Below are 57671 nucleotides of genomic sequence, written 5' to 3' on the forward strand. Positions count from 1 at the left end.
ACGACGAGGCGCTGCACCGGACCCTCACGACGGGACGCTGCACCTTCTGGTCGCGCAGCCGCAAGGAGTACTGGGTCAAGGGCGAGACCTCCGGGCACGCCCAGTGGGTGAAGTCCGCCGCCCTCGACTGCGACGGCGACGTCGTACTGGTCCAGGTCGACCAGGTCGGCGCGGCCTGCCACACCGGCGACCGCGCCTGCTGGGACGCCGACGACCTCGGGGCCGTCGTAGGGAACCGCCCGGAATGACGGAGTCCACGCGGGAGACCGGCGAGCCGGCCTCCCGCGGCCGGGAGGCGCTCCTGGCCGCACTCGGCTGCGCGGCGGGCGCGATCCTGGTCGTCTACGCCTCGGGCCGCACCTGGGCGACGGTCGACCCGAAGCCGGAAGGCGCCGAGGACCTCCAGGTGACCGGAGAGGCCCTCACCGCCACCGGCGCCCTCGGCTGGGCGGCCCTCGCCGCGCTCGCCGCCCTCGCGGCCACCCGGGGCCGGGCGCGGATCGCGGTCGGCGCCGTCCTCACCCTGCTGGGCGCGGTGATCTGCCTGCTCTCCCTGACCGCGGCCGATCCCTCGTCGGTGGCGGCCGCGGCCGCCGAGGCGTCCGCCCTCTTCAACGCCGGGGACGAGTACTCCATCGCCGGGACGAGCTGGCCGGCGCTCTCGGCCGCCGGCGGGGTGCTCACCGCGCTGGCGGGGGTCGTCACCGCCGTCAGGGGCCATCGCTGGCCCGGCATGTCGGCCCGCTATGACCGGAGGCCCCAGCCGGCGGGAAAGGCCGCGTCCGACGATCCCACGGCCCTGTGGAAATCCCTGGACCGCGGCGAGGACCCCACCGCCGCCGACCCCGAGGAGCACTGAGATCGGAACCTCCGAGCCCGGCGGCACCGTCCTCGTCTTCGAACACGACCCCGACGTCGCCGCCCTCCAGCGGCTCTACCTGGCCCGCGAGGGCTACCACGTCGTCATCGAGCACGACCGCTCCCGGGCGCTCCCCGTGATCGCCGAGACCCGGCCCGACGTCATCGTCCTCGACCTCTCGGAACTGCCCCCTCCCTCCACTCCCACGGAACTGCACCGCCGCGTCACGGACGCCGCCAAACCCGTCCCGGTCATCTGCGTCGTCCCGCCCGGCCCGACCTCCGCGGGCCGCGCCCCGGCCAGGGAGCGCACCGTCCCCCGCCCCTTCAGCCCCCGCACCCTCCTCTCCGCCATCGCCGAGGCCCTGCGCGCCCGCGCCGACGACACCGCCGCCGACGTGCTGCACGCCGGGGACCTCACCCTCGACCCGCAGACCCGCACCGTCCACGTGGGCGACGCCCCCACTCCCCTGACCGCCACCGAGTTCGACCTCCTCGCCCATCTCCTGCGGCACCCCGGCCGCGTCTTCACCCGGGAACAGCTTCTGGCCTCCTCCTGGCCCTCGGGAGCCAACGCCGGAGTCCGCACCGTGGACGTCCACATAGCCCAGCTACGGGCGAAACTGGGCCCTGCCAGTCCCATCCGCACGGTGCGGGGCGTCGGCTACGTGGCGGGCTGAGGCCTTCCGGTCTTCTCCGCGGACGTCCGCGGAGGTCTCCGCCGGCTCGCGGAGAACCTCCGCCGCAGGTTCTCCGCGAGCCCTGAGGGGTAGTTTGGGGGCGTGATGGAGGCTGTGGAGGGGCGGAGCAGGTGGAAGGCGCTGGCGGCTCCCTTGGGGCTGCTGGCGGCCGGGGCCGCCGGGGTGGCGTTCGTCGGGCTCGTCAGCCCCTATGAGGCGGGGCACTATCCGGTCTGTCCCTTCCTGGGCATCACGGGGTGGTACTGCCCGGGATGCGGGGGGCTGCGGATGACCTACGAACTGGCGCACGGGCGGTTCGCGGAGGCGTTTTCGCGCAACGCGCTGGTGTTCGTGATGCTCCCTCTCGCGGCCTACCTGTGGGGGCTGTGGACGATGGCCTCCTGGCGGGGGACGGTGGTCCGGACCAGGCTGGGGAGCCGGGCGGCGATCATTGCGCTGACCGGGTCGATCTTGGTTTTCTGGGTGGTCAGGAATCTGCCGTTCGGGCGGGCGCTGGCGCCTTAGAGCGTGGGGCTCGTGCTCGCGCGGGGCGGCGGGCGGCTACCATCGGGTACGGACAGGGCACCGTGATGAGGGGACAACCGTGAGCGTTCTCGACGAGATCATCGACGGAGTACTCGCGGACCTCGCAGAGCGGCAGAAGACCGTTTCGCTGGAGGACCTCAAGCAGCGGGCCGCCGCCGCCGCGCCGCCGCGGGACGCGATCCGGGCGCTGGGCGGGGACGGCGTCTCGGTCATCGCCGAGGTCAAGCGCAGCAGCCCCTCCAAGGGCGCGCTCGCCGCGATCGCCGACCCGGCCGCGCTCGCCCGCGACTACGAGGCGGGCGGCGCGAAGGTCATCAGCGTACTGACCGAGCAGCGCCGGTTCGGCGGCAGCCTGGAGGACCTGGCGGCCGTCCGGGCGAACGTCGACATCTGCGTCCTGCGCAAGGACTTCATCGTCACCGCCTACCAGCTGTGGGAGGCCCGCGCCTACGGCGCAGACCTCGCGCTGCTCATCGTGGCGGCGCTGGAGCAGGAGGCCCTGGTCTCGCTGATCGAGCGGGCCGAGTCGATCGGGCTGACCCCGCTGGTGGAGGTGCACACCGAGGACGAGGTGGCGCGGGCCGTCGCCGCAGGGGCCAAGGTCATCGGCGTCAACGCGCGCAACCTCAAGACCCTCGAGGTGGAACGCGGCACCTTCGCCAGGCTGGCTCCGCTGATCCCCGACGACGTGATCAAGATCGCCGAATCCGGGGTAAGGGGACCGCACGACCTCCTGGCCTACGCCACCGCGGGCGCGGACGCCGTGCTCGTCGGGGAGAGCCTCGTCACCGGCAGGGACCCGCGCACCGCGGTCGCCGACCTGGTGGCGGCGGGTACGCACCCGGCGCTCCGCCAGGGCAAATAAGATCGGGGCATGACCTCCACCGGCCGCGCACCGCGCGAACGATGGCGCAGGGGTCGGCGTCCCAGCTGAACATCCCCTACACCATCGACAGGAAGACCCCATGACCATCGAAAGTGCCATGCCCGACGCGGCAGGGCGGTTCGGACGTTTCGGCGGGCGGTTCGCCCCCGAAGCCCTCATGGCCGCTCTCGACCAGCTCGAGACCGAGTACGAGAAGGCCAAGCACGACCCGCAGTTCCAGGCGGAGTTCCAGGACCTGCTCGTCAACTACGCGGGCCGTCCGAGCCTGCTGACCGAGGCCAGGCGCTTCTCCGAGCACGCCGGCGGGGCCCGGATCCTGCTCAAGCGCGAGGACCTCAACCACACCGGCTCGCACAAGATCAACAACGTGCTGGGCCAGGCGCTGATGACCAAGCGCATGGGCAAGACCCGGGTGATCGCCGAGACCGGCGCCGGTCAGCACGGCGTGGCCACCGCGACGGCCGCGGCCCTGATGGGCCTGGAGTGCACCGTCTACATGGGCGAGGTCGACACGCAGCGCCAGGCGCTGAACGTCGCGCGCATGCGGATGCTCGGCGCCGAGGTGATCCCGGTCAAGAACGGCAGCCGCACCCTCAAGGACGCCGTCAACGAGGCGTTCCGCGACTGGGTGTCCAGCGTCGAGAACACCCACTACGTCATCGGCACCGTGATGGGCCCGCACCCGTTCCCGATGATGGTCCGCGACTTCGTGCGCGTCATGGGCGTCGAGGCCCGGCAGCAGGCGCTCGATCTGCTCGGGCGCCTCCCCGACGCGGTCGTCGCGTGCGTCGGCGGCGGCTCCAACGCCATCGGCATCTTCCACGAGTTCGTCCCCGACGAGGGCGTGCGGCTGTACGGCTTCGAGGCCGCCGGGCGAGGCGTCGACACCGACGAGCACGCCGCGACCATCACCAAGGGCTCCGTCGGCGTCATCCACGGCATGCGCACCTACCTCCTGCAGGACGAGGAGGGTCAGACCCTGGAGTCCCACTCGATCTCCGCGGGCCTGGACTACCCGGGCGTCGGCCCCGAGCACTCCTGGCTGCACGACACCGGCCGCGCCGTCTACCGGGCGATCACCGACGCCGAGGCCATGGACGCCTTCGCGCTGCTGTGCCGCACCGAGGGCATCATCCCGGCGATCGAGTCCTCGCACGCCCTGGCCGGCGCCATCAAGGTCGGCAAGGAGCTCGGCCCGGACGCCGCCATCGTCGTCAGCCTCTCGGGCCGCGGCGACAAGGACATGCACACCGCGGCCGCCTACTTCGGCCTGATGCCGGAGGAGGGCAAGTGAGCGTCTCCATCGCCTTCGAGAAGGCCAAGGCCGAGAACCGCGCGGCCCTGGTCGGCTACCTGCCCGCCGGCTTCCCGTCCGTCGAGGGAGCCGTGGAGGCCGCCAAGGCCATGGTCGACGGCGGCTGCGACGTCATCGAGATCGGCCTGCCCTACACCGACCCGCTGATGGACGGCCCGACCATCCAGGACGCCGTGCACCGCGCGCTGACCGGCGGGGCCCGGATGGCGGACGTGTTCCGCACCGTCGAGGCCGTCGCCGCCACCGGCGCGCAGACCCTGGTCATGACCTACTGGAACCCGGTCGACCGGTACGGCGTCGAGCGGTTCGCCACCGAGCTGAAGAGCGCGGGCGGCGCCGGGCTGATCACCCCGGACCTCACGCCGGAGGAAGGCGGGGAGTGGCTCGAGGTGGCCGACTCCCTCGACCTCGACAAGGTCTTCCTGGTCGCGCTGAGCTCCACCGAGGAGCGCATCGAGAAGATCACCTCGATCTGCCGCGGCTTCGTCTACGCCGCCTCCCTCATGGGCGTCACCGGCGCGCGCACCGCCATCGACACCGGCGCGGCCGGGCTGGTCGCCCGCACCCGCAGGCACACCGACCTGCCCATCGGGCTGGGCCTGGGCGTCGGCAACGGCGCGCAGGCGGCCGAGGTCGCGGGCTTCGCCGACGGCGTCATCGTCGGCTCGGCCTTCATCAAGCGGCTCCTGGACGCCCCGTCGCAGCCCGCCGGGCTCAAGGCGGTGCACGAACTGGCCGTCGAGCTGTCCGAGGGCGTACGCGCGGGCAGGTGAGCGCAGGGCGCCGTCGGCCGGTGGATTCCGACCGACGGCGTTTTTGCCGCTATCCTCGACGCTCGGTGTCCATCGCGTCACCGAAGGTGGTTGACGGCGGGCTTACGCGCGGTGGCCTAGCCTGCTCCAGGCGAAGACGAGAATTGGGTGAGGGCCGTGGTGGTCGAAGCGCACGAGACGTCTGAACACGAAGAGCGGGACGAGCCGGGGCCGGGGCGACTGGTCGCCCGTGCCTGGACGCAATGGGTGACGACCGTCGCCCGGGTCGTGCTGGCCGGGGTGCTGTTCTGGGCCGGCTGGGTGAAGTTCAACGAGCCTCCCGCGCTGCAGCGCCAGGCGGTCGAAGCCTACGAGCTGCTGCCCTCCGGCGTGGCCGGAGCGGTCGGCTACGGCCTGCCGGTCCTGGAGATGGTGCTGGCGCTGCTGCTGGTGGTGGGCTTCGCGACCAGGTTCAGCGCGGTGATCTCGGCCCTGCTGATGGTTGTTTTCATCGCGGGCATAGCCTCGGTCTGGGCCCGCGGCCTGAACATCGACTGCGGCTGCTTCGGAGGAGGCGGCACGGTCGCCGAGGGGGACACGAAGTACCTGCAGGAGATCCTGCGCGACCTCGGTTTCCTGGCTCTGGCCGTCTGGACCGCGGTGTTCCCTCCGGGACGGCTGTCGCTGGACCGCCGTCTGGGACTGTAGAAGAGCGAACGGGTTCGAAGGGGGAACCGATGGGCAAGGCCACGCGGGAGAGGTCCGCGCGGGAGAGACTGGCCGAGCAGCGCAGGATCGAGGCGCAGCGGGAGAAGCGCACGCGCATGATCACCGTGGTGGGCGGCGCGCTGGCGCTGATCCTGGTCGCGGTCGGCCTGGTCGTCTACATCAACTCCAGCAAGGACAAGAGCGAGGAATACGCCGGAAAGCTGGCACCCGCCACCCGTGAGGCCGACGGCTCGATCGTCATGGCCCAGCCGGGGGTGACCGCCCCGGTCCTGGAGATCTACGAGGACTTCCAGTGCCCCGCCTGCAAGAACCTCGAGGACACCAGCGGCGACACGATCAAGCGGCTGGCCGCCGAGGGCAAGGCGAAGGTGGTCTACCGCCCGTTCCGGCTGTTCGGCCAGGACCCGCTGAAGTCCAACTCCGAGCGGGCCGCCAACGCGGCGCTGTGCGCCCCGGCCGACAAGTGGGTGCGCTTCCACGACGAGATCTTCGACAACCAGCCCCGTGAGGGCAGCGTCGGCTTCCAGAACGACGACCTGATCGCCTGGGGCGGCGAGTCCGGGATCACCGGCGCCGGGTTCGAGAACTGCGTGAAGCAGGGCGAGAAGAACACCCAGGTGGCCTCGATGACCGAGTACGCCCTGAACACCGCGAAGGTCGAGTCCACCCCGACCGTCAAGCTGGACGGCGAGGTGATCACCGACGCGGCCTTCTCCCCGAGCGACCTGGAGAAGGCGGTGGCCTCGGCGAAGTAGGACACGGGCACGCGAGATCCGGCGGCGAGCCGGTCACCCTCACAGGGTGACCGGCTCGTTGTACTTGATGACCCGAGAAGTGACGGGAAAGCGGTAACGTCAACGGTCATGCACCTCGCCTCGATTCCCAGCCCCTCTCAGGGGGTCTGGCATCTCGGCCCCTTCCCGCTGCGGGCCTACGCGTTGATGATCATCTTGGGCGTCGTCGTCGCGGTATGGCTCGGGGAGAAGCGCTGGACCGCCAAGGGCGGCGCTTCCGGGACCGTCGTCGACGTGGCCGTCTGGGCCGTGCCGTTCGGCCTGGTCGGTGGCCGTCTCTACCATGTGGTCACCGACTACCAGATGTACTTCGGTGAAGGCCGCGACCCGCTCGACGCCGTCAAGGTGTGGAACGGCGGTCTCGGCATCTGGGGGGCCGTCGCCTTCGGCGCGCTCGGCGCCTGGATCGGCTGCCGCAGGCTGAACGTGCGCCTGGCCCCGTTCGCCGACGCCATCGCGCCCGGCATCGCGCTGGCCCAGGCCATCGGCCGCTGGGGCAACTGGTGGAACCAGGAGCTGTACGGCAAGCCGACGAACCTGCCGTGGGCCGTGGAGATCGACTACGCGCACCGCCCGAAGGACGCCTACGGCGCGGTGCTGCCCCAGTACGAGACGGTCGGCACCTACCACCCGACGTTCCTGTACGAGTCGTTGTGGTGCCTGGCCCTGGCGATCGTCGTCATCTGGGCGGGCGGCCGCTTCAACCTCAACCACGGCCGTTCGTTCGCGCTGTACGTCGCCGGCTACACCCTGGGCCGCGGCTGGATCGAGGCGCTGCGGATCGACCCGGCGCACGAGTTCCTCGGTCTGCGCCTCAACGACTACACCGCGCTGGTGATCTTCCTCTGCGCCGCGGCCTACCTCTACTTCAACCGCGGAAAGGCCAGGGTGCCCGAGCCGCTGGCCCTTCGGCCCGAGCCCGGCGAGATCGTGTCCGAGAACTCCGGAGAGCCGGAGGAGGCCCCGGCGCCCGAGGCGAAGGACGAGGAGGAGCCCGCCGAACCCGGAGCGGACTCCGAACACGGGGCCGAGGAGGACTCCGGACCCGCCGTGCCGGAGCCCCGGGAGGCGAAGGAGACCTCCGTCGAGGAGACTCCCACCGAGCCCGAGCCCGAGCCCGAGCCCGAGCCCGAGCCCGTCTCCGAGTCTGAGCCCGTCTCCGAGCCTGAGCCTGCCTCCGAGTCCGAGCCCGAGGCCGAGGCCGAGCTCGTCTCCGAGACCGCTGACGGTGAGGCGGAGGCCGCCGCCGAGGACGCGCCGGAGCCCGCCGAGCCGAAGGACGGGGACGAGTCGGTGGCGGAGACCGCCAAGGGCGAGAGATGAGCTCTGGATCGCCGGAGGAGAAGAAACGGCTTCCTGAGCATCATCACCGCCACCGGGACGTCCAGGGCGGCTGGTTGCGCCCGGCCGTCTTCGGCGTGATGGACGGCCTGGTCTCCAACTTCGCGTTGATCGCCGGAGTGGCCGGAGGCCAGGTCGAGCCCAAGATCATCTTGTTGGCGGGTCTGGCCGGCCTGGCCTCGGGGGCGTTCTCGATGGGAGTGGGCGAGTACGTCTCGGTCGCCTCCCAGTCGGAGCTGGCCGAGGCGGAGATCGAGGTGGAGCGCCTGGAGCTGGAGCGCAATCCGGTCGCGGAGAAGGCCGAGCTGGCCGCGCTCTACGAGGAGCGCGGGCTCAGCCCCGAGCTGGCCGCGGAGGTCTCCGAGGCCCTGCACCGCAACCCGGAGGAGGCGCTGGAGGTGCACACCCGGGAGGAGCTGGGCGTCGTGCCGGGCGATCTGCCCTCCCCGCTGCTGGCGGCTCTCGCCTCGTTCGCCGCCTTCAGCGTCGGGGCGCTGCTGCCGGTCCTGCCCTACCTGCTCGGCGCCGTCTCGTTGTGGCCCGCCGCGGTGGTCGCGGCCTTCGGGCTGTTCGGGGCGGGGATGCTGGTCTCCAAGGTCACCGCCCGTTCCTGGTGGTTCAGCGGTCTGCGTCAGCTGTTCTTCGGGGCGGCCGCGGCGACCCTCACCTACGGCATAGGCGCCCTTATCGGCGTCAGCGGACTATAAGCTCACCCGCGACGGATTCGCATGGAGGAGACGGTAGGCGGCATGAGCTCACAGGCCCGGTCCCGCAGCAAGCCCGGCGGCGCGGGCGGGGACGACCTCTGGCCGGAGAACAACGAGTCGGAGCTGCCCAAGGGCAAGATCCTGATCGGGTCGCTGCTGGCGCTGCTGCTGCTCGTCGGCGGCGGCGTCTGGTTCTTCGTCCAGCAGGGCGATGAGGATCCGAAGATCCCGCCCGGCAGCCACCTGCCGGACGTGTACGTGCCGCAGAGCGCCGATCCGGAGAGCTCGGCGCTCTCCCGGCGCGCGTCGGACATCCGCGCCTTCACCGAGGGCGAGGTGTTCGGCGAGCACAAAGAGGTCTCCTACCGCAAGTACGTCTTCACGCTGGTGAAGAGCGAGGTCTCCACCGACTGCGCGCGGGCGGCCTGGGGCGACCTGGTCGTGCAGACGCTGCGGCGCGGTGAGTGCAGCCAGATGGCGCGGGGCGCCTACCTGTCCAAGGACAAGAAGTACGCGGGCGTCTTCGTGGCGGTCAACATGGTGGACGCCAAGAGCGCCCAGCAGGTGCTGAACTCCCTGGACCCTGCGCTGAAGGGCGGGTTCGTCCGGCCTCCGGAGTTCCCCGGCGTGAAGGACTTCGGCAGCGGGTTCACCGCCGCCTACTCCCAGGTCATCGGCCACTACGTGATCATGAGCTGGGTGGGGCGGGCCGGCGGCGAGCAGCCCCAGGCCATGAACGAACTGATCGACGGCAGCCTGGCGGTCCAGAAGCCCGAGGAGTTCGCCTGGGGCCGACTGGTCCAGCTCGATCCGCGATGACGCCGTATGAGCGGGAGCGCCCCGCATCCTCCCCGGAGCGGGAGAAGCCGTCCGGCGGCCCCCGGGGACGGAAGAAGAAGGGCGGCTCGCAGGCGTTCTTCATCGCCGCGGGGGTGGGCGGGGCCCTGGTGGTGGTGCTCATCCTGGTGCTGGCGATCATGTGGCCGAAGGAGAACGCCAAGAAGCGCAAGGCCGAGGAGAAGGTCCCGATGAGCCGGCCCGCCGTGACGGGGCTGGCGCCGGACAGCTACTCCTCCTCGCCCTCCGCCGCGGTGTTCGCCGAGATCGCCACCCGGCAGGAGGACTCCGCGCCGCTGTCGGAGGAGGAGATGTTCCCCGAGAAGGACACGCTGCAGGACGAGGTCTCCGGGGCCGAGCTCGGGCTGCGCCTCTCGGCGCTGGACGACGACTGCGGCCGGGCGGTCTGGGGCACCAGGCTGGGCGAGGCCCTGCAGGACGGGGGCTGCACCCAGGCGGTCCGGGGCCTGTACACCGATGAGAAGAAGGGCCTGCGGGTCCTCGTCGCGGTCTACAACATGCGGGACGAGGACGCGGCGAACAAAGCGGTGGAGGCTTTTGGTGCCGGTTCGGGGGGGTTTGTAAAGCTTCCTGGGAAGACTCCCCAAGGTTTCGGGGAGAACTTCAGCCTCGCCCGGGGTGTGGCGATGGGCCACTACGCCCTGATCACCTGGGCCGAGCGGGCGGACGGCGAGGGCCGGGGCACGAGCAAACCCCTGTTGTCACTGGTGGTGACGGCGGCCAAAGCGGAGGCGATCTACGCCCGCGCCGCCGGGTGATCTGCCGGAAACCGCGATGAAACGGTGAGGTTGATCACCCGTTAACAGACAGGTCTAGACCTGGCGGGTCTGGTTTGTCCCGCTATCATGGGGTAAGCATACGGAACGGCCTCGGTCACGTTCTCTGGTCGAGGCCGGGGAACGGTGTGCCCAGGAGCTGATCGATGATGACAGCTACCAGCCGATCGGCCGAGAAAGTGAAAGTTTCGTCAACCCGGTCAGTCGGGCATGCTTCGGACAGTGATGTAACCTCTAGGTAATACTTCGCAGCAGGGCCAACGCCGTCCCGACCTGCACTGGTCAGTCGACAGTGAGTGAACGAACGGGAGGGTTGATGGCGGCTGCTGCCCTCACACCTGGTCAGCCCGAAGCGCAGGGACTCTACGACCCTGCCAACGAGCACGACGCCTGCGGCGTCGGTATGGTGGCCGATCTTCATGGACGCAAGAGCCATGAGATCGTGGAACATGCCCTGACCGTCCTGCGCAACCTCGACCACCGCGGAGCGGTCGGCGCGGAACCGGACGACGGCGACGGCGTGGGCATCCTCACCCAGATCCCCGACGCCTTCTTCCGCGAGACCGTCGGCTTCGAGCTGCCGGAGGCCGGCGCCTACGCGGCCGGCCTCGCCTTCCTTCCCGCCGATGAGGAGGAGCGCGCCGCCGCGATCGCGCACATCCACGCCGTCATGGCCGAGGAGGGCCTCGCGGTCCTGGGCTGGCGCGAGCCGCCGACCGACCCGAGCTTCTGCGGCCCGGCCGCACGCCGGGTGATGCCGTACTTCGGCCAGCTCTTCGTGAGCGCGGCGGAAGGGGGCCCCTTCGCGGGCGCCAAGGGCATCGACCTGGACCGCGTGGTGTTCTGCGCCCGCGAGCGCATCGAGCAGGACGTGCGGGTGTACTTCCCCAGCCTGTCCAGCCGCACCATCGTCTACAAGGGCATGCTGACCACGCCGCAGCTGGAGCCCTTCTACCCGGACCTGTCGGACCGCCGCTTCGCCACCGCGATCGCGCTGGTGCACTCGCGGTTCTCCACCAACACCTTCCCGGCCTGGGAACTGGCCCACCCGTACCGCTACCTCGCCCACAACGGCGAGATCAACACGGTCAAGGGCAACCGGAACTGGATGCGCGCCCGCGAGGCCCTGCTCGCCTCCGACGTGCTCCCGGGCGACATCTCCCGGATCTTCCCGGTCATCGACATCGAGGCCTCCGACACCGCGTCCTTCGACGAGTGCCTGGAGCTGCTGCACCTGGGCGGCCGGTCGCTGCCGCACGCGGTGCTGATGATGATCCCCGAGGCATGGGAGAACCACACCGAGATGGACCCGGCCCGCCGGGCCTTCTACGAGTTCCACTCCACCCTGATGGAGGCCTGGGACGGCCCCGCGTCGGTCTCCTTCACCGACGGCACCGTCGTCGGCGCGGTCCTGGACCGCAACGGCCTGCGCCCCGGCCGCTACTGGGTGACCGAGGACGGCCTGGTCGTGCTGTCGTCGGAGTCCGGCGTGCTGGACATAGAGCCGTCGAAGGTGGTCCGCAAGGGCCGCCTCCAGCCCGGCAAGATCTTCGTGGTGGACACCGAGGCCGGCCGGATCGTCGAGGACGACGAGGTCAAGGCCGCCCTGGCCGCCGAGCACCCCTACCAGCAGTGGCTGGACGAGGGCCTGGTGCGCTTCGAGGAGCTGCCGCGCCGCGAGCGCGAGGTGCCCACCCACGAGACCCTGGTCAAGCGCCAGCAGACCTTCGGCTACACCAACGAGGAGCTGCGCATCATCCTGGCCCCCATGGCCAGGACGGGCGCCGAGCCGATCGGCTCCATGGGCACCGACACCCCCGTCGCGGCCCTGTCGGAGAAGCCGCGCCTGCTGTTCGACTACTTCAAGCAGCAGTTCGCGCAGGTCACCAACCCGCCGCTGGACGCCATCCGCGAAGAGATGATCACTTCGCTGCTGTCCACCCTCGGCCCCGAGGGCAACCTGCTGGCGCCGGGACCGGACTCCTGCAAGCGGCTGGTGCTGCCCACCCCGATCCTGGACAACGAAGAGCTGGCCAAGATCGTCCACATCGACGACGAGGGCTCGCTGCCGCACCTGCAGGCCCACGTCGTGCACGGCCTGTACAAGGTCGCCGGGGGCGGCGAGGCGCTGCGCAAGCGCCTGGACGAGATCTGCTCGGAGGTGTCGCGCTCCATCGCGGCCGGCGCGCGGATCATCGTGCTGTCCGACCGCGGCGCCGACTCCGGCCTGGCCGCGATCCCGTCGCTGCTGCTCACCGGCACGGTCCACCACCACCTGATCCGGGAGAAGACCCGCACCCAGGTCGGCCTGGTGATCGAGACCGGCGAGGCCCGCGAGTGCCACCACATGGCGCTGCTCATCGGGTACGGCGCCTCCGCCGTCAACCCGTACCTGGCCCTGGAGACCGTGCAGGACCTGGCTCGCCGGGGCGAGCTGACGGGCCTGGGAGACGACCTGGACGCCGCCGCGAACAAGGCGGTCCGCAACGCGGTCAAGGCCTACGGCAAGGGCGTCCTGAAGGTCATGTCCAAGATCGGTGTCTCGACCGTCGCGTCGTACACCGGCGCGCAGATCTTCGAGTCCATCGGCCTGGGCCGGGAGGTCATCGACCGCGCCTTCATCGGCACCGCCTCCAAGCTGGGCGGCGTCGGCTTCGACGTCATCGCCGAAGAGGCGGCCAAGCGGCACGCCCGCGCCTACCCGGCCGGCGGCAACGAGACCCCGCACCGCACCCTCGAGGTCGGCGGCGAGTACCAGTGGCGGCGCGAGGGCGAGCCGCACCTGTTCAACCCGCAGACGGTCTTCAAGCTGCAGCACGCCACCCGCACGCGGCAGTACGAGATCTTCAAGGAGTACACGAGGCTGGTGGACGACCAGTCCTCCCAGCTGATGACCCTGCGCGGTCTGTTCTCCTTCAGGTCGGGCCGCCCCTCGATCCCGGTCGAGGAGGTCGAGCCGATCAGCGAGATCGTCAAGCGGTTCTCCACCGGCGCGATGTCCTACGGCTCCATCTCCGCCGAGGCGCACGAGACCCTCGCGATCGCCATGAACCGGCTGGGCGGCAAGTCCAACACCGGTGAGGGCGGCGAGGACCCCGCGCGGTTCACCCCCGACGCCAACGGCGACTCCCGCCGCTCGGCGATCAAGCAGGTCGCGTCCGGCCGGTTCGGCGTCACCGCCGAGTACCTGACCAACGCCGACGACATCCAGATCAAGATGGCCCAGGGCGCCAAGCCCGGCGAGGGCGGCCAGCTGCCCGGCCACAAGGTCTACCCGTGGGTGGCCAAGACCCGGCACTCCACGCCGGGCGTCGGCCTCATCTCGCCGCCGCCGCACCACGACATCTACTCGATCGAGGACCTCGCCCAGCTCATCCACGACCTGAAGAACGCCAACCCGAAGGCGCGCGTGCACGTCAAGCTCGTCTCGGAGGTCGGCGTCGGCACGGTCGCGGCGGGCGTGTCCAAGGCGCACGCCGACGTCGTCCTGATCTCCGGGCACGACGGCGGCACCGGCGCCTCCCCGCTCACCTCGCTCAAGCACGCCGGCACCCCCTGGGAGCTCGGTCTGGCCGAGACCCAGCAGACCCTGCTGCTCAACGGCCTGCGCGACCGGATCGTGGTGCAGACCGACGGCCAGATGAAGACCGGCCGCGACGTCGTCATCGCCGCCCTGCTGGGCGCCGAGGAGTACGGCTTCGCGACCGCGCCGCTGATCGTCTCCGGCTGCATCATGATGCGGGTCTGCCACCTGGACACCTGCCCGGTGGGCGTGGCGACCCAGAACCCGGTGCTGCGCGAGCGCTTCTCCGGCAAGCCCGAGTTCGTGGTGAACTTCTTCGAGTTCATCGCGCAGGAGGTCCGGGAGCTGCTGGCCGAACTGGGCTTCCGCAGCATCGACGAGGCCATCGGCCACGCCGAGGTGCTGGAGACCCGCGCGGCCGTCGAGCACTGGAAGGCCTCCGGCCTCGACCTGGCGCCGATCTTCCACAAGCCCGAGCTGCCCGAGGGCACCGCCCTGCGCTGCGTGACCACCCAGGACCACGGGCTGGAGAAGGCGCTGGACAACACGCTGATCCAGCTCGCCGAGGGCGCGATCGCGTTCGGCGACAAGGTGAAGCTGGAACTGCCGATCCGGAACGTCAACCGGACCGTCGGCACCATGCTCGGCCACGAGGTGACCAAGAAGTGGGGCGGCGAGGGCCTGCCCGACGACACCATCGACGTCACCTTCACCGGCTCGGCGGGCAACTCCTTCGGCGCGTTCGTGCCGCGGGGCATCACCCTGCGCCTGATCGGCGACTCCAACGACTACCTGGGCAAGGGCCTGTCCGGCGGCCGGATCACCGTGCAGCCCGACCCGTCCGCCCGGTTCGCCGCCGAAGAGCAGATCATCGCGGGCAACGTGCTGCTGTACGGCGCCACGTCCGGCGAGGTCTTCCTGCGCGGCCTGGTGGGCGAGCGGTTCTGCGTACGCAACTCCGGCGCCACCGCGGTCGTCGAGGGCGTCGGGGACCACGCGCTGGAGTACATGACTGGCGGCCGGGTCCTCATCCTCGGCCCGACCGGCCGCAACGTGGCGGCGGGCATGTCCGGCGGCATCGCCTACGTGCTCGACCTCCGGACGCAGCGGGTCAACCCCGAGATGGTGGAGGTCGAGACGCTGACCGCCGACGACCGCAAGTTCGTGCACGGCCTGGTGGCCAGGCACGCCGAGGAGACCGGCTCCACGGTCGCCGCGAAGCTGCTCACCGAGTGGGACACCGCGGTGGAGCGCTTCAGCAAGATCATGCCGCGTGACTACAAGCGGGTGCTGGCGGCCATGGCCGCCGCCGAGGCCGAGGGACGCGACGTCGACGAGGCCGTCATGGCCGCGGCTCAGGGATAGGAGGTACCTCGATGGCTGACCCGAAGGGGTTTTTGAAGGTCACGCGGCGTGAGCTGCCGGCCCGGCGTCCGGTGGACGTGCGGATCCGTGACTGGAAGGAGGTCTACGAGGACTTCCAGCGGCCGGTCCTGGAGCGCCAGGCCAGCCGGTGCATGGACTGCGGCATCCCGTTCTGCCACCAGGGCTGCCCGCTCGGCAACCTCATCCCCGAGTGGAACGACCTGGTCTACAAGCAGGACTGGCAGGGCGGCATCGAGCGCCTGCACGCCACCAACAACTTCCCGGAGTTCACCGGGAAGTTGTGCCCCGCGCCGTGCGAGACCGCCTGCGTCCTGGGCATCAACCAGGACCCGGTGACGATCAAGCGGGTCGAGGCCGAGCTGATCGACCGCGCCTGGAAGGAGGGCTGGGTCAAGCCGCAGCCCCCGGCCGTCAAGACCGGCAAGAAGGTCGCGGTCGTCGGTTCGGGGCCCGCGGGCCTGGCCGCCGCCCAGCAGCTCACCCGCGCCGGCCACGACGTGGTCGTCTACGAGCGCGCCGAGGTCGCGGGCGGTCTGCTGCGCCGCGGCATCCCCGAGTTCAAGATGGAGAAGCGGCACGTCGAGCGCCGGCTGGACCAGATGCGCGCCGAGGGCACCGTCTTCAAGACCGGGGTCAACGTCGGCGTCGACATCACGGCCGACGAGCTGCGCGCGCAGTACGACGCGGTCGTCCTTGCCGGCGGCGCCACCGCGTGGCGCGACCTGAACGTGCCCGGGCGCGAGTACAAGGGCATCTACCAGGCCATGGAGTACCTGCCGGTCGCCAACGAGGTCGCCGAGGGCGTGCTGCCCGAGCCGACCATCACGGCCGAGGGCAAGCACGTCGTGGTCATCGGCGGCGGTGACACCGGCGCCGACTGCATCGGCACCGCGCTGCGCCAGGGCGCCGCCTCGGTCACCCAGCTGGAGATCATGCCGCGTCCGCCGGAGTCCCGGCCCGGCAGCCAGCCCTGGCCGACGTACCCGATGCTGTTCAAGGTCGAGAGCGCCCACGAGGAGCTGGAGGCCGCCGGCGGCCCCCGCGTCTACGGCGTGAACACCCTGGGCTTCACCGCGGACGAGGACGGCAACGTCAAGTCGCTGCGGCTGGTGGACGTCGAGGGCCCGCAGACCGGCTTCAAGCCGATCGAGGGCACCGAGCGGGAGATCCCGGCCGAGCTGGTCACCCTGGCCATGGGCTTCCTCGGCCCGCAGCGGGAGGGGCTGATCGAGCAGCTCGGCGTCGAGCTCGACGGGCGCGGCAACGTGGTCCGCGACCTGGACTACCGGACCTCGGTCGACGGGGTCTACGTGGCCGGCGACATGGGCCGCGGCCAGTCCCTGATCGTCTGGGCGATCGCCGAGGGCCGCGCCGCCGCCTCCCGCGTGGACCGGGGCCTGCAGGGCGACACCGGCCTGCCCTACCCGATCCCGCCGACGGCCCGCCCGATCGCCTGACGGCGGCCGAGAACGGTTTCACCGGGGCGCGTCTTCCGTAAAGGAGACGCGCCCCGGCGCGTTCGGCGGCTTAGGGTGGATCCCATGCGGATCTTCGTCGTGGACGCCTTCACCGACCGGCCCTTCCGGGGCAATCCCGCGGGGGTGTGCCTGCTGGAGGAACCCGCCGACGAACGCTGGATGCAGCAGGCGGCCGCCGAGATGCGGCACTCGGAGACGGCGTTCGTCCGGCCGCTGGAGACCGGCGGATTCGAGCTGCGCTGGTTCACGCCCGCCGTGGAGGTGCGCCTGTGCGGCCACGCCACGCTCGCGGCGGCGCACGTCCTGTTCACCGAGTGGATCGTGGCCTGGGACGAGCTCGCCCGGTTCCACACCAAGAGCGGCCTGCTCACGGTGAGCAGCACGCCGCAGGGCCTCGAACTCGACTTCCCCGCGGTGCCCGCCGCCCGGATGGAGGAGCCCCCAGGAGGGCTGGCGGCGGGGCTGGGCGTCGAGCCGGAATGGGTGGCGTGCAACGCGCAGAACGACGTCCTGGCCGTCGTCGCGGACGCCGAGACGGTCCGGGGGCTGCGCCCCGACCTGGCTCTGCTGGGAGACATCGACGCGCGCGGAGTGTGCGTGACGGCCCCCGCCGACGGCACGGGCCCCGAGGACTTCGTCTCCCGCTTCTTCGCTCCCGCGGTGGGCATCGACGAGGACCCGGTGACGGGCTCCGCCCACTGCATGCTCGCCCCCTACTGGGCGCGGCGCCTGAACAAGACCTCCCTGACCGGGCGGCAGCTGTCGGAGCGGGAAGGCGTCGTCGGCGTGACCGTCCGGGACGACAGGGTGCTGCTGACCGGCCAGGCCGTCACCGTCCTGAAGGGGGACCTGCTCGTCTGACGGCCCCGCCCGGCGGCACGCCCGTCGGGACCGGTCAGCCCATCAGCTCCGACATCCAGGCCTCGACCTCGTCGGCGCGCCGGGGGAGGGACGCCGACAGGTTGACCGCGCCCTCCTCGGTGACCAGGAGGTCGTCCTCGATCCGGACGCCGATGCCGCGCAGCTCCTCGGGGAGCGTCAGGTCGTCGGGCTGCAGGTACAGGCCCGGCTCGACGGTGAGGACCTGACCGGCCTCCAGGACGCCGTCCAGGTACGTCTCGGCCCTGGCCTTGGCGCAGTCGTGCACGTCCATGCCGAGCATGTGCCCCGAGCTGCACAGGGTGTAGCGGCGGTACAGGCCGGACTCGGGGTCGAGGGCGGCCTCGGCGCCGCCGGGCAGCAGGCCCCAGTCGTCCAGGCCCTCGGCGATCACCCGCATCGCGGCCTGGTGGAAGTCGCGGAACCTGGCGCCGGGCCGCACCGCGGCCATCCCGGCCTCCTGCGCCGCGTACACCAGGTCGTAGACGCGCCGCTGGGCGTCGGTGAACCGGCCGCCGACCGGCAGGGTACGGGTGAGGTCGGCGGTGTAGAAGGAGTCGACCTCGACCCCGGCGTCCAGCAGCAGGAGGCCGCCTTCGGGCAGCGGCCCGTCGTTGCGGATCCAGTGCAGCACGCAGGCGTGCGCCCCGGCGGCGGCGATCGTCTCGTAGCCGGGCCCGTTGCCCTCCAGGCGGGCGCGGCGGTTGAAGACGCCCTCGACCCAGCGTTCGCCACGGGCCAGCCCGGAGGCGTACCGCAGTTCACAGACCACGTCCTGGAAGCCGGTGATGGTGTGGCCGACCGCGGCGGCGAGCTGGGCGACCTCCCACTCGTCCTTGATCAGCCGCAGCTCGGCCAGCACCGAGTGCAGTTCGCGGTCGGCGTCGTCGGAGTGCGGGGGGACGAGGGCGTCGACGGCCGGGTCCACGTCGCGGACCACGCGGGTCGGGATCCCGCCGCCCAGCCGCGCCTCGAGGGTCTCCAGGTGGGCGGCGGCCAGGTCGAAGGCGTCCTCGGTCTCGGCGAGGGTGCGGCGGCGGCCCACCCACAGCTCGCCGTGCCTGCGGTCCCGGTAGAACTGCGCGCCCAGGGGGCCGCCGTCGCGGGGGGAGCGGGGGTGGGTGAAGAGGATCGCCTCATGGCCGGAGGGCGTCGGCTCCAGCACCAGCACCGCCTCGGGGACGGCCTCGGTGGCGGTCTCGCCGGTCAGGTGGGCGAAAGCGGTGTGCGGCCGGAACGGGTAGTCGCAGTCGTTGCTGCGGACCTTCAGCCCGCCCGCGGGCACCACCAGCCGCTCGCCGGGGAACCGGGCGGACACCGCGGCCCTGCGCTTGGCGGCGTAGGCGGTCGCGGGGAGAGGCGGCAGGGAGACGTTCGTGTCGGCCCAGCCCCGCTTGAAGAACTCGGCGAGCGCGGGGGTGACGGGGAGGTCATGACTGCCGGTGACGAAGCGGTCGTCGCCGGAGGCGCCACTGGAGGGTGTCATCGACACATCCTACCTTCCGGCCTTCCCACCTGCGGGGATCCTCGGGCGGCGGACGGTGGGCGGCCCGGCCCGGGAGGAGCCTAGGATCGGCCTCCATGGAGACGAAGCGGACCGAGGTGACCACCTGGTACCTGGAGCAGACCGGGTTCGGGCAGCTGAAGCCGGCCGGGCCCGCTCCGGTGGAAGTGGTCAGGGCGGAGGTCCCCAGCCCCGAACTCAGCCGCTACCTGTACCTGGCGGTCGGCGGCGACCACCTGTGGACGGACCGGCTGCCGTGGTCCTACCGGGACTGGGAGCAGTGGCTGGGCCGGCCCGGCGTGGAGACCTGGCTGGCCTGGGACCGGGGCACCCCGGCCGGCTACGCCGAACTGCACCCCAGCGCCGAGGGCGAGGTCGAACTGATCTGCTTCGGCCTGCTGCCCGCCTTCACCGGCCGGGGCATCGGCGGCCACCTGCTCACCGAGGCCACCGCCCGCGCCTGGGACCTGGCCGACCGCTGGGACCTTCCGCCCACGCGGCGGGTCTGGCTGCACACCTGCTCCCTGGACGGCCCCGCGGCCCTGCCCAACTACCTCAAACGGGGTTTCCAGGTCTACGACACCCGGGTCGCCGTCGAGGACGTCTGGGCCCGCCCCCTCGGCCCCTGGCCGGGAGCACACGACTGACCCTCCCTGCCACTTGCCCCGGACGGGCCGTCGGCGTTGACTTGATGAGGTGATCTGGTCCCTGCTGGCGGGCGCGCTGCCGGTACTGGCCTTCCCCCGGCCGTCGCTGGGCTGGCTGGCCTGGGTGGCGCTCGTCCCCGGCCTGCTCCTGGCCAGGTCCGCGGCGTCCAACGCGCAGGCGCTGCGCCGGGGCTGGTGCTTCGGCACCGGGTACCTGCTGGCCGCGCTCTACTGGACGGTCCCCAACATCGGGCCGGGCCTCCTGCCGGTCGCGCTGGTCTTCGGCGCGCCCTGGGCGGCATGGGGAGTGGCGGCCCGGGTCTGCCGGGGCCGGGAGGCGCTGTTCGTCCTGCCCGCCGTGTGGGTGGTCGGCGAGTACCTCCGGTCCTGGCACGGGTTCGGCGGCCCGTGGGCGCTGTACGGGGCGAGCCAGTGGCGCTGGCCGGCCGTGCTCGCGCTGGCGTCCGTCGGCGGGGTGTGGCTGCTGTCGTTCGTCCTCGTCCTGGTCAACACCGCGCTGGCGCTGGCGCTGACCCGGTTCGACCGCAGGGTCCTGCTGGTGCCGCCCGCCGTCGCGCTCTGCCTCCCGCCGGTCTGGTGGGCGGGCGGCACCGGGACGGAGGGACGGCCGTGGCGGGTGGCGCTCGTCCAGCCGGGGGTGATCCACGGGCCGGCGGAGCGGTTCGCGCAGGGGGAGAGGATCTCGGCCGGGATCACCGGCGCGGACCTGATCGTGTGGGGCGAGAGCAGCGTGGGCACCGACCTGAGCCGCGCTCCCGAACTGCGCGGACGGCTGGCGGGCCTGGGCGCCGTGCTGGTCAACGAGGACGCCCGCGACGTCCGGGGCAGGATCTCCAAGTCCTCGGTGCTGCTCGTCGACGGCGTGGAGCGGGGCAGGTACGTCAAGACCAGGCTGGTGCCCTTCGGGGAGTACATCCCCCTGCGTCCCGCTCTCGGCTGGCTGACGCGGATCAGCAAGGCCGCGGCCGAGGACCGCGTCCCGGGCACCGGCAGCGCCGTCCTGGACGTGGAGGGCGTGCCCGTGGCCCCGCTCATCTGCTTCGAGTCCGCCTTCCCCGACCTGGGGCGCGTCGCGGTCCGCGACGGAGCCAGGGTGATCGTCGTCCAGTCCGCCACCTCGACCTTCCAGGAGAGCTGGGCGCCGCCGCAGCACGCCGCGCTGGCCGCGGTCCGGGCGGCCGAGACCGGTCGTCCGGTGGTCCAGGCGGCGCTCACCGGGGTCTCCGCCGCCTTCGACTCCCGGGGCCGGCGCCTGGCCTGGGCCGACACCGGCGAGCGGGGCGCGGTGACCGTCACTCTCCGGCTTCCCGAAGCCGGGAGCCGGACGCCCTACGCCGTCCTCGGCGACGTGGTGCCGCTGCTGTGCGTGCTCCTGGTGGCGGGCCTGGGGGTACGGCCGGTGACTGAGAAGTCGATGAGAGTACGTTGAGAACGGAGCCCGGCCGGTCATGCCGGGCGTCCCCGCTGGTTACCTTGAGGGCATGAGCGCTCCCGAGGAGACACGTGCCCACGTCCTGGTCGTCGACGACGAGCCGGCGGTGCGCCAGGCGCTCTCCAGCAGCCTGCTCTTCGAGGGATACCGGGTGAGCGAGGCCGCCGACGGTGTCGAGGCGCTGGAGCAGGCCGAGAAGCTCCGGCCCGACCTGATCGTGCTGGACGTGCTCATGCCCCGCCTGGACGGGCTGACCGCCTGCCGGAGGCTGCGCACCCAGGGCGAGCGGGTACCGGTGCTCATGCTCACCGCCCGGGACATGGTCGGGGACAGGGTCACCGGCCTGGACGCGGGCGCCGACGACTACCTGGCCAAACCGTTCGAGCTGGACGAGCTGCTCGCCCGGATCCGGGCCCTGCTGCGCCGCAGCGCCTACTCCGCCGAGCCCTCGCGGGAGGAGCCCGACGAGGTCCTGGAGTTCGCCGGGCTGCACATGAACACCCTCACCCGCGAGGTCACCCGCGAAGGCCGCCCGCTGGAGCTGACCCGCACCGAGTACGTGCTGCTCGAGATGTTCATGAACCACCCGCGCCAGGTGCTCACCCGAGAGCAGATCCTGGAGACCGTGTGGGGCTTCGACTTCGAGCCGGCCTCCAACTCCCTGGACGTGTACGTGATGTACCTGCGCCGCAAGACCGAGATCGACGGCCTTCCCCGGCTGGTCCATACCGTCAGGGGCGTCGGCTACGTCCTGCGCGCCGACTCATGAGACGACTCACCCTGCGCGGCCGCCTGGCGCTGCTGACCGCCGCGGCCGTCGCGTTCGCCGTCGCGGCCTGCGCCACGGCCAGCTGGTTCCTGGTGCGCGAGGCGCTGTACTCGGAGCTGGACCGGCAGCTGCGCGACCGGGTGGAGGGACCGGGCCCCAAGCCCCGGTTGTCGCTCCTGGCCCTCGACGCGCTGGCCGACTGCACCTCGGAGGCGACCAAGAGGGTGATGCCCAAGGAGGACCCGAAGGCGCGGCCCCGGAACGGCGCGGGGAACGCGTCCGGCTCGCCGTGGCCGCTGCCCCCCGAGGAACTGCAGCAGGTGGTCCGGGAGGACGGTACGCGCTGCACCATCCCCGACCATGGGGTCATGCCGGTCACTTCGGTTGACAAGAGGGTGGCGCGCGGTGAGGAGAAGGCGGCCTTCCACACCGGCACGGGCGTCGACTACACGGGGAAGGAGATCGACGTCCGGACGTACACCATCGCCTACGACCTGTGGAACGGCGAGCGGGGCGCGGTGATGACCGCGCTGCCGATGGCCCGGGTCACCGGGCCGCTCAACAGCCTGGCCCTCACGCTGACGCTGGTCTCCGTCTTCGGCGTGGGGATCTCGGCCGCCGCCGGGCTGCTCACCGCGCGGGCCTCGCTGCGCCCGGTCGATCGGCTGGCCGAGGCGGTCGAGGAGGTCGCCAGGACCGAGGACCTGTCGGTGCGCATCCCCGAGCGGGGCGGCGACGAGGTCGCCCGGCTCAGCCGCTCCTTCAACACCATGACCGCGGCGCTGGAGGCCTCGCGGGAGCGGCAGCGCGCTCTGATCGCTGACGCCGGACACGAACTGCGCACCCCGCTGACCAGCATGAAGACCAACATCGACCTGCTGATCAGGAGCGAGGAGACCGGCCGGGCGCTGCCCGCCGAGACCAAGAGCGGGATGCTGGCCAGCCTGCGCGCCCAGATGCGCGAACTGACCACCCTCGTCGGCGACCTGCTTCAGCTGGGCAGCCCCGCCGCCCCGCCCCGCCAGACCGGCGAGGTGGCCTTCCACGAGGTGGTCCGCCGCGCGGTGGAGCGGGCCCGGCTGCGCGGCCCCGGCCTGACCGTGACGACCCGGCTGGACCCCTGGTACGTCCAAGGCGACCCCGACACGCTGGAGCGGGCCGTGGTCAACCTGTGCGACAACGCGGTGAAGTTCAGCCCGCCCGGCGGGGCCGTCGAGGTGGTTCTGCGGGGCGGTGAGCTGACCGTCAGGGACCGGGGCCCCGGCATCTCCGAGGAGGACCTCCCCCACGTCTTCGAGCGGTTCTGGCGCTCGCCTCAGGCCCGCAGCCTGCCGGGCTCGGGCCTCGGCCTGTCCATCGTCGCCCAGGTCGTCCAGGAGGCGGGCGGGTCGGTGAGACTGGAACGAGCTCCGGGCGGCGGGACGGTGGCCCGGCTCCGTCTGCCGGGCAATCTCATGCCCACTTAAGACAGACGTAAAGGCTTCTCCCAGAAGTGCCCGCGAGCGTGGCGGGCATGAGTCAAGCGATCAAGCTCGGCGAGGCGCGGTCGGCCGGTCGCCTCGGGCGAGCTCAGGTACATCGTCCTCGGCGGCGGGCGCCGCGGGGAAGGCGCCGGGAATGACGAGATCACCTCCTGGGTACAGGCCGAGGGGAAGGCCGTCGAACTGGGAGACGGGACCACCTCGCTGTACGAACTGGGGTGATCATCCTGGAACGCGTTGACCAGGACGGCCCGGACACACGATGATCTCCGAGGTACGGGACGGGCCGGGGATCGAGCTCTAGGCTGTTGCTCCCGTCTCTTCCGGAGAACCGAGTGCCCACACTTCACAAGTTCGCCGTCCTGGTCATCGGCGCCGCGCTGCTGTTCGGCCTTCTGCTGCCCCCCGAGGCCAGGGAGGGCGAGCGGACGACCGTCGTCCAGCCCGCCGCCCAGGGCACCGAGGCCGTCCCCGCCGCGGCGCCCGGCGGGCCGACCGCCTCGGCGAAGCCCGGCGGCAAGCCGTCCGCGGCGCCCTCCACGCCGCCTCCGCCGCCGCAGCCCGCCTCCGCCCAGGCGGCGCAGGCCAAGGCCAACGAGCTCGGCCAGGTGCCGGTGATCATGTACCACCGGATCCTGGCCAAGGGCGGCTCGGAGATCGACCGCACCCCGGACGAGCTGCGGGCCGAGCTGAAGCGGCTGGCCGAGGCGAACTACGTGCCGGTCACGGCCGCCGAGTTCGTCCAGGGCCGGATCGACATCCCGGCCGGCGCCCACCCGGTGGTGCTCACCTTCGACGACGGCAACCCCACCCAGTTCACGCTCGACGCCGCGGGCAGCCCGGCGCCCGACACGGCCGTCGCCATCCTGATGGAGACGCAGGCCAAGTACCCGTCCTTCCGGCCGGTGGCGACGTTCTTCGTCAACAAGGACCCGTTCCAGCTCGGCGAGGAGTCCAACGCCGGGGTCACCTGGCTGGTCCAGCACGGTTTCGAGATCGCCAACCACACCTACACGCATCCGAACCTGGCGGGCATGCCGGGGAGCAAGGTCGAGTCCGAGATCGCCAAGGCCGAGGACGTGGTGAAGAAGACCTCCGGTTCGCCCTCGGTCACCTTCGCCTACCCGTTCGGCAACGCCCCGCGCACCAAGGACAAGGACAACGAGTTCGTGCTCAAGGGCGACACCTGGCAGTTCCAGGGCGTCTTCCTGGCCGGCTGGAACCCGTCGGTGTCGGTCTTCTCCAAGGAGTTCGACCGGAGCCGGATCTCCCGGATCCGTTCCGAAGGGAAGGTCAAGAAGGACGGGTGCGACAAGTTCTGCTCCACCGCGTGGTTGGAATGGCTGGACAAAAATCCAGACAAGAGGTACACATCTGATGGTGATCCGTCGGCCGTGACAGCGCCCTCCGGATCGATCTCCCAACTGGCTTCGGAATTCGCCGATCGGGCTCGGGTCTACTAGGTTCCGGGTGGTCGTCGGCTGTCTCCGATTGACCTGGGGCCCTGAAGTCTCATATGCTGATCGCTGCGCTGTGGGCCTGCGGTGCCTCGGACGGAGCAGGCGCACGCTCGATCTGGTCGACATCGGTCTTTCCGGGGGCTCAGGCTCCCTTTCCGGTCTTGGCAGGGACGAAATCGGCCCTCCGGCGCTTCGAAGACCGACTCATGTCCGTATCCGGAGCCAGCCCACACATGACGAGCAGCACCGAAGCCACCTCGACCACCCCGCAGGTAGCGGTCAACGACATCGGCTCGGCGGAGGACTTCCTCGCCGCGATCGATCTGACCATCAAATACTTCAATGACGGCGACATCGTCGAAGGCGTCGTCGTCAAGGTCGACCGAGACGAGGTCTTGCTCGACATCGGTTACAAGACCGAGGGCGTCATCCCGTCCCGCGAACTCTCGATCAAGCACGACGTCGACCCCAACGAGGTCGTCACCGTCGGCGACGAGGTCGAGGCCCTGGTCCTCCAGAAGGAGGACAAGGAAGGCCGCCTGATCCTGTCCAAGAAGCGCGCCCAGTACGAGCGCGCCTGGGGCACGATCGAGAAGATCAAGGACGAGGACGGGATCGTCACCGGTACGGTCATCGAGGTCGTCAAGGGCGGTCTCATCCTCGACATCGGCCTGCGCGGCTTCCTCCCGGCCTCCCTGGTCGAGATGCGCCGGGTCCGCGACCTGCAGCCGTATGTCGGCAAGGAGCTCGAAGCCAAGATCATCGAGCTGGACAAGAACCGCAACAACGTGGTCCTGTCCCGCCGCGCCTGGCTCGAGCAGACCCAGTCCGAGGTCCGCCAGACGTTCCTCAACACCCTGCAGAAGGGCCAGGTCCGCAAGGGCGTCGTGTCCTCGATCGTCAACTTCGGCGCCTTCGTGGACCTCGGCGGCGTCGACGGTCTGGTCCACGTCTCCGAGCTGTCCTGGAAGCACATCGACCACCCCTCCGAGGTCGTCGAGGTCGGCCAGGAGGTCACGGTCGAGGTCCTGGACGTCGACATGGAGCGCGAGCGCGTCTCCCTGTCGCTCAAGGCGACCCAGGAAGACCCGTGGCAGCAGTTCGCCCGCACCCACCAGATCGGCCAGGTCGTTCCCGGCCGGGTCACCAAGCTGGTGCCGTTCGGCGCGTTCGTCCGCGTCGAGGAGGGCATCGAGGGCCTGGTGCACATCTCCGAGCTGGCCGAGCGCCACGTGGAGATCCCCGAGCAGGTCGTCCAGGTGGGCGACGAGATCTTCGTCAAGATCATCGACATCGACCTCGACCGTCGCCGCATCAGCCTCTCGCTGAAGCAGGCGAACGAGGGCGCCATGGAGATCACCGACGAGGAGTTCGACCCCACCCTCTACGGCATGCCCGCCGAGTACGACGCCGAGGGCAACTACAAGTACCCCGAAGGCTTCGACCCGGAGACCGGCGAGTGGCTGGAAGGCTACGACGCCCAGCGCGAGACCTGGGAGCGGCAGTACGCCGAGGCCCGTCAGCGCTTCGAGGCCCACCGCAAGCAGATCGACGAGGCCCGCAAGGCCGACGCCGAGGCCGCCGGCGGCGAGGGTGGCCAGACGTCCTACACCGGCGGCTCCGAGGAGCCCACGGGTGGCGCCCTGGCGACCGACGAGGCGCTCGCCGCTCTGCGCGAGAAGCTCTCGGGCGGCCAGTGAGCTGAAGACCGGTCAGCTCCCGCACGGTCGGGGGTGAGCCGGTCCGGTCAGCCGATACCATCTTCGGGTGGTCACGACTGACAAAGGCACCTACAGTGAGGGCCCTGCCGGACCGCCGGCGGGGCCCTCGCTCGTCCCCGGGGGCGCGGCGCGGCTGACACTGATCGGCGTCACCGTCGCCCTGCTCGCCGAAACCCTCCGCTACTCCCTCCCCGTCTTCGTGGAGCTGTCCGTCGGGACGGCCCTCGCGGTGGCACTGCCGGTGGCGCTCGTGCCCTTCCTGGCGCCGGTGCTGCGACCCCTGCTGGGGCCCCGGGTGCTCACCGCCGCGGGCATCGGCGGGCTGCTGCTGTCCCGGTTGGTCGCCCAGGGGTTCGGCCCGGTCCTGGACCTGGCCGTGGTGGCCACGGCGCTGGGTCTGCTGGCCCTGCCCGCGCTGTACGAGAGCGCCCGCGGCCTCTCCGGGGTCGGCTTCGCCATCGCCGCCACCGCGGGACTCGCGGTCGACACCAGCCTGCGCATGTTCTTCGGCACCTGGGACGCGGTCTGGCAGAGCGGGTTCGCGGCCTGGGCCGTCTGCCTGGTCATGGTCGGGGTGGGCGTCGCCGCGCTGGTGCGCGAGCTGGCCTCGGGCGTGGTCGAACCGCCCGGCATCTCCTGGCGTGACGCGATGGGCGCCGCGGCGCTCGGTCCGTTCCTCGCCCTGCAGGTGCTGGTGCTCTCCAGTCCCGCCTTCGTCGCCTCCTCCGGCTGGCTGTCGCTGACCATGGCGCAGGTGGTCGTGCTGACCGGCCAGGCGCTCGCGCTGGCGTTCCTCGCCTCGGGCCTGGCGGTCCGCGCGGTGCCCGGCGGGGTGTGCGTGCTCGGAGGCACCGTGCTGGGCGTCTGCGCCGGCGCTGTAGCCGGCACCTACGCGCTGAACGGCAAGATCATCGTCTTCGCCGTCGTGCCCGCCCAGGTGCTGGCCGCCTGGCTGCTGGCCGTGGCCTGCCGCGCGCCGCTGCGCCGGGCCGGGGACGGCGGGCCGATCTGGCGGGTGGACGTCGGCGCCGCCCTCGGCGGGTTCGCGCTGCTGGCGATCCTCGTCCCGTACACGCTGAACCCGGCGCATCCGCTGCCGTTCCCCAACAACGCGCTCAGCGCCTGTGCGGGCATCCTCATCGGGCTGCTGGCCTCGATCGCCGCCTCCCGCGGCGGACCGCTGCCGGCCCGCGCCCCCCAGCGGGCGGTGGCCGCGCTGGGGGCGTGCCTGGTGCTGCTGATCCCGACCGCGGTGTTCGCGATGTCGGGCGGCGAAGTGGCGGCCTCCGCGGACGAGAAGCGGCTGCGGATCGTCTCCTACAACATCCGCCAGGCGATGCACGACGGCAAGCTCGACCCCGAGCGCGTCGCGGCGGCCATCGAGCGGCAGAAGGCCAACGTGGTGGCGCTGCAGGACGTGGGCCGGGGCGCGCCCGCCTCGGGCACCGCCGACCTGGGCGTGTGGTTGTCACGGCGGCTCGGCATGACGCTGGTGTGGGGCCCGGCCGCCGACTCCCAGTACGGCAACGCCATCCTCACCTCGCTGAAGGTCGAGTCCTCCGGCGGGGGCAGGGTGTTCAGCGGCGAGCAGATCCACGGCGAGCAGGTCCGCGGCTACCGCTGGGCCAGGCTCAGGATGGCGGACGGCACCGTGGACGTGTGGACGACCCGCCTCGCCCCCGGTGAGGAGAAGGCGGCCCACCGCAGCGCCGAGCTGTCGGAGCTGGTGCGGGCCTGGAGCGGCGCCCCCCGGACGATCTTCGCCGGGGACATGGGCGTCGCGTTGGACGGCACCGGCCTGGAGCCGCTGAACGGCACCGGTCTGCGCCGTGCCGCCGGGGCGCGGGAGTCCGGCTCGCAGGGCGTGTTCTGCACCGACGACCTGGTGTTCTCCGAGGCGGTCAGCCCACAGGACGGCATGGTCGCGGTCACCGCGGAGGCCGGATGATCATCTCCCGGGCCGCGGAGCCGGACGCCGGGGAGATCCTCACCCTGCAGCGGGCCGCCTATGTGGCCGAGGCCCAGCTGTACGGCGACCCGTTCCTGGCTCCGCTGGTGGAGCCGCACGAACAGGTGCGGGCGCTGTTCGGCGACGGCGACGCCGTCGTCCTGAAGGCGGTGGACGGCACTCGGATCATCGGTGCCGTCCGGGCCAGGATCCAGGAGGAGACCTGCCTGGTCGGGCGGCTGGTGGTGGCCCCCGACCGGCAGGGCGAGGGCGTGGGGAGCGCGCTGATGAAGGCGGCCGAGGCCGAGGTCGCGGGCCGCGCCACCGCCCTGGTGCTGTTCACCGGCCATCTGTCGGAGGGCAACCTGCGCCTGTACCGCCGCCTGGGCTACGCCGAGTTCCGCCGCGAGCGGGTCTCCGACCACCTGGTGCTGGTGCACCTGCGCAAGCCACTCGGTTAGGGTGCGGATGGCCGTGGCCGAGTGAGGTCCGGAGAGCACCGAGGGAGGCTGGGGATTTGAGCGCGCTACGAGTGGGCCTGACCGGAGGCATCGGGTCGGGTAAGAGCGAGGTCTCACGGCGGCTGGCGGCGGCGGGGGCGGTGCTCATCGACTCCGACGCGCTGGCGCGGGAGGTGGTCGCCCCCGGCAGCGAGGGGCTGGCCCGGATCGTCGAGGAGTTCGGGTCCGGGGTCCTGACCGGGGACGGGGCGCTGAACCGGGAGAAGCTCGGCTCGATCGTCTTCTCCGACCCCGAGAAGCTCGCCCGGCTCAACGCCATCACCCATCCGCTGATCGGGGCGAGGAGCGCCGAACTCCAGGAGGCGGCGCCCGAGGACTCGGTGATCGTCTTCGATGTCCCGCTGCTCGCCGAGAACGGCCTGGCGCCGCTGTACGACCTGGTGGTCGTGGTGGACGCCCCGGTGGAGACCCAGCTGGAGCGGCTCACCGGGCTGCGCGGCATGAGCGAGGAGGAGGCGCGCAAACGCATCGCCGCCCAGGCCACCCGCGAGCAGCGGCTGGCCATCGCCGACCGCGTGATCGACAACTCCGGGACGCTGGAGGGGCTGGCCGAGCAGGTCGACCGGCTGTGGCAGGACCTGCTGAAGCACGGCTCCTGAGGCTCACCCCTGGCGCAGGTCCCACAGCAGGTCGGGCCGGTCGGTGGTGATGCCGTCCACGCCGTACTCCAGGAGGCGCAGCATCGTGTCCTCGTCGTTGATGGTGTAGGCGTAGATCTCCAGCCACCGCTGGTGGGCGTCCCGGACGTACTGGGCGGTGACGGACTGCTTGGAGGGGTGGACGGCTTCGGCGTACCAGCGCACTCCGAACAGTTCGGCCGAGTCCGGGCGGCCCAGGACCGTTCCGCGGACGGCGGGCAGGGCGTCGTTGACCGCCTTCACGTAACGCCAGGAGAAGCTCTGCACCGTGAGCCGCTCGTAGCTCGTCCAGTAGGGGTCGTCTTCCAGCTGCGCGACCAGGCGCCGGGTGAGCCCCGGGTACTCCTCGGGGTTCTTCAGCTCCACCAGCGCCTTGGCGCGGGCCGCCTTGATCGTCCGCAGCGCCTCGGCGAGTGTCGGCACCCGCTCGCCCTTGTAGCGGCGAGCGAACCAGGAGCCTGCGTCCAGCTTCTTGATCTGCTTGAGGGTGAGGTCCCGCACCCGCCACGGTTTGAGCTTCGGGAAGCGCCGCTTCACGTCCGTGGTGCGGGTGAGGGTCCGGTCGTGGACGACGACGAGGTGCCCGTCCTTGGTCTGCCGGACGTCCAGTTCGATGAGGTCGGCCCGCATCTGCCCGGCCAGCCGGAACGCGGCCAGGGTGTTCTCCGGCGCGTAGGCCGAAGCGCCCCGGTGCGCGATGATCTGCACGCCGGCCCAGACCCGGCGTTCCCGGTCGGCGGCGGCGGGGCCGGCGACGACGAGCGGGGCGAGGGCGGCGAGACCGGCCAGGAAGATCGGTGCGCGGAGCCGTGGCATGGGTGGTCCTCCCCTGGGAGTGTTCGGGGTCGGTCTTGGCCTCACGATGCGCCTGCGCGGTGACGCCGCCATGATGGGCCGGCGGGCGGTGACCACCGTAGGACAACTCCGTGACGGGTGGCCAGCGGGACGTGCGGGTCAGCCCCGGAAATCCCCGGTCAGCGGCTCCTCCAGGGGGATCCTCCGGATCGAGGGGAGGTGTTCGTCGAGTTCGCCGGGTTCGAACCGGCACAGCCCCACCGCCCACCAGAACTGGCCGGAGACGCTTCCGGCGTGCTTGTAGCGCCCGTCCGGGGTGATGGCGGCCCAGCCCTCCGGGAGGCCCAGCAGTGTGCAGTGCCGTTCGGCCCCCTGGCCGTCCACCCGCCAGAGGATGGTCGCGCCGTCGTCGCCGCCTCCGGCGAGCAGCCGCCCGTCGGGGGAGAAGGCGACGGACATGATCCGCCGGGTGTGCCCGCGCAGGTCCTGGATCCGGCGTCCGGTGGCGACCTCCCACAGCCGTATCACCGCGTCGTCGCCCGCGGTGGCCAGCAGCCGCCCGTCGGGGGAGAAGGCGGTCGTCCACAGCCGTCCGGTGTGGCCGTCCAGCAGTTGGAGGGAGACGGCGGAGGAGGGGTCCCAGATCCGGGCGGTTCCGTCGTTGCTCGCGCTGGCCAGCAGGCTCCCCGTGCGGTCGAACTGGACCTGGTAGACCCGGTCCTCATGGCCGGCCAGGGTGGTCACGAGGGCTCCGGTGAGGGAGTCCCAGATCCGCACCTTCCGGTCGTCGCAGCCGGTGGCGACGAGCGTGCCGTCGGGAGAGAAGTCGATGCACCGCACCCGGCCCCGGTGGCCGGTGAGGCCGACCACCTGGCGTCCGGTCGTGTGGTACCACAGCCGCACGCTGTCGTCGTCGTTGGCCGTCGCCAGGATCGAGCCGTCGGGGCTGAACGCCTGGGCCCACACGTGGTCGGTCTCCACCGACAGCTCCCGCTCGAAGGTGCCGCTGGCCGCCTGCCACAGGTGGACGCCGCCGTCGTTGGTGGCGGTGCCCAGCCTGCCGCCCGCCGGGCTGAACGTGGCGGAGGTCAGCCGGTCGGAGGTGCCGGTGAGCTCGTGGACGCGCACACCGGTGGCGGGGTCCCAGATCCGCACCACCCCGTCGTTGCCCGCGGTGGCCAGCATCGTCCCGTCCGGGCTGAACCGCACCGACGCGATGCGCCTGCCGTGGCCGCGCAGGGTGTGCCGGCAGACGCCGGTGGCGGTGTCCCACAGCCGGGCCGTCCCGTCGTTGCTGACGGTCGTCAGCTGGGCCCCGTCCGGGCGGAAGACCGGCGGCCAGACCGCGCCGCGGTGCCCGGACAGGGCGTGCAGCAGCCGTCCGAAGCCCGGACCGGGCTCGCCACCGGTCCGTTCCAGGTTCCACAGCCGGACCGCGCCGTCGCTGTCGGAGGTGACCAGGCGGGTGCCCTCGGGGTCGAAGGCGGCCCGGTAGATCGCGCCGGTGTGCCCGGTGAGCGAGCGGGGGGCGTACCGGCCGGTGAGGTCCCACAGCCGGACCGAGCCGTCGGTGTCGCCGGAGACCAGCAGCCCGTCACGGGCGTCCAGCGCGTAGACCCTGCCGGTGTGGCCGTTCAGTTCGCGCAGCAGCGCCCCGGACGGCGGATCCCACACCCGGATCCGGCCGTGCTCGTCGCCGGTGATGAGCATCCCGTCCTCGGTGAAGATCAGCCGGAAGACGGCGCCCTCTCCCTCCATGGTGTGGAGCGGTTCGCCGTCGCCGGACCAGACGCGGACCGTCCCGGCGGAGTCCCCGGTGACGATGAGCCCGCCGTCGGGACTGAAAGCGCAGGTGTAGACGGGCGCGACGTGCCCGGGAAGGGAGGCGTGGAGCTCCGCCGTGCCGGTGCGCCAGATCCGGATCGTGCCGGTGGCGTCTCCCGCGGCGACGAGGTCTCCGTCGGCGTCGGCGACGACCGGCCACACCCCGTCGGGATGGATGTCGATGACCTGTCTCTGCCGTCCGGTGGAGGCGTCCCAGAGACGCAGTGTGCCGTCGGCGGCCCCGGTGACGAGCAGGTCCTCCCCGGCGTACAGGACGGCGTAGGCGCGGTCCCGGTGCCCCTGCAGGATGCGCAGCGGCAAGCCGGTCCGGGAGTCGCAGAGCAGGACGGCGCCGTCCTCGCCGCCGAGCGCGACGGTCGCCCCGTCCGGGCTGTAGGCGGCGGGGGCGGGCAGCCGGCTGGACTGGAAGTGGAAACCGTAGGGGACGCCGACCGCCGAGGGGGCGAACTGCGCCTCGACGTCGCTTCCGGGGACCAGCGCCGCGCCGCTCAGCTCTCCCCGCCGTGACTCGGCGCCCGCGGTCTCGATCACGGCGGCGCGGGACCAGCGGCTGCCGGTGAGCACCGCGTCGCGCAGGTCGGCGCGCACCAGCCGGGCCCGGCCGAAGTCGGCGCCGGTGAGGTCGGCGCCGGCGAGCCTGGCCTCGTCCAGCCTGGCCCCGGTCAGCCGGGCGCCGCGCAGCACCGCCCGGCTGAGGTTGGTGCCCACTAGGCGGGCGTCGGTGAGGTCGGCGCCGGTCAGGTCCACTTCGCCGAGGTCGCGGTACGACAGGTCCTCGCCCTGCAGCCGCGCGCCGCGCAGGTCGGTGCGCGCCGGGGTGCGCAGCCTGGTGGTGATCTTGATGGCGTTGGCGCGGGCGGTGTCGCCGGCCTGCGGATCCCGCAGGACCCGGGCCGTCCACTCCTGGCAGGCGCGGCTGTCGGCGAGGTCGCACAGGAAGTCGACGGTCAGCTGGGACAGGGGACGGCGGTCCAGCGCGACGGGGTCGAGCCCGGTGGTGAGCTCGTCGGCGATGTGCCGGGCCACCAGCCACTCGGAGACCGAGCCGTGGATGAACCCGAACAGGCCCTCGTCAGTGCGCACCAGCAGGCTCCCCGCGCCGACCGCGTGCGCGGTCTGGCCCGGCGACAGGTCGGCCGTGCCGCCGCCCGCCAGGCCGGTGAGGACGGAGGCGACCTCGGTGAGGTCGTCCGGCCGCAGGTAGGGCTCACCGGTCTCCCACAGGCGCAGCGCCAGGATCCGGGTCGCCCGCCACAGCTCCTCCAGGGACAGTCCGCCGGGGGAGCCGGGTATCCCGCGCACCCGCTCCTCCTCGTGCCGCAGCCAGGAGGTGAGGATCTCCTGGTAGAGGTCGGCGGGGCTGACGGTGTGCCGGGCCCGGGAGACGGCGTGCAGCCGCTCCTCGGGAAGGTCGGCGATGAACCCGAGCATGCGCGGGTTCTGGGCGAGGCCGAGCAGGTCCTCCACCCCGCGCAGCAGCGCCATGCGCCGGTCGGCCGCGGCCGCGTCCCCGTACCGGTTGACGAGGAACGCCCGGATCTGGGCGGGGGTGAAGTCGGCGACGCCGAGCACCCTGCGGTTCGGCAGCGTCCCGACCCGCTCGCCGAGCGCGGTGAACACCTGGGAGTGGGACTTGAAGTGCTGGGTGCGCGACGCCACCACGATCTTCGCCTTGCCCTCGGCGGCGGCCAGCAGGGTGTCCAGGTGGTCGGCGGCGCGGTCGTAGGTCACCCGGGTGACCAGCTCGTCGAACCCGTCGAAGAGCAGGACGATGCGGCCCTGGCGCAGCATGTAGTGGAAGGCGCGCAGATCGATGACGTCCTCGCCGTGCGCGGCCAGGTGCGCGGCGACCAGCGCGTCCACCGAGTGTGCCTTGTCGAGCTTGCGCAGCTCGATGAGGATCGGTATGAGATGGGGCAGCTCGGAGGGGATGCGCCGGGCCACCTCCCGCAGCGCGAAGGTCTTGCCTCGGCCGAAGTCGCCGAGCAGCAGCAGGAACCTGCCGTGGTCGGCGGAGAGCAGGTCGAGCATGGCGCCGACGAGGTCGTCCCGTTCGGCCGCGGAGTCGCCGTCCAGTTCCTGGTAGCGCTGCCGGACGTACAGGTCGGGCGGGTACAGCGGGCTGGTGGACAGCTGGACGGTCTGGTCGGTCACGTAGGACGACAGGTCCAGCAGTCCCTGGAACTCCGTCAGGCTGCGCAGCCGCACCCCGCGGCGCAGCGCGTCCTCGCGCAGCGACCGAGGGGGCTGCGGGCCGAGGAACACCAGTTCAGAGCCGAGAGCGTCGCCTCCGGCGTGCACCTGCCGCAGGAAGGCCGAGACCTCCGCCTCGCCGACCTGCCCGACGTGCGCGCCGACCCGGAACTGCCGGACGAAACCGTCCTCCAGACGGGTGACGAGGAGATGCGGGGGCTGGGACGGCACCAGTCTGGTCCTGGCCCCGGGGAAACGGGTCTCGCACGCCTCGACGATCTGGTCGAGCAGCAGGCCGACCGGGTCGGCGGGGCGTTCGGGCGACTCGCGCGGCGGGGGGACGGGCGGGGCGGGCGGGACGGGCCGGAACAGGCCGGTACGGTCGAGGCGTTCGGGCGCGGCGCCGCGCCGCAGCAGGGTCAGCCCGCCGGAGTCGACGGTCAGTATTCGGTGGTGGCCGGGCTCCAGGGCGGGGAGGCACAACGCTCCGGACGGCAGGTCGCCGCGGGCGCCCTGCCTGCCGTGCAGCACCAGGTCGAGCCCGGGGGCGACGAGCCGGTCCAGCAGGTCGGCGTCCCGCAGCCGGTCGGGTTCGCCCTCCAGCGGGCTGTGGTGCAGCGCCCCGAGGCGCAGCCAGCCGTCGCCGAACGCCCGCAGCCGTTCGGCGAACCAGGCGGCCTGGGAGAGGCCGATCACCCCGTGCCGGTCGTCGTCGCGGTGGCTGAGCGCCATGGTCGTGTTGAGCCCGGCGACGACCACCCGCAGCTCGGGCACCGGGAACAGGGTCCACGGCTGGGCGCTGTCGAACACCACGTTGTCCAGGCCCCGGTACAGCTCGGAGAACAGGGAGCTGAAGTGCCGCCATTTGGGCCAGTAAGGCGGTTCGGGCTCCTCGTCGTCGGCCTCGCAGGAGTTGAAATAGGCGCGGCAGGCGGCCTTGGTGACGTCGCGCGCGCCGGGCACCAGCACGACCCGGTGCGGTTCCAGGCCGAGCAGGGTGCGCAGCCCGGTGAGGAAGTCGGCGGCCTCGGCGCACTCGCGGCGGCTGCCGGACTCGGTGAGGTCGCCGGTGACCACCAGCAGGTCGGGCCGCGCGTTCAGCTCGGTGACCTCGGCCCAGACCCGGGCCTGCAGGCCCGCGGCGTCGAACGGCTCGTCGGCCAGCGTCCGCCCGAACCTCGGTCCGGCCAGGTGCAGGATCGTGACGTCCTCCCGGCGCGGCTCCTCGTCGGACGTCTCGGGCGGATAGGACGGCTGGACGGCCGGGGCGCGCCGCGCCTGCCGTCCGCCGTTGGAGCCGTTGCGCGCGGGGACCGGCGGCGCGGGCCGCGCGGCGGGAGGGAACGGGGAGGGCGGTCTGTCCTCGGGCTTGGCCCGTCCGGCGAGGGCCTCGCGCACCCGGGTGAGCAGCAGTTCCCGCGCGGTCTCCTCGTCGGCGACGCCGACGAGGTCGACGTAGGTGATGGTCGACAGGAGCCCCTCGAGCTCGCAGTCCTCCAGCCGGACGGTCACGAGCTTCGCCGACGGGTTGTCGGGGTTGGCGCGCAGCGCGGCCTGCCATTCCATCCGGCCGTAGCGGGAGCGCATGTAGTTGCGGGACAGGACGGCGATGACGACCGCGGCCTCGCTCACCCCCCGGTCCATGAAGTCGATGAAGTTGGTTCCGGGGACGAAGTCCCACGCCTGCAGCATCGTCCGGTAGCCCGCCGCCTCCAGCTCCCAGGCGATCCACGACGCCCACCGCTCGTCCGCGGGCGAGTAGGACACGAAAATCTCAGTCTGCGGCCCCGTCATGCCGCAAGTATCCAGAAAGGATCGCCCCGCTGCACAGACCCACACCATGGATGGTGTCCGGTTCGCCACCGTGTCATGGGATCATGCCCCGGTGAGCCGAGTGTCGACACTGGACTGGATCCGGTTCGGTCTGCTCCTGTCGGGCGTCGTCTGCGTGCTGACCGGGATCCTGCCGGCGCGGGACGCCGAGGCGAGCCTGCGCCGGATAGCCCCGCTGCTGCTCTTCCTGGCCAGCGTGATCGTCCTGGTGGAGCTGACGAAGGAGGCGGGGGTCTTCGACGTCATCGCCGACCGGCTGGCCATCATCGGCCGCGGCCGCTACGGGATGCTGTTCCTCCTGTGCGTGGCGTTCGCCTCCCTGACGACGATGTTCCTCAACCTGGACACCACCGCCGTCCTCCTGACGCCCGTCATGCTCGCCCTGGCGATCCGGACGGGCATCGCGGCGCTCCCGCTGGCGATGACCACCGTGTGGCTGGCCAACACCGCGAGCCTGCTGCTGCCGGTGTCGAACCTGACGAACCTGCTGGCCGCCGACCGCGTCATGCTCACCCCCCGCGAGTTCGCCGCGCGCATGTGGTTCCCGCAGCTGGTGGCGATCGCCGTGACGATGCTGCTGCTGTGGGCGTTCTACTGGCGGCGCGGCGCACGCGGGGCCGACAGGTACGAGCCTCCCGCCCCGATGAAGATCGGCGACCCGGTGCTGTTCGCCGTCGCCTCCGGAGCCTGTCTTCTGTTCATCGTGCTGGTGATGACGGGAGCGCACGTCGAGTACGCGGCGACGGGCGCGGCCGTCGTCACCGTGGCCGCCTTCGCGTGGCGCAGCCCGCGTTCCCTCACCGCCTCGCTGATCCCGTGGCAGCTGCTGGTCTTCGTCACCGGCCTGTTCCTCGTCATCCCGGCGCTGGTCCTGCACGGCCTGGACGTCGTGATGACCGCGCTGATCGGTGCCGACGACGGGGCCGGCGGGGCGTTCCGCGCGGCGCTGACCGGCGCGGCGCTGTCCAACCTCATCAACAACCTGCCCGCCTACACCGCGGGTGAGGCCGTCGTCCCCGTGGACAACGGCGAGCAGCTGCTGGCCCTGCTGGCGGGCACCAACGTCGGGCCGCTCATCACCCCCTGGGCGTCGCTGGCGACGCTTCTTTGGTTCGAGTGGTGCCGCCGGCATGACCTGCGCGTCCCGCTGCGGCGGTTCATGCTGCACGGCACCGTGCTGGCGGCGCTGGCGCTGCCGGCGGTGGTCGTGGCGCTGCTGCTCAGCTGAGCGGCGGCAGGTCCAGGGCGGAGGCCGTCTCCAGCAGCTCGACGAGGGAGGCGACGGCCTCGGGGCGGGCGGCGATGAAGCTGTGCTCGTCGTCGGCCACCGACAGCTCGAACGGACCGCCGTCCAGCGCGGTGAGGACGACGCCCGCCTCGGTGGCGATGAGCGCCCCGGCGGGCAGGTCCACCAGGCCGGTCCGGTAGCCGATCACCGCGTCGATGAGGCCCTGCGCCAGCATCACCCAGGTGAGCTGGGGCGACCACAGTTGCAGCAGCCGCCGGGCCCTGGCCCCCAGCAGGTACTTGTAGGCCAGGGCGGTCGGGTCGGTGCGCCCGACGGGGTAGCCCTGGACGTAGGAGACGATCGGGGCGGTCCCGGAACGGGCCGGACCCGGGGCCAGCGGCGTCCCGCCGGGGCCGCGCGGGCCGTCGCCGCGGACCGCCGACCAGGTCCGCCGGGTGATCGGGTCGTGGATGACGCCCACGGCGGGCGCGCCGTCCAGGCACAGGGCGATCCCCACCGAGTAGGCGGGCAGTCCGATGGTGAGGTTGTGCGTGCCGTCCAGCGGGTCCACGATCCACAGGGCGGCGGCGTCCTCGGCGGGCCCGCCGCTGCGGCCCGACTCCTCGGCCAGGACGGCGTGTCCGGGGTAGGCGTCCCGCAACCGGCCCAGGATGATCTGCTCGGCCCGGTGGTCCAGGTCGGTCACCACGTCGTCCACCCCCTTGGCCCAGGCGGCGAAGCGCGCCCCGGGCGCCAGCGCCGCGCCCGCCTCCTCGGCGGCGGCGACCGCCACGTCCCTGGCCCGCGCGAGATCGATCATCAGCCCTCCTGGAGCAGTTCGGCGGCCCGGCGGGCCAGACGGACGGTCTGCGCGGCCCCGCTGCGGCGGCGCCGCGTGCGGTGGCCGCCCAGACCGGGCGGGCCCAGGGACAGGTCGTGGCCGCCGGGCCGCTCGGCGCCCAGCGCCACCGTCACGGCCTCCCCGGCGACCGCCGTCCGGTGGAAGATCCCGGCGGACAGCGCGTAGACGTCGCCCCGTGTGTAGGCGCCTCCGTCGGAGGGGGAGACCCGCACGGTGCGGTCGGTGGGACGCAGCTCGTCGACGTCGTCGCGGCTGAGCACCTCGAAGACCCGCAGGTCGGGGCCGTCGTCGAGGTCGCCCAGCATGTTGCTCAGCCGGCCGTGGAGCAGCAGGCTGAGCAGGTCCCAGCTGTGGCAGTGCCAGGAGGAGGTGGTGGAGGCCGGGGGCGGCAGCTCCGGCGACCACAGGTGGAGGCAGACTCCGGTGCCGCGGCTGCGCTCGATCGGCAGGCACAGGAAGCCCAGCGGGTGCAGTACCCCTTCGGCGGGGAGGGAGCCCGAGGCGATCAGGCCCAGCGTCCGCCCGGCCCAGCCGGCCACCTCCTCGGCACCGGAGCCCTCCCTCAGCCTCCGGTGCAGTTCTCCGTAGCGCATCGCCCTCATCCCCGTCCGCGGTCCTACGGCCGCCTCTCCGAAGGGCCCCCGTAGGGGTCGACGGCGCGCAGGGCGCGGCGGGCGATGTCGGCGACGTCCCGGTCGCCGAACGAGCGGGGCAGCGGCAGGTCCAGCACCTGGAAGAGGCGGCGGATCTCCTCGATCGTCGGCTCTTCCGAGAGCCGGGCGGCGCGCGCCTGCTCGATCGGCACCCGGCGGGCCTGGTCCAGGCTGTTGAGCAGTTCGGTGTAGCACCAGTCGTAGTAGAACTTGCCCTTGTCGACCCGCAGGGCGGGGCCGGTGGGCTCCTCCCGGGTGATGACCGCGCAGGAGGAGGACAGGTCCCAGCGGAAGGTGGTCATCGTGCCGGACAGCCCGATGTCGATGTCCAGGAGCCGGTAGCGGTCGCGGTGGTAGCAGGCGGCGAGGATGGTGGCGTAGGACTCCTTGCGGGTGCGCTCCAGCGTCCAGGGCTCGTGCTCCTCCCCGGCGGGGGCGCCCGCGCGGCGGAACCGCGCGTAGGCGTCGCAGACCTCCTCGTTCGACGGGTCGATGATCTCCAGCCGGAAGAGCAGGGCGCGCCGCTCGCGTTTGGCGTCGGCGACGCAGCCGGGCAGGGTGACCGCGCGGATGTAGGTGCCGGTCCCTCCCTTGAAGATCCACCGGTCGGTGCCCTGGCGGGCGGCGGCCAGCGCGGAGGCGACCTCGGAGCCGCTGATCACCTGGACCGCCGAGGACTCGTCGAGCGCGTGCCGGGTGCGCAGGACCAGCCGCTCGAAGCCGTCGATGCGCTCGAGCCGTTCGGGCAGCGCCTCCAGGGAGCGCAGGGAGCCGCGGATCTCCTCCTCCACCGGGGCGCTGCGGTAGCGGTCCCGCAGGATGCCCGCGGCCAGCAGGCCCAGGACGAGCAGGGTGGCGCTGGCGATCAGTCCGGGGTCCGGATCGTCGCTGAGCCCGAAGATCGCCACGACCAGCGCGATGACCAGCGCGATCGCGGCGTCGGCGTTCCGGAGAAGCCAGAGAGCGAAACGTGCCAAGGTAATCCCCGTACCTGTCGGCGGCTTCGCCATGGTAAACCGCCGGAGTCCGGCGCGGCCAGACCCGGGCACGGCCGGGAGCGGCGGGAATGCGGAGCGCTGCGGTCGGGGGAGGATTAATCGGGGGAAAATTCCGTTTTTTGGTGCTTGAAGAATTCATCAAGAAATGGGCATACGGTGCACTGTGCTCTTTCTCCTAGGGAATGACCGTCCTAGCGTGTCGGTTGGCGGAGATCCCGGCGAAGGAGCAGCGACGTGGCCGAGAAGGGTTCCTGGGACGAGGGAGGCGGCGCCGGGAGGGAGCCCGGCCGGGACCGCGCCGCGCCCGAGGTGACCTCGGGGGCCTCCGCGGAGGGGAAGCCGCCCAAGAAGGGGTTCAACCCGGCCTGGCTGCTGGTCCCCGCTCTGGGGCTGCTGCTGGGCGGCATGGGGATCGCGAGCATGAACCGCGGGCCCGCGGTCGAGACCGCGCCCACCGTGACCGTCACCGGGCCCACCGCCACCGTGGTGCGGCCCGTCGCTCCGGTCGGGAGCTCCACCACGGCGCCGGGCTGCGGCCTCACCTTCCTCGGCACCTCGATGAGGCCGCCCGTGCCGAGGATCCAGAACGACCAGACGGGCGGGTACCTGGACGCGCCGTCAGGCCAGGTCTTCGTCGTGGTCGACACGACCCTGACGAACTCGGGAACGGAGGATTGTTACGCGACGGCCGGCTACCAGCGTGCCTACACCTCCGGGGACGCCTACCGCACGGGGGACGCGGAAGCCGGAGGCCAGCTGTCCGGTGGACGCGCGGTGACGCAGCCCATTCAGGCCGGAAAAAGTGTCAAAGGCACTTATGTCTTCCAGGTCCCGGCCGGCTCCCAGGTGAGCTCGGTGAGACTGCGCAGCAATGGAAGCGAGCGGTGGACCATTGTCAACGCGGGCTGACGGGGTCTCGACCACGCAATCTCTGGAGAAAACGTCATGAGCACACCCATGGATATCAAGAAACTGCTCGGCGCACGCATGACCGGACCCGACGGCGAGGAACTCGGCACCATCGAGCAGATCTTCTTCGACGACGTGACGGGCGCCCAGGAGTGGGCGCGGCTGCGCATGGGAGGCCTGCTGGGCGGCAAGGACAGGTTCGTCCCGCTCGTGGGAAGCTCGCTGTCCGGCAAGGACCTGACCGTCCCCTACGACAAGAACAAGGTCAAGGACTCGCCGGAGCTGAGCGTGGAGCGGCACATCACGCCCGAGCAGGAGTCGCGGCTGCGCTCGTACTACGAACTGGACGCCGGCGCGCAGACGCGTACGACGACCACCCCGCCGAGCGGGACGGGCAAGACCGCCGCCGCGGCCTCGGCCGCCGCGGCCGGGGTCGCCGGAGAACGGACGCGGGCGGAGGCCCCCGAGACCACGGGACCCGCCGGCACGACGACGGGAGCGCCCGGCACGGCCACGGGGGCAGCCGGCACGACGACGGGAGCGCCCGGCGCCGCTGGAGCGGCCGGCGTGACGTCCGGGGCGGCCGGAGCGGCGGGGCTGGGCCGTGAGCGGACGGCCGAGGCGGGACGGGCCGGGCAGCCGGGGGAACTGGCGCTGACGCGCTGCGAGGAGCGCATCGCCTTCCACACCGAGGAGATCGAGGTGGGCCGGGTGCGGCTGCACAAGTACGTGGACGTCGTGCCGGTGGAGGAGCGGGTCCGGCTCGTCCACGAGGAGTTCGAACTGGAGCGGATCCCGGTCACCGAGGGGGCCGCCGACATCCGTGAGGACTCCCTCGAGGTCGTCCTGCGCGGCCAGGAGGCGTTCGCGGTCAAGGAGATCCACCCGGTGGAGAGGGTGCGTCTGAACGTCAAGCAGGTGCCCGAGGAGCGGGTCATCCACGACGAGATCCGCAAGGAGCGGATCGAGGTCGAACGGATGGAGGGCGCCCCGCGGACCCCGGGGGCGGGCCCGTCCGGGCGGACGGAGAGCAGGGGCGCGGAAAGCTCCGTGGACCGCAGCGACGAGCCTCCCGGCAGGGGAAGGAGGCGGTGACACCGTGCGTTTCCGGGACCGGCGGCCTCGAGAAGGCCGCCGGTCCCGGCTTTTCCGGCGTTCTCCGTGCCCAGTGTTCCCGGAGGGAGGCCCGCCGCCCGCCGGGCGGATTTGTCGGTGCGGGGCCGTACGGTGGGGGGTGATGGCAGTCAGGGGAGGGCACGTGCGCCAGGAACTCGACCTTCAGCGGATCGACAAGCCGTTCGAGGTCGTCACGGAGATGACGCCCGCCGGCGACCAGCCCGCGGCGATCGCCGCGCTGGCCGAGCGGGTCGAGCGCGGTGAGAAGGACTCGGTGCTGCTGGGCGCCACCGGCACCGGAAAGACGGCGACCGTCGCGTGGCTGATCGAGAAGGTCCAGCGGCCGACGCTGGTCATGCTGCCGAACAAGACCATCGCGGCGCAGTTCGCCAACGAGCTGCGCGAGATGCTGCCGGACAACGCCGTCGAGTACTTCGTCTCCTACTACGACTACTACCAGCCGGAGGCGTACGTCCCGCAGACGGACACCTACATCGAGAAGGACTCCTCGATCAACTCCGAGGTCGAGCGGCTGCGGCACTCGGCGACCTCGTCGCTGGTGACCCGGCGGGACGTCGTGGTGGTGGCGTCGGTCTCCTGCATCTACGGCCTCGGCACGCCCGAGGAGTACGTCAGGCAGATGATCAAGCTCGAGGTCGGCATGGAGATCGACCGGGACCGCCTGCTGCGCCGCCTGGTCGACATCCAGTACGCCCGCAACGACCTGGCCTTCACCCGGGGCACCTTCCGGGTGCGCGGCGACACCATCGAGGTGATCCCGCAGTACCAGGAGCTGGCCGTCCGGATCGAGATGTTCGGCGACGAGATCGACAAGCTCTCCACCCTGCATCCGCTCACCGGCGAGGTGATCTCCGAGCACGAGGCGCTGCACATCCTGCCCGCCACCCACTACGGCGTGGGGGAGGAGCGCATGACGCAGGCGATCGCCGGGATCGAGGCCGAACTGGCCGCGCGCCTGGAGGAGCTGGAGCGCCAGGGCAAGCTGCTGGAGGCCCAGCGGCTGCGCATGCGCACCACCTACGACCTGGAGATGATGCGCCAGATCGGCACCTGCTCGGGCATCGAGAACTACTCCCGCCACATGGACGGCCGGCAGGCCGGCTCGGCGCCGCACACCCTGCTGGACTTCTTCCCCGAGGACTTCCTGCTGGTGCTCGACGAGTCCCACCAGACGGTCCCGCAGATCGGCGCCATGTACGAGGGCGACGCCTCCCGCAAGCGCCAGCTGGTCGACCACGGGTTCCGGCTGCCGTCCGCGCTGGACAACCGCCCGCTGAAGTGGGAGGAGTTCCTGGAGCGCATCGGCCAGACGGTCTACCTGTCGGCCACACCCGGCCCGTACGAGCTGGGCCGGGTGCAGGGCGACGTGGTGGAGCAGGTGATCCGCCCGACCGGCCTGGTCGACCCCGAGGTGGTCGTCAAGCCCACCAAGGGCCAGATCGACGACCTCGTCGAGCAGATCCGGGCGCGCACCGAGCGGGACGAGCGGGTGCTGGTCACCACCCTCACCAAGAAGATGGCCGAGGACCTCACCGACTACCTGCTGGAGCTCGGCATCCGGGTGCGCTACCTGCACAGCGAGGTCGACACCCTGCGCCGCATCGAGCTGCTGCGCGAGCTGCGCCAGGGCGACTTCGACGTGCTGGTCGGCATCAACCTGCTGCGCGAGGGCCTGGACCTGCCGGAGGTCTCCCTGGTGGCGATCCTGGACGCCGACAAGGAGGGCTTCCTGCGCTCGGAGACGTCCCTGATCCAGACCATCGGCCGGGCCGCCCGCAACGTCTCGGGCGAAGTCCACATGTACGCCGACAAGATCACCCCGTCGATGGAGCGGGCGATCGACGAGACCAACCGCCGGCGCGACAAGCAGCGGGCCTACAACGCCGAGCACGGTATCGAGCCGCGGGCCCTGCGCAAGAAGATCGCCGACATCCTCGACTCCATCGTCCGCGAGGACGAGGACACCGACACCTATCTGGGCGGTTCCGGCCGCGCCCAGTCCCGGGGCAAGGCCCCGGTCCCGGGTTTCGGCAGCCGCGCCCCCCTGGGCGGCCACACCGCCGACCTGGTCACCGACCGCCCCCGCGAAGAGCTGGAGGACCTCGTCCTGTCCCTCACCGAGCAGATGCACCAGGCGGCCAAGGACCTCCAGTTCGAACTGGCCGCCCGCCTCCGGGACGAGATCAAGGAGCTCAAGCGCGAACTCCGCGACCTCAAGGAGGCCGGCATCGGCTGACCCCGCCCCAAAGCGCCCTCCCGGCGGTCATGGGCGGCCCCGGCCGGGGGCCGGGCTCCGCCGTCCGCGGCGGATCCGGCGCAGGAGGCGGAAGGCCACGTAGAGGAGGGCCAGCAGCAGGAGGAAGGCCAGGACGGGGGCCAGGAGGGCGAGCAGGCTCAGGCCGAGGGAGAGGCCGTCCTCGGCGGTGCTGAGCATCGGGGCGGCGGCGCCGAGGGTGCCGGTGTTGGCGATCGGCCGCACCAGGGTCTTGAGCACGTGCACGGCCAGCGCCACGAGGACGCCGGGAACCCAGCTCAGCCAGGAGTGCTCCTGGAGCGAGGCGAGGTCGGTGCCGAGCCCCGCGTCGAGATTCCCCGCCGCGGCCGTGGCCGCCGTCGCGGCCCCGCCCGCGGCGGGCCGCACCAGCGTCATGACCGCGTCGTTGATCGAGTCGACCACCGGCACCTTGTCCAGCACCATCTCGGCGGCCAGCAGCACCGACAGCCCCGCCAGCACCCACCCGTTCCCCATCCAGGAGAAGTCCCCGGGAAGGACCACCAGTTCGGTGTACCGCCCCAGCAACCCGACCACCAGGATCGGGATGTAGGCGTTGAGCCCGGCCGCCCCGGCCAGCCCCAGTCCCGTCAGGAACGCGAACATGATCCTCCCGCCGCCCGCGCCGCCCGGTGCGGACGCTGGTGAACTCCGGTCCGCCGGTCGCGCCCGTCCCCGAACGGGACGGATCCTGCGGACTCCAACAGATCAGACGGATCAGACCGCCGAACGGATCTGCCGAATCCGTCCGGCCTGACGCCCGGGCGGCCCCAGCGGTCCTGATGGACCGGCGGCCCCCAGCGGTTCCGGGGCGGCCTTGGCGGACCTGATGGCCCCAGCGGTCCTGTCGGTTCCTGCGGCTCCAGCGGCTCTGTCGGCTCCAGTGGTCCCAGTGGTCCCAGTGGTCCTGGCGGCCCGGGTGGACCTGGCGGCCCGGGTGGTCAGCGCAGGAGGAGGGGGAGGAGGACGGCGTCGAGCAGGCGGTCGGCCAGGGACGGGTCGGGGGCCGGGTCGCGGAGCATGGTGCGGTAGCTGAGCAGGGACGGGACCAGGGAGAAGATCAGGCGGGGGTCGGCGTCGGGGCGCAGTTCCCCACGCAGGACGGCGCGGCCGAAGATGCGGCGGACGCACTCGACCCGGGGGTAGAGGATGCGCTGCCGGAAGGCCCGGTCCAGGTCGGGGCTGGCGGACAGCCGGGCCATCACCCGGACGAGGAGTTCACCGTGCTCGGCGTACTCGCGGGCCAGGTGCTCGATGAGGAGGCGGAGTTCGGCGCGCAGGCCCAGGTCGCCCGGGTCCTCGGGCGCGGGGAGCAGGGAGGCGAGGGCCTCCACCAGCAGCTCGTCGAGGCCGGGCCAGCGGCGGCGCAGCGCCTCGCCGTCGACGTCGGCCAGCGCGGCGATCTCCTCGTGGTCGGGTCTGCGGTCGGAGACGTCGCGGAACACGCCGAGGGCGGCGGCGTGGATCTCGTCGAGCCGCAGTGAGAGGTCGCTCTCCGTGAGGGTCACTGCACAGCCTTCATGGGGATCGTCGGTCATCGGGGCGGATGCGGGCATGCGTGTCTCTGTCACCATTCGGTGGCCCACAGTGTTACAGGGGTCCGGTGCCGGTGTCAGGAAGTTGAACCGAAATATCGAGGATTTATCTCTCGGGAAGAGAATTTTTCTCACTAGATCATCGCTTGTGTCGAAAATCGGTTGTCGGGGTGGGTGCGGCGAGGTGTACCACTCAGATACCGGATGGTCGGTATTACCGGGAGCTTCGGTGTGGGATCCGGTTCCCTGCCCGGAACCTCCCTTAGAGTCATCAGAAGCCGGATGGAGGCGCCTGCGGGGGTGGCATGAAGATCTGGGCCCGAGGGGGAGCGCGCGGCCTGCTCGCCCTGGTTCTGCTCGTGGTGACGCTCGCCGGCCTGGCCGTGCCGCTCGTCTCGGAACGGGTGCGCTGCCGGACCTTCGGGATCGGCTGCGACCGTCGGCCTGGAGCACCCGTGACGTCGGACGCGGCCCTTCCCGGCAGGCAGCCGCTCACCCCGCTGGAGGCCGCCTCCCAGGGCGCATACGTGGCGCTGGGCGACTCATTCTCCTCCGGCGAAGGCGCCTACGCGATTCCGGACGACCTGTCTCGGGAGAACCGCTGCCACCGGACGTCCCGCAGCTACGTCCACGCCGTCTCCAGGATGTTCGAGTTCGCCGGGGGCACCCGCTTCTTCGCCTGCGCGGGCGCCCGCACCGAGCACTTCTTCGCGTCCAAGGCGGGCGAACCTCCCCAGTTGGAGCACGTCGACGCGGGCACCAGCCTGATCACTCTCAGCGTCGGCGGCAACGATCTGGGCTTCACCAAGGTCCTGGCGGGCTGCATCCTCACCCTGCCCTGGTCCGGCGGCTGCCAGGAGCAGGACGCCGCGCTGGAGGCCCGGGAACCCGAGCTCCGCAAGGCGCTGGCCTCGATCGTCCAAGGGCTGCTGGAACGCGCGCCCCGCGCCCGCGTCATCCTGCTCGGCTACCCCAGGCTGTTCGGCGAGCGGGAGGGCGAGGCCCTGGATAATCTCGGTGTCGCCGACCAGCGCTGGCTGAACGCCCAGGGAAGGGAGCTGAACGACCTGATCCACGAGGTCGCCAGGGCCGCGGACCGGGAACTGGTCCGGAGCGGGGCTCCCGGCTCGGTGGAGTTCATCGACGTCCACAGCGCCTTCACCGGCCACGAGGTGGGCACCGGCGCCCCCTACGTGAACGGCTTGGACGTCGACCTCAAGGCGTTCGAGGTGGAGTTCCACAGCTACCACCCGAACGCCGCGGGCTACACGGCCCTGGCTGAGCTGGTGACCCGGCAGGTCAGGGCGGGGCCGGGCCGCCCGCTCAACCAGTGGCCCTAGCGCTCAGTCCTCGGCGGACGACAGCGCCGAGAGCCGCTCGACCGAGTCGGCGAACTCCTCGATCATGTCGTAGACGACCTGCTTGGCGGGCTTGATGCTGTTCATCATGCCGACGCACTGGCCGACGAAGTAGTTGACCAGCTGCTGGGCGCCCTCGTTGCCGTTCTCGGCGTGCTTGCTCAGGTGCCGCATGGCCGCCTCGGCGACGATCATCTGCAGCGGCATGGGCAGCGAGCCGGGGGAGTCGGGGCCCTCCCACTCCTCGGTCCACGCCGAGACCAGCTGCCGGGCGGGCTTGCCGGTGCGGGAGCGCGAGCGGATGGTGTCGCGGGCGGTGGCCTGGAGCATCTTCTGCTTGACCGTCTGCGGGGTCTCGGCCTCCTCGGTGGTGAGCCACACCGAGCCGGTCCACACCCCGGACGCGCCCAGCGCCAGGGACGCGGCGATCTGCCGGCCCGAGGCGATGCCGCCGGCGGCCAGTACCGGGATCGGGGCGACCGCGTCGACGACCTGGGGGACCAGCACCATCGTGGAGATCTCACCGGTGTGCCCGCCGGCCTCGCCGCCTTGGGCGACGATGAGGTCGACCCCGGCGGCCACCTGGCGCCGCGCGTGCTCGACGGTGCCCACCAGCGCCGCCACCGGCACCCCGGCGGCCTTGGCCTTCTCCACCATGATCGGAGGGGGCGTGCCCAGCGCGCTGGCGATGAGCTTGATCGGGTGGGACAGCGAGACGTCGATCAGCTCCGTGGCCCCGGCCCCGGTGACGCCGCGCGCGCCGCTCCTGGCGGCTCTGGCCGCGTTCCTTCCGGACAGGTCGGGCACCGGGACGCCGTACTTCTCGAACAGACGGACCAGGAACTCCCAGTGCTCCTGGGGGATCGCCGCGATGGGGTCGCCGCCCTCGCGGGCCGAGGCGTCGATCTTGGCGGGCACCAGGACGTCCACGCCGTAGGGGCGGCCGGCGACCTCCCGGTCGATCCAGGCCAGCTCCTCCTCCAGCCGCTCCGGGGTGTAGGCCACGGCGCCGAGCACGCCGAACCCGCCGGCGTTGGTGACGGCCGCGACCACGTCGCGGCAGTGGCTGAACGCGAACAGCGGGAACTCGATCCCGAGCAGATCACAGACATCGGTCTTCATGCCCCGAACCATACCGAATCGTATTCGGTTTAGCCCAGGGTGCCCCCGCCTCCGGAACAAGAACGCCCCCGCCTCGTCCTGGAGGGACGAGGCGGGGGCGCGGGTCGCGGGAGCGTCAGGCCGGGACGAACTCCAGCAGCGGCTCGCCCTCCTCCTGAGGCGTGAACCGGGCCTTGAGAGCCAGCCCCTCGACGGGCGTGTCCACGCCCGACAGAGCCGCCTGCAGCCAGGGCCCCTCGGGGAGCTCCACCAGGCCGATGTGCGCGGTCCTGCCGCCGTCACGGCTGTACACCGCCGCCCAGCTCACCAGCGTGCCGGTGCCCGCCGCCGTCGCCCACTCCAGCTTCGGGGCGCCGCAGCCGGTGCAGCCCGCGGCGTCCGGCGCGTACCACCTGCCGCACTCGCCGCACCTGCGGATGACCAGCTCGTCCCGCAGGGCTCCGTCGAAGAACGCGTCGGAGCGTCCGTCTCTCTTGATGGTCATCGTGTCACCGTCCTGCTTCCGCGCCGGCGCCCGCGTCCCGGCCGGGCCGGGCCGGGCTGAGGATGAGGGTGCTGTGGTGGTCGAGGATGCCGCCGTTGCCGCTGACGAGGATCACCTCGTTGCGCTCGGCCTGGCGCTCGCCGCCCTGGCCGCGGGCCTGGATGATCGCCTCGGACACCGGGGTCATGCCCCACATGTAGTAGCCCGACAGCTGCCCGCCGCCGGTGTTGGTCGGCAGCCGCCCGCCGGGGCCCAGCGCGCCGGACGCCGCCAGCTCCCCGCCCTCGCCCTTGGCGCAGAACCCGTAGTCCTCCAGGCTCACCAGGGTCGTGAAGGTGTAGCAGTCGTAGATCTGGCACTGGTCGATGTCGGAGACGGTCACCCCGGCCATCTTCATCGCGGTCGGTCCGGAGATCGCGGCGCCGGTGGTCAGCCCGAACCCGCTGTCGCGCTCCATGGTGTTGCCCGGGTGGCCCTGGCCCCAGCCCAGGACGTGCACGGGGGGCTGGGCGAGGTCGGCCGCGCGGTCGGCGCTCGTGACGAGCACCGCGATCGCGCCGTTGGAGACCAGGCAGCAGTCCAGCAGGTGCAGCGGCTCCACGACCCAGCGGGAGCTCTGGTGGTCTTCCAGCGTGATGGGGTCGCGCATCTGAGCGAGGGGGTTCATGGTGGCCCACTGGCGGGTGGACACCGCGATCGCGCCGAGTTGCTCGCTGGTCGTGCCGTAACGCGCCATGTGCCGCTGGGCGGCCAGCGCGTAGAAGGCGTTGACGCTGCGGAACCCCTGCGAGGCCGTCATGCCCGAGTAGCCGTAGTACTCGCGGGCCGAGCGGTCGTAGGCCGCGCCGGAGGACTGCTTGGGCCTCAGCGGCGCGTCGGCGAACACGCACGCGATCGCCGAGGCGGCCCCGCTCTGGACGAGCATCGCCGCGTGGGCGATCATCGCGCCGGCGGTGGCCCCGAAGGCGTGCATGAGGCTGAGCACGCGCAGGTCGCGCAGTCCCAGCACCGAGGCGAGCTCGATGCCGGGCGAGCCGCCCATGCCGTGGCTGACCAGCAGCCCGTCCAGGTCCGTCAGTTCGAGACCGGCGTCGGCCACGGCCAGCCGGACCGCGTCCGCGGCCAGCCGGCGCGGACTGCGCCCGTATACCTTGCCCAGCTCGGTCATCCCGAGACCGGCGATCGCCGCTCCCACCCGATACCTCCCGATGTCCTTTGCGGACACCATACCGAATGGGATTCGGGAGAATTTGAAGCACCCTTGAATGATCAGATATGGACACCGGGAGTTCCCGGTGTGCTACCTTGAGCAGTGGTCGTAGCTGTTCTTTCGCCTGATCGAGTGTTCGATTACCCGCGGAGGTGCTTTCGCGGGTTTTCTTCATTTACGGGGGACTCTCGCGGCGGCCGCAGGTCCACGAAGTGTGGGCCTGGAGTTACAACCCAGGAGTGCAGTATGGCGCAGGGCACCGTCAAGTGGTTCAACGGTGAGAAGGGCTTCGGCTTCATCTCTCAGGATGAGGGCGGCCCGGACGTCTTCGTCCACTTCAGTGCCATCCAGGGAAGCGGTTACCGCAACCTGGAGGAGGCCCAGCGGGTGGAGTTCGACATCACCCAGGGTCCGAAGGGCCCGCAGGCGGAGAACGTCCGCGGGATCTGATCCACTCAAGCGTGCGCAGGACCCCCGCAGCCTTCGGCTGCGGGGGTCCTGTCGGTTCTCACCGCCTTGCGGGGGAGGGGATCAGGTCCGGAACGGCCCCGTCACGCAGTAGGTGATCCCGCCGCTGGAGGAGCCGGACGTCCCGCGCTGCGAGGAGAAGTACAGCCGGTTCCCCGCCGGGTTGAACGCCGGGCCGCACAGCTCCGAGGAGCTCTGACCGGTCACCCGCAGGAACGGCGAGACCTTGTCGTCGGGGGTGATCATGTTGATCTCCATGTTCCCGCCGTCCTCGGCCACGTACAGGTCCCCGTAGGACGAGCCGGTGATGTTGTCCACCCCGGTCAGCGGCGCCGTGCCGTTGGTGACGAGGTTGTCGTCGTAGGCCAGCTCGAAGGTGCTGTTGGCGAGGTTGAACTGCCAGACGCGGTTGTCGCCCTTGGTGGTGATCCACACCGTGTCGTTGGCGTACCAGCAGCCCTCTCCGCCGTTGAAGACCTTGGAGCCGGAGACCTGGTTGCGGGTGGCGGTCGGCGAACCGTCCGGGTCGGGCACGTTCGCCCAGCTGAACGAGCCGGACGTGCCCGAGCCCGCGACCAGCACCTGGAGCGTTCCGGACGACAGGTTCCCCCAGGTGGTGGGGACGAAGCGGTAGAAGCGCCCGGTGCTCTCGTCCTCGGTCATGTAGATGACCTTCCGGACGGGGTCGGCCGCGGCCGCCTCGTGCTTGAACCGGCCCATCGCGGGCCGGGCCACCGCGGCGCCCCCGAAGGGGTAGGTCTCCCAGACCCGCCCGAGGCTGACCTCCTCGCACGACAGCCAGGTGTTCCAGGGCGTCTTGCCGCCCGCGCAGTTGTTGTTGGTGCCGCTGAGGATCCGCGAGGCCGCGGTCGGCGTCCCGCTGGAGTTGAAACGGATCATGGAGGCGCCGCCTCCGGAGGAACTGGACACCTCGGAGTTGGACACGTAGATCCAGCCGGTGCCGTCGGCGAAGCAGGCTCCGCCGTCCGGCGCCTTGTGCCAGGTGTAGGAGGTTCCGGACACCACCTGGCCGGAGCGGGCGATGACCTGGCTGGTGAAGCCGGCGGGCAGCTGGATCCCGTTGGCGTCGGCGGCCAGCAGGGCCCCGTAAGGGCTGGTGGCGTTCTGCGCGGGGGCGGCGAACGCCCCCCGCATCAGCGAGCCGGAGAAGGCTGCGGTTCCGGCGGCGAGCACGCTGGCGCGCATGAAGGTACGGCGTTCCATCGGGGGGTCTCCCTTGGGAAGGTGACGGACGCCTTAGTTGTCCCTGCGCCAGGAGTACGCAGGGACGCCACCGGATCAACGGATCATGACGGTACGGTGTCGGACGGGGGATTCAGGAATCGGCGAATCCATCTGTCGCGGTGATGAGACGGTGTAGAATGCCGGGCTCGTCGAACGCGTGCCCCGCGTCGTCCACGATGTGGAACTCCGCCTCGGGCCAGGCCTTGTGCAGGTCCCAGGCGGTCGCCACGGGCGTGCACACGTCGTACCTGCCCTGGACGATCACCGTGGGGATGTGCCGGATCCGGTCGATGTTGTCCAGCAGCCAGTCGTCGTACTCGAAGAACCCGCCGTTCGTGAAGTAGTGGTTCTCGATCCGCGCGAAGGCCATGGCGTACTCGGGCTCGGCGAAGTGGTCCACGAGGCCGGGGTCGGGCCGCAGGCCGATCGTCCCGCCCTCCCAGGTGGACCAGGCCCGCGCGGCCGGCAGGTGGACGGCCGGGTCCGGGTCGTTCAGCCGGACGGAGAAGGCCTCGATGAGGTTCTCGCGCTCCTCCTCGGGGATCGGCTCCAGGTACCGCTCCCACAGGTCGGGGAAGAGCAGCGACGCGCCGTACTCGTAGAACCAGAACAGCTCGAACGGCCGGAGCATGAAGATCCCGCGCAGCACCAGCTCGCTCACCCGCTCCGGGTGGGTCTCGGCGTAGGCCAGGGACAGCGTGCTGCCCCAGGACCCGCCGAAGACCTGCCACCGCTCGATCCCCAGGTGCCCGCGCAGCAGTTCCATGTCCGCCACCAGGTGCCAGGTGGTGTTGTGCTCCAGGGAGACGGCCGGGTCCGCGGCGTGCGGCAGGCTGCGGCCGCAGTTGCGCTGGTCGAAGAGGACGATGCGGTAGCGGTCGGGGTCGAACTGCCGACGGTGGTCGGGAAGGCACCCTCCACCCGGCCCGCCATGTACCATCACCACAGGCTTGCCCTGTGGATTGCCGCAGACTTCCCAATAAATCCGGTTACCGTCTCCGACCTCGAGCAGGCCTGAATCGTAGGGTTCGATCGGCGGATACAGACTGCGCAGCTCCATGTTCTGACATTCTGTCAGTACGTGGGAGCGCAGGGAGACGGTGGTCGTATTACGGGACGGGGGAGACATTCCCCCATGTCGGCAATAGAGTTTTCCTCAACGACGTCGTGATGAACCCCCTGATGGAGTCTTTACCGTGAGTGACCTCAACGGATCAGGCGGCCAGCGCACCGCACAACCCGGTGGCTTGTCATGGTCGCCTTCCCCCGCGCAGGCGCCCCGAGAACTCCTGAACCCCGCTCCGCTGCCGGCTCCGGCCGGCGGCCAGCAGCAGGGCCAGGGGCAGCAGGGAGAGGGCCACACGCTTCCCGGCTGGGACCTCGTCGACAAGCTCAAGCAGATGGCCGAGCTGCTCGGCGAGGCGCTGTCGGTGGGCGAGCGGCGCATCACCGAGGTCCAGAGCGAGGCGGCCAACCAGCTCGCCTCCGCCCAGTCGGAGCGGGAGAAGGCCCAGCGGGACGCGGCCACCGCCTGGAGCGAGGTGCAGCGCACCCGCACCCGGGCCGAGCAGGCCGAGCGCCGGGTCAGCGAGACCGAGGCGGCGATGCGCCAGCTCGTCACCCAGCACGACAACGTGCAGGCGGCCAGGGACGAGGCGCTGCGCTCGCTGGAGGAGGCCTCCAACGCCCGGCGGGCCGCCGAGGACCGCATCGCCGAGCTGACCCGCGCGGTGGAGACCGTCAGGACCGAGCTGGCCTCGGTGCGCGCGGCCCTCACCGACGCCGAGAACACCGCCCAGGCCCTCCAGGTGGCCGCGGGCAACGCCGCCAAGGAGGCCGAGGAGGCGCGCCGCCAGGCCGCCGAGGCCAACCGCCAGGCGGCCGACTCGGGCCGCCAGGCCGAGGAGTCCCGCCGCAGGGCCGAGGTGGCCGACGCCGAGCGGCAGAACGCCGTGGAGGCCGCCCAGCAGGCCATGGAGCAGGCCAAGGCCGCCGAGTCGGCCCGGGACGCGGCGGCGCAGGACAAGGCCCGTGCCGAGTCCGAGGCCACGCTGGCGCGCTCGCGCACCGAGCAGCTCACCCGGGAGCGGGACGGCGCCATGGCCGCGGTCCGCCAGATCGCCACCGAGCGCGACGCGGCCTTGGAGAAGATCAAGGAACGCGACGCCTGGGTCGACCAGCTCGCCGAGGCGGTCACCGAGCAGCGGGCCCAGCTCGGCGCGCTGTCGCAGGAGCGCGACGCCGCCCGCAACGCCGCGGACCAGGCACGCAGCCTCATCGACGAGCTCACCCGCCAGCTGCGGGTGATCATGCCGTCCTCGCCGCTGCACAACCACGCCGCGCTGAGCGAGGTGGGCGCGACCATGACCGATTCGAGCCGCAACGGATACCCGGGCTGACCCCGGGTGAATGCCCGGTGATCGGTTCCTGACGAACGGATACTGAGCTGCTGTTATTCTGGTACCCCGTGGACAGGGCGGCTCCCGCCGCCGCACGACGACCACGGGAGACCGCTCTTGCGCCTCGCAGATTCCGGCAAAACGCGCATCACCAAACACCTCTTCGTCACCGGGGGGGTCGCGTCCAGCCTGGGCAAGGGCCTCACCGCCTCGAGCCTCGGACGCCTGCTCACGCTGCGCGGCCTGCGGGTCACCATGCAGAAGCTGGACCCGTACCTCAACGTGGACCCGGGCACGATGAACCCGTTCCAGCACGGTGAGGTCTTCGTCACCGACGACGGGGCCGAGACCGACCTGGACATCGGCCACTACGAGCGCTTCCTCGACACCGAGCTGCACGGAAGCGCCAACGTCACCACCGGCCAGGTGTACTCCAACGTGATCGCCAAGGAGCGGCGCGGGGAGTACCTGGGCGACACCGTGCAGGTCATCCCGCACATCACCAACGAGATCAAGGACCGGATCTACGGCATGGCCGGCCCGGACATCGACGTGGTGATCACCGAGGTCGGCGGCACGGTCGGCGACATCGAGTCCCTGCCCTTCCTGGAGGCGGTGCGCCAGATCCGCCACGAGATCGGCCGGGACAACGTGTTCTACCTGCACGTGTCGCTGCTGCCCTACATCGGCCCGTCCGGCGAGCTGAAGACCAAGCCGACCCAGCACTCCGTGGCGGCCCTGCGCAGCATCGGCATCCAGCCCGACGCGATCGTGCTGCGCAGCGACCGCCCGGTCTCGCACAGCATCAAGAACAAGATCAGCCTGATGTGCGACGTCGACCGCGAGGCCGTGGTCTCGGCCGTCGACGCCGCCTCGATCTACGACATTCCCAAGGTCCTGCACTCCGAGGGCCTGGACGCCTACGTGGTGCGCCGCCTGGACCTGCCGTTCCGCGACGTCGACTGGGGTGTCTGGGACGATCTCCTGCGCCGGGTCCACCACCCCGCCCACGAGGTCGAGATCGCCCTGGTCGGCAAGTACATCGACCTGCCCGACGCCTACCTGTCGGTCACCGAGGCGCTGCGCCACGGAGGGTTCGCCAACGACGCCAAGGTCAAGATCCGCTGGGTGAAGTCCGACGACTGCGAGACGCCCGAGGGCGCCCGCGCCCAGCTGGCCGGGGTGGACGGCGTGCTGATCCCCGGCGGGTTCGGCGTGCGCGGCATCGAGGGCAAGGTCGGCGCGATCTCCTACGCCCGCCAGAACAGGCTGCCCACCCTCGGCCTGTGCCTGGGTCTGCAGTGCATGGTCATCGAGGCGGCCCGCAACCTCGCCGGGATCACCGGGGCGGACAGCACCGAGTTCGACGAGAAGGCCGAGCATCCGGTGATCTCCACCATGGCCGACCAGCTCGACGTGATCTCCGGCGACCGGGACCTGGGCGGCACCATGCGCCTGGGCCTGTACCCGGCGGACCTGGCCGAGGGTTCCCTGGTCCGCGACCTGTACGGGGGAGAGGCCCGGGTCTCCGAGCGCCACCGCCACCGCTTCGAGGTCAACAACGCCTACCGGGCGGACCTGGAGAAGGCCGGCGTGATCTTCAGCGGCCTGTCCCCGGACGGCAGGCTGGTGGAGTACGTCGAGCTGTCCCGCGACACGCACCCGTTCTTCGTCGCCACCCAGGCGCACCCGGAGTTCAGGTCGCGGCCCACCAACGCACACCCGCTCTTCGCGGGCCTGGTCGCGGCGGCCCTGGCGCACCAGAAGTGACGGACGCCCCGGCGATGCCCCAGGATGGGCGCATGGACGTCCAGGACACCGTGGAGAGATGGCGGGTGACCGGCTCGGCGGAGCACTTCAAGGGACGGATCATCACCGTCCGCGAGGACGAGGTGCTCATGCCGAACGGCGACGGGCTGGAGCCCGTCCGACGCGAGTACGTGGAGCATCCCGGGGCGGTCGGCACGGTCGCGCTGGACGGCGAGGGCCGGATCCTGCTGCTGCGCCAGTACCGGCACCCGGTCGGGCACCTGCTGTGGGAGGTGCCCGCCGGGCTGCGGGACGTGGCGGGCGAGCCGCTGTGGCGCACCGCCGAGCGGGAGCTGCTGGAGGAGGCCGGCTACCGGGCCGCCACCTGGCACACGCTGCTCGACACCTTCCAGACCCCCGGCATGAGCGACGAGCGGGTCCGGGTGTTCCTCGCCCGCGACCTGGAGCGGGTGCCCGACGAGGAGATCGACTTCGTCCGGGTGCACGAGGAGGCCGACATGCCGGTGGTGTGGCTGCCGCTGGAGGAGGCGGTCGCCAAGGTGCTGGCGGGGGAGATCCACAACGTCCTCGCCGTGTCGGCGATCCTGGCGCTGGAGGCGGCGCGGACCCGGAACTTCGACGATCTACGCGACAAGGAGGCGGCCGAAGCCTAGGCTCGGCCCGTCATGAGCACACTCGAAGCCGCGGTCGGTGCCTATCTGGGGCATCTCGCGGTCGAGCGCGGCCTGGCCGCGAACACGCTCAGCTCCTACCGGCGCGACCTGCGCCGGTACCAGGAGCATCTGCGCACAAGGGGCGTCCTGGATCTGGCCGTGATCGGCGAGAAGGACGTCCAGGACTTCCTGGCCTCTCTCCGGGAGGGCGGCGCCGACCGCGCCCCGCTGTCGGCCGGCTCGGCGGCCCGCGCGGTGGTGGCGGTCCGGGGCCTGCACCGGTTCGCGCTCCGGGAGGGGCTGGCCGACGCCGACCCCTCCCGCGAGGTGCGGCCGCCCGCCGCGCCCCGCCGGCTGCCCAAGGCGATCTCCCTGGCGGACGTGGAGCGGCTGCTGGGCGCGGCCGGGGACGACTCCGCCCGCGGCCTGCGCGACCGGGCGCTGCTGGAGCTGCTGTACGGCTCGGGCGCGCGGATCTCCGAGGCGGTCGGCCTCGACCTGGACGACGTCGAGCTGGACGAGGGCGTCGTCCGGGTCTCCGGCAAGGGGAGCAAGGTGCGGATCGTCCCGATCGGCGGGTACGCGGCCCGGGCGCTGGAGGCCTACCTCGTCCGGGCCCGCCCCCGGCTGGTCAAGGTCGGCCGGGGCACGCCTGCGCTGTTCCTCAACGCCCGGGGCGGGCGGCTGTCCAGGCAGGGCGCCTGGATGGTGCTGGGGGCCGCCGCCGAACGCGCCGGGCTGACGGACGTCTCCCCGCACACGTTGCGACATTCCTTCGCGACCCACCTTCTGGAGCGGGGCGCGGACGTTAGAGTGGTGCAGGAGCTCCTCGGGCACGCCTCAGTGACCACGACACAGGTCTACACCCTCGTGACGGTTCGACTACTGCGTGAGGTCTACGCCACAGCGCACCCCCGCGCACGTGCTTGAACGCGGACGGGGACCGTGTGTCGTGTTGCCGTGACGTTCCCCGCCGCCTAGAGTCCCCGTGCATCGACGGTATCTCCTCGCCGTCGGGGAGGTTCGAACATGCCTGACACAGGCGCGGAAAG

General features: G+C 71.6%; 49 protein-coding genes (2 of these 49 running past the window's edge). 36 read left to right on the plus strand and 13 right to left on the minus strand.

Going from position 1 to position 57671, the window contains the following annotated elements:
* From hisI to ABGB12_RS09445, 16 genes are all read left to right on the plus strand, one after another.
* Nucleotides 1-248, plus strand: partial view of a phosphoribosyl-AMP cyclohydrolase gene (gene hisI / locus ABGB12_RS09370; protein ID WP_347675924.1) — the 3' portion only. The gene continues 145 nt to the left of window position 1, outside the view; 248 of the gene's 393 nt are visible here — the last part of the coding sequence; its start codon lies off the left edge, out of view; the stop codon is at nt 246-248.
* The gene (locus tag ABGB12_RS09375; RefSeq protein WP_347675926.1) at nt 245-859 is read left to right on the plus strand and encodes a Trp biosynthesis-associated membrane protein; all 615 of its coding nucleotides are present in this window, start codon (nt 245-247) and stop codon (nt 857-859) included. Before hisI ends, ABGB12_RS09375 begins: the two co-directional genes overlap by 4 nt.
* On the plus strand, nt 747-1538 hold the full coding sequence (locus ABGB12_RS09380; RefSeq protein ID WP_347675928.1) for a response regulator transcription factor: 792 nt from the start codon (nt 747-749) through the stop codon (nt 1536-1538). Before ABGB12_RS09375 ends, ABGB12_RS09380 begins: the two co-directional genes overlap by 113 nt.
* Nucleotides 1539-1643: 105 nt before the next feature.
* Entirely contained in the window at nt 1644-2063 is a 420-nt protein-coding gene (locus ABGB12_RS09385; RefSeq protein WP_347676131.1) for a DUF2752 domain-containing protein, read from the plus strand.
* A 79-nt stretch (nt 2064-2142) separates the two neighbouring features.
* Nucleotides 2143-2949, plus strand: a complete 807-nt coding sequence (trpC, locus tag ABGB12_RS09390) for an indole-3-glycerol phosphate synthase TrpC (protein ID WP_347675930.1) — start codon at nt 2143-2145, stop codon at nt 2947-2949.
* 100 nt (nt 2950-3049) lie between these two features.
* Nucleotides 3050-4264 carry a tryptophan synthase subunit beta gene (gene trpB, locus ABGB12_RS09395; protein WP_347675932.1) on the plus strand — a complete coding sequence of 405 codons (1215 nt, stop codon included), beginning with the start codon at nt 3050-3052 and terminating at the stop codon, nt 4262-4264.
* Nucleotides 4261-5058 (plus strand): tryptophan synthase subunit alpha, encoded by a 798-nt coding sequence (gene trpA, locus ABGB12_RS09400; RefSeq protein WP_347675934.1) that lies wholly within the window; start codon nt 4261-4263, stop codon nt 5056-5058. Before trpB ends, trpA begins: the two co-directional genes overlap by 4 nt.
* 147 nt (nt 5059-5205) lie before the next feature.
* On the plus strand, nt 5206-5745 hold the full coding sequence (locus tag ABGB12_RS09405; protein ID WP_347675936.1) for a DoxX family protein: 540 nt from the start codon (nt 5206-5208) through the stop codon (nt 5743-5745).
* Between the two features lie 29 nt (nt 5746-5774).
* Nucleotides 5775-6521 carry a thioredoxin domain-containing protein gene (locus ABGB12_RS09410; protein WP_347675938.1) on the plus strand — a complete coding sequence of 249 codons (747 nt, stop codon included), beginning with the start codon at nt 5775-5777 and terminating at the stop codon, nt 6519-6521.
* Between the two features lie 108 nt (nt 6522-6629).
* Nucleotides 6630-7883, plus strand: a complete 1254-nt coding sequence (gene lgt / locus ABGB12_RS09415; protein ID WP_347675940.1) for a prolipoprotein diacylglyceryl transferase — start codon at nt 6630-6632, stop codon at nt 7881-7883.
* Nucleotides 7880-8608, plus strand: coding sequence for a VIT1/CCC1 transporter family protein (locus tag ABGB12_RS09420; RefSeq protein WP_347675942.1), 729 nt, complete (start codon nt 7880-7882; stop codon nt 8606-8608). Before lgt ends, ABGB12_RS09420 begins: the two co-directional genes overlap by 4 nt.
* Nucleotides 8609-8650: 42 nt before the next feature.
* Nucleotides 8651-9427 carry a hypothetical protein gene (locus tag ABGB12_RS09425; RefSeq protein ID WP_347675944.1) on the plus strand — a complete coding sequence of 259 codons (777 nt, stop codon included), beginning with the start codon at nt 8651-8653 and terminating at the stop codon, nt 9425-9427.
* Nucleotides 9424-10224 (plus strand): hypothetical protein, encoded by an 801-nt coding sequence (locus ABGB12_RS09430; protein ID WP_347675946.1) that lies wholly within the window; start codon nt 9424-9426, stop codon nt 10222-10224. The genes ABGB12_RS09425 and ABGB12_RS09430 overlap by 4 nt, the downstream gene beginning before the upstream one ends.
* Nucleotides 10225-10558: 334 nt before the next feature.
* A complete protein-coding gene (gene gltB / locus ABGB12_RS09435; RefSeq protein WP_347675948.1) occupies nt 10559-15130 on the plus strand; it encodes a glutamate synthase large subunit in 4572 nt (1523 codons plus the stop codon).
* Nucleotides 15131-15141: 11 nt separating this feature from the next.
* Nucleotides 15142-16608, plus strand: coding sequence for a glutamate synthase subunit beta (locus tag ABGB12_RS09440; protein WP_347675950.1), 1467 nt, complete (start codon nt 15142-15144; stop codon nt 16606-16608).
* 84 nt (nt 16609-16692) lie between these two features.
* Nucleotides 16693-17490, plus strand: a complete 798-nt coding sequence (locus tag ABGB12_RS09445) for a PhzF family phenazine biosynthesis isomerase (RefSeq protein ID WP_347675952.1) — start codon at nt 16693-16695, stop codon at nt 17488-17490.
* A 34-nt stretch (nt 17491-17524) separates the two neighbouring features.
* On the opposite strand, the gene ABGB12_RS09450 is transcribed toward ABGB12_RS09445, so the two are convergent.
* Nucleotides 17525-18994: an aminopeptidase P family protein gene (locus ABGB12_RS09450; protein WP_347675954.1), complete on the minus strand. Its 1470-nt coding sequence runs from the start codon at nt 18992-18994 to the stop codon at nt 17525-17527.
* Nucleotides 18995-19089: 95 nt separating this feature from the next.
* Here ABGB12_RS09450 and ABGB12_RS09455 point away from each other — a divergent pair, with 95 nt between their 5' ends.
* From ABGB12_RS09455 to coaE, 9 genes are all read left to right on the plus strand, one after another.
* Nucleotides 19090-19659 carry a GNAT family N-acetyltransferase gene (locus ABGB12_RS09455; protein ID WP_347675956.1) on the plus strand — a complete coding sequence of 190 codons (570 nt, stop codon included), beginning with the start codon at nt 19090-19092 and terminating at the stop codon, nt 19657-19659.
* A 49-nt stretch (nt 19660-19708) separates the two neighbouring features.
* Nucleotides 19709-21109: an apolipoprotein N-acyltransferase gene (gene lnt / locus ABGB12_RS09460; RefSeq protein WP_347675958.1), complete on the plus strand. Its 1401-nt coding sequence runs from the start codon at nt 19709-19711 to the stop codon at nt 21107-21109.
* A 52-nt stretch (nt 21110-21161) separates the two neighbouring features.
* Nucleotides 21162-21881, plus strand: coding sequence for a response regulator transcription factor (locus ABGB12_RS09465; RefSeq protein ID WP_347675960.1), 720 nt, complete (start codon nt 21162-21164; stop codon nt 21879-21881).
* The gene (locus ABGB12_RS09470; protein WP_347675962.1) at nt 21878-23347 is read left to right on the plus strand and encodes a HAMP domain-containing sensor histidine kinase; all 1470 of its coding nucleotides are present in this window, start codon (nt 21878-21880) and stop codon (nt 23345-23347) included. The genes ABGB12_RS09465 and ABGB12_RS09470 overlap by 4 nt, the downstream gene beginning before the upstream one ends.
* 350 nt (nt 23348-23697) lie before the next feature.
* Complete coding sequence (locus tag ABGB12_RS09475; RefSeq protein ID WP_347675964.1) at nt 23698-24825, plus strand: polysaccharide deacetylase family protein; 1128 nt, start codon at nt 23698-23700, stop codon at nt 24823-24825.
* A gap of 230 nt (nt 24826-25055) precedes the next feature.
* Nucleotides 25056-26522 (plus strand): 30S ribosomal protein S1, encoded by a 1467-nt coding sequence (gene rpsA, locus ABGB12_RS09480; protein ID WP_347675966.1) that lies wholly within the window; start codon nt 25056-25058, stop codon nt 26520-26522.
* Between the two features lie 67 nt (nt 26523-26589).
* Nucleotides 26590-28491 carry an endonuclease/exonuclease/phosphatase gene (locus tag ABGB12_RS09485; RefSeq protein WP_347675968.1) on the plus strand — a complete coding sequence of 634 codons (1902 nt, stop codon included), beginning with the start codon at nt 26590-26592 and terminating at the stop codon, nt 28489-28491.
* On the plus strand, nt 28488-28952 hold the full coding sequence (locus tag ABGB12_RS09490; RefSeq protein WP_347675970.1) for a GNAT family N-acetyltransferase: 465 nt from the start codon (nt 28488-28490) through the stop codon (nt 28950-28952). Before ABGB12_RS09485 ends, ABGB12_RS09490 begins: the two co-directional genes overlap by 4 nt.
* Before the next feature lie 56 nt (nt 28953-29008).
* Nucleotides 29009-29611 (plus strand): dephospho-CoA kinase, encoded by a 603-nt coding sequence (coaE, locus tag ABGB12_RS09495; RefSeq protein ID WP_347675972.1) that lies wholly within the window; start codon nt 29009-29011, stop codon nt 29609-29611.
* Nucleotides 29612-29614: 3 nt separating this feature from the next.
* On the opposite strand, the gene ABGB12_RS09500 is transcribed toward coaE, so the two are convergent.
* Together ABGB12_RS09500 and ABGB12_RS09505 are read right to left on the minus strand one after the other, a co-directional pair.
* Nucleotides 29615-30466 (minus strand): glycerophosphodiester phosphodiesterase family protein, encoded by an 852-nt coding sequence (locus ABGB12_RS09500; protein WP_347675974.1) that lies wholly within the window; start codon nt 30464-30466, stop codon nt 29615-29617.
* Nucleotides 30467-30604: 138 nt separating this feature from the next.
* A complete protein-coding gene (locus ABGB12_RS09505; protein WP_347675976.1) occupies nt 30605-36277 on the minus strand; it encodes a TIR domain-containing protein in 5673 nt (1890 codons plus the stop codon).
* A 91-nt stretch (nt 36278-36368) separates the two neighbouring features.
* Here ABGB12_RS09505 and ABGB12_RS09510 point away from each other — a divergent pair, with 91 nt between their 5' ends.
* Nucleotides 36369-37544: an SLC13 family permease gene (locus ABGB12_RS09510; protein ID WP_347675978.1), complete on the plus strand. Its 1176-nt coding sequence runs from the start codon at nt 36369-36371 to the stop codon at nt 37542-37544.
* Here ABGB12_RS09510 and ABGB12_RS09515 read toward each other — a convergent pair.
* Genes ABGB12_RS09515 through ABGB12_RS09525 form a run of 3 tightly spaced genes read right to left on the minus strand, consistent with a single transcriptional unit; the run spans nt 37537 to nt 40036 of the window.
* Nucleotides 37537-38364 carry an inositol monophosphatase gene (locus tag ABGB12_RS09515; RefSeq protein ID WP_347675980.1) on the minus strand — a complete coding sequence of 276 codons (828 nt, stop codon included), beginning with the start codon at nt 38362-38364 and terminating at the stop codon, nt 37537-37539. The two genes, ABGB12_RS09510 and ABGB12_RS09515, sit on opposite strands and share 8 nt — an antisense overlap.
* Nucleotides 38364-38999 carry a hypothetical protein gene (locus ABGB12_RS09520; protein WP_347675982.1) on the minus strand — a complete coding sequence of 212 codons (636 nt, stop codon included), beginning with the start codon at nt 38997-38999 and terminating at the stop codon, nt 38364-38366. The genes ABGB12_RS09515 and ABGB12_RS09520 overlap by 1 nt, the downstream gene beginning before the upstream one ends.
* Before the next feature lie 23 nt (nt 39000-39022).
* Entirely contained in the window at nt 39023-40036 is a 1014-nt protein-coding gene (locus tag ABGB12_RS09525) for a hypothetical protein (RefSeq protein WP_347675984.1), read from the minus strand.
* A gap of 255 nt (nt 40037-40291) precedes the next feature.
* On the opposite strand from ABGB12_RS09525, the gene ABGB12_RS09530 reads away from it, so the two are divergent.
* The 3 genes from ABGB12_RS09530 (at nt 40292) to uvrB (ending at nt 44339) form a co-directional block, all read left to right on the plus strand.
* A complete protein-coding gene (locus ABGB12_RS09530; protein ID WP_347675986.1) occupies nt 40292-40966 on the plus strand; it encodes a DUF4352 domain-containing protein in 675 nt (224 codons plus the stop codon).
* Between the two features lie 48 nt (nt 40967-41014).
* The gene (locus tag ABGB12_RS09535; RefSeq protein WP_347675988.1) at nt 41015-42061 is read left to right on the plus strand and encodes a YsnF/AvaK domain-containing protein; all 1047 of its coding nucleotides are present in this window, start codon (nt 41015-41017) and stop codon (nt 42059-42061) included.
* A 163-nt stretch (nt 42062-42224) separates the two neighbouring features.
* Nucleotides 42225-44339 carry an excinuclease ABC subunit UvrB gene (uvrB, locus tag ABGB12_RS09540; RefSeq protein WP_347676133.1) on the plus strand — a complete coding sequence of 705 codons (2115 nt, stop codon included), beginning with the start codon at nt 42225-42227 and terminating at the stop codon, nt 44337-44339.
* Nucleotides 44340-44366: 27 nt separating this feature from the next.
* On the opposite strand, the gene ABGB12_RS09545 is transcribed toward uvrB, so the two are convergent.
* Complete coding sequence (locus ABGB12_RS09545) at nt 44367-44981, minus strand: DUF4126 domain-containing protein (RefSeq protein WP_347675990.1); 615 nt, start codon at nt 44979-44981, stop codon at nt 44367-44369.
* 335 nt (nt 44982-45316) lie between these two features.
* Complete coding sequence (locus ABGB12_RS09550) at nt 45317-45883, minus strand: TetR-like C-terminal domain-containing protein (protein ID WP_347675992.1); 567 nt, start codon at nt 45881-45883, stop codon at nt 45317-45319.
* A gap of 332 nt (nt 45884-46215) precedes the next feature.
* Here ABGB12_RS09550 and ABGB12_RS09555 point away from each other — a divergent pair, with 332 nt between their 5' ends.
* On the plus strand, nt 46216-47250 hold the full coding sequence (locus tag ABGB12_RS09555) for an SGNH/GDSL hydrolase family protein (RefSeq protein ID WP_347675994.1): 1035 nt from the start codon (nt 46216-46218) through the stop codon (nt 47248-47250).
* Nucleotides 47251-47253: 3 nt separating this feature from the next.
* Here ABGB12_RS09555 and ABGB12_RS09560 read toward each other — a convergent pair whose 3' ends face one another.
* From ABGB12_RS09560 to ABGB12_RS09570, 3 genes are all read right to left on the minus strand, one after another.
* On the minus strand, nt 47254-48390 hold the full coding sequence (locus ABGB12_RS09560) for a nitronate monooxygenase (RefSeq protein WP_347675996.1): 1137 nt from the start codon (nt 48388-48390) through the stop codon (nt 47254-47256).
* Nucleotides 48391-48505: 115 nt separating this feature from the next.
* On the minus strand, nt 48506-48874 hold the full coding sequence (locus ABGB12_RS09565; protein WP_347675998.1) for an OB-fold domain-containing protein: 369 nt from the start codon (nt 48872-48874) through the stop codon (nt 48506-48508).
* Between the two features lie 4 nt (nt 48875-48878).
* Nucleotides 48879-50069, minus strand: coding sequence for a thiolase family protein (locus ABGB12_RS09570; RefSeq protein ID WP_347676000.1), 1191 nt, complete (start codon nt 50067-50069; stop codon nt 48879-48881).
* A 261-nt stretch (nt 50070-50330) separates the two neighbouring features.
* Here ABGB12_RS09570 and ABGB12_RS09575 point away from each other — a divergent pair, with 261 nt between their 5' ends.
* Nucleotides 50331-50534, plus strand: a complete 204-nt coding sequence (locus tag ABGB12_RS09575; protein ID WP_106398580.1) for a cold-shock protein — start codon at nt 50331-50333, stop codon at nt 50532-50534.
* An 81-nt stretch (nt 50535-50615) separates the two neighbouring features.
* Here the strand turns inward: ABGB12_RS09575 and ABGB12_RS09580 are convergent, their stop codons facing one another.
* Together ABGB12_RS09580 and pip are read right to left on the minus strand one after the other, a co-directional pair.
* Nucleotides 50616-51776 carry an alkaline phosphatase PhoX gene (locus ABGB12_RS09580; RefSeq protein ID WP_347676002.1) on the minus strand — a complete coding sequence of 387 codons (1161 nt, stop codon included), beginning with the start codon at nt 51774-51776 and terminating at the stop codon, nt 50616-50618.
* 112 nt (nt 51777-51888) lie between these two features.
* On the minus strand, nt 51889-52851 hold the full coding sequence (gene pip, locus ABGB12_RS09585; RefSeq protein WP_347676135.1) for a prolyl aminopeptidase: 963 nt from the start codon (nt 52849-52851) through the stop codon (nt 51889-51891).
* A gap of 142 nt (nt 52852-52993) precedes the next feature.
* Between pip and ABGB12_RS09590 the strand changes: the two genes are divergently transcribed.
* The 5 genes from ABGB12_RS09590 to ABGB12_RS09610 form a co-directional block, all read left to right on the plus strand.
* Complete coding sequence (locus ABGB12_RS09590) at nt 52994-54196, plus strand: hypothetical protein (protein WP_347676004.1); 1203 nt, start codon at nt 52994-52996, stop codon at nt 54194-54196.
* Nucleotides 54197-54313: 117 nt separating this feature from the next.
* Entirely contained in the window at nt 54314-55966 is a 1653-nt protein-coding gene (locus ABGB12_RS09595) for a CTP synthase (protein WP_347676006.1), read from the plus strand.
* A gap of 32 nt (nt 55967-55998) precedes the next feature.
* Nucleotides 55999-56619 (plus strand): NUDIX hydrolase, encoded by a 621-nt coding sequence (locus ABGB12_RS09600; protein WP_347676008.1) that lies wholly within the window; start codon nt 55999-56001, stop codon nt 56617-56619.
* 12 nt (nt 56620-56631) lie between these two features.
* A complete protein-coding gene (gene xerD / locus ABGB12_RS09605) occupies nt 56632-57549 on the plus strand; it encodes a site-specific tyrosine recombinase XerD (RefSeq protein ID WP_347676010.1) in 918 nt (305 codons plus the stop codon).
* A gap of 99 nt (nt 57550-57648) precedes the next feature.
* Nucleotides 57649-57671, plus strand: partial view of a ParA family protein gene (locus tag ABGB12_RS09610; RefSeq protein WP_347676012.1) — the 5' portion only. Its footprint extends 883 nt past the window's final position; only the first 23 of its 906 coding nucleotides appear in the window; the start codon lies at nt 57649-57651; its stop codon lies off the right edge, out of view.

This window comes from Actinocorallia sp. B10E7 (assembly GCF_039871655.1).
Classification (GTDB): Bacteria; Actinomycetota; Actinomycetes; order Streptosporangiales; family Streptosporangiaceae; genus Actinocorallia.

What these genes read in the sequence shown, in the direction of transcription:
- ABGB12_RS09375 (WP_347675926.1), top strand. Translation starts at nt 245, where the DNA reads ATGACGGAGTCCACGCGGGAGACCGGCGAGCCGGCCTCCCGCGGCCGG.
- ABGB12_RS09380 (WP_347675928.1), top strand. Translation starts at nt 747, where the DNA reads ATGACCGGAGGCCCCAGCCGGCGGGAAAGGCCGCGTCCGACGATCCCA.
- ABGB12_RS09385 (WP_347676131.1), top strand. Translation starts at nt 1,644, where the DNA reads ATGGAGGCTGTGGAGGGGCGGAGCAGGTGGAAGGCGCTGGCGGCTCCC.
- trpB (WP_347675932.1), top strand. Translation starts at nt 3,050, where the DNA reads ATGACCATCGAAAGTGCCATGCCCGACGCGGCAGGGCGGTTCGGACGT.
- ABGB12_RS09410 (WP_347675938.1), top strand. Translation starts at nt 5,775, where the DNA reads ATGGGCAAGGCCACGCGGGAGAGGTCCGCGCGGGAGAGACTGGCCGAG.
- lgt (WP_347675940.1), top strand. Translation starts at nt 6,630, where the DNA reads ATGCACCTCGCCTCGATTCCCAGCCCCTCTCAGGGGGTCTGGCATCTC.
- ABGB12_RS09420 (WP_347675942.1), top strand. Translation starts at nt 7,880, where the DNA reads ATGAGCTCTGGATCGCCGGAGGAGAAGAAACGGCTTCCTGAGCATCAT.
- ABGB12_RS09425 (WP_347675944.1), top strand. Translation starts at nt 8,651, where the DNA reads ATGAGCTCACAGGCCCGGTCCCGCAGCAAGCCCGGCGGCGCGGGCGGG.
- ABGB12_RS09430 (WP_347675946.1), top strand. Translation starts at nt 9,424, where the DNA reads ATGACGCCGTATGAGCGGGAGCGCCCCGCATCCTCCCCGGAGCGGGAG.
- gltB (WP_347675948.1), top strand. Translation starts at nt 10,559, where the DNA reads ATGGCGGCTGCTGCCCTCACACCTGGTCAGCCCGAAGCGCAGGGACTC.
- ABGB12_RS09440 (WP_347675950.1), top strand. Translation starts at nt 15,142, where the DNA reads ATGGCTGACCCGAAGGGGTTTTTGAAGGTCACGCGGCGTGAGCTGCCG.
- ABGB12_RS09445 (WP_347675952.1), top strand. Translation starts at nt 16,693, where the DNA reads ATGCGGATCTTCGTCGTGGACGCCTTCACCGACCGGCCCTTCCGGGGC.
- ABGB12_RS09450 (WP_347675954.1), bottom strand. Translation starts at nt 18,994, where the DNA reads ATGACACCCTCCAGTGGCGCCTCCGGCGACGACCGCTTCGTCACCGGC.
- ABGB12_RS09455 (WP_347675956.1), top strand. Translation starts at nt 19,090, where the DNA reads ATGGAGACGAAGCGGACCGAGGTGACCACCTGGTACCTGGAGCAGACC.
- ABGB12_RS09465 (WP_347675960.1), top strand. Translation starts at nt 21,162, where the DNA reads ATGAGCGCTCCCGAGGAGACACGTGCCCACGTCCTGGTCGTCGACGAC.
- ABGB12_RS09470 (WP_347675962.1), top strand. Translation starts at nt 21,878, where the DNA reads ATGAGACGACTCACCCTGCGCGGCCGCCTGGCGCTGCTGACCGCCGCG.
- rpsA (WP_347675966.1), top strand. Translation starts at nt 25,056, where the DNA reads ATGACGAGCAGCACCGAAGCCACCTCGACCACCCCGCAGGTAGCGGTC.
- ABGB12_RS09490 (WP_347675970.1), top strand. Translation starts at nt 28,488, where the DNA reads ATGATCATCTCCCGGGCCGCGGAGCCGGACGCCGGGGAGATCCTCACC.
- ABGB12_RS09500 (WP_347675974.1), bottom strand. Translation starts at nt 30,466, where the DNA reads ATGCCACGGCTCCGCGCACCGATCTTCCTGGCCGGTCTCGCCGCCCTC.
- ABGB12_RS09505 (WP_347675976.1), bottom strand. Translation starts at nt 36,277, where the DNA reads ATGACGGGGCCGCAGACTGAGATTTTCGTGTCCTACTCGCCCGCGGAC.
- ABGB12_RS09515 (WP_347675980.1), bottom strand. Translation starts at nt 38,364, where the DNA reads ATGATCGATCTCGCGCGGGCCAGGGACGTGGCGGTCGCCGCCGCCGAG.
- ABGB12_RS09520 (WP_347675982.1), bottom strand. Translation starts at nt 38,999, where the DNA reads ATGCGCTACGGAGAACTGCACCGGAGGCTGAGGGAGGGCTCCGGTGCC.
- ABGB12_RS09535 (WP_347675988.1), top strand. Translation starts at nt 41,015, where the DNA reads ATGGATATCAAGAAACTGCTCGGCGCACGCATGACCGGACCCGACGGC.
- ABGB12_RS09545 (WP_347675990.1), bottom strand. Translation starts at nt 44,981, where the DNA reads ATGTTCGCGTTCCTGACGGGACTGGGGCTGGCCGGGGCGGCCGGGCTC.
- ABGB12_RS09555 (WP_347675994.1), top strand. Translation starts at nt 46,216, where the DNA reads ATGAAGATCTGGGCCCGAGGGGGAGCGCGCGGCCTGCTCGCCCTGGTT.
- ABGB12_RS09560 (WP_347675996.1), bottom strand. Translation starts at nt 48,390, where the DNA reads ATGAAGACCGATGTCTGTGATCTGCTCGGGATCGAGTTCCCGCTGTTC.
- ABGB12_RS09565 (WP_347675998.1), bottom strand. Translation starts at nt 48,874, where the DNA reads ATGACCATCAAGAGAGACGGACGCTCCGACGCGTTCTTCGACGGAGCC.
- ABGB12_RS09575 (WP_106398580.1), top strand. Translation starts at nt 50,331, where the DNA reads ATGGCGCAGGGCACCGTCAAGTGGTTCAACGGTGAGAAGGGCTTCGGC.
- ABGB12_RS09580 (WP_347676002.1), bottom strand. Translation starts at nt 51,776, where the DNA reads ATGGAACGCCGTACCTTCATGCGCGCCAGCGTGCTCGCCGCCGGAACC.
- ABGB12_RS09600 (WP_347676008.1), top strand. Translation starts at nt 55,999, where the DNA reads ATGGACGTCCAGGACACCGTGGAGAGATGGCGGGTGACCGGCTCGGCG.
- xerD (WP_347676010.1), top strand. Translation starts at nt 56,632, where the DNA reads ATGAGCACACTCGAAGCCGCGGTCGGTGCCTATCTGGGGCATCTCGCG.